Raw genomic sequence first — 54,030 nt, 5'->3', positions numbered from 1 at the left:
CACCGGATGCGACGACCGGTGATCCACCACACCCACCCACCAAACACATGATCAACAAACACCATCAAGACCATCCAACAAACACGCCGGTGGATCCAAGCTCACCGTCCCAATGCCACATTCGGCGCACACCTCAACGGCAAATATGGCGTGATCGACCCTCGCTGTCGGCTTCAAAGAAGGGGCTTTCGCAGCGTGGGCTGAACTGACTCGCAGGGAGTCGGCCGCGACCTCAACTGTCCATAAGGGACAAATGGTCTCGAAGTGTCCGCTGTGAGCGTTTTGTGAAGGGGTCGAGGGTGGCAAGTGGGGTTATCGAGGACGGTGCCAGTGACTCTGCGCGACACCGGGCCGTTGGCGCCGACTGTGTGGATTTTGGTGCGTTGGATGACCGGAAATCCACACAGTCCCGTCGTGACCGGACCGGTCACGACAGCCGGACAGGGAGGGTGTGTGGAAATAGAGACGTTGAGCGTCCCTATTTCCACACACCCGTCACCCTGAGTGACACCTCGCGCCGTCGCTCGACACCTTTGCCCTGCCCTTCTTTGCAATGAAGCAAGGCGACGAGGGTCTTCGCGCGACGGTGGAGGAATCGGGACGTTGAGTGTCCCGATTCCTCCACCGTCGATCGGGCATCCGGTCGGGCGGTCCTGAGGCTCCCGCCCCCTACTTTTGCCCCACCCGAATCCGCATAGAAGTACCGGACTGCGAAAGCACCCGGATCGTGGTTCCGGTGGCAGGGAGGACCACACCGGCGTTCGGCTGGTCGGGGAACAGGAAGGTCCCGGTGTCGTCGAACAGGGAGACGGCGTCCTGCCCGCGGATGTAGCTCGGCTTCCCGTTGACGTGGAGCGTGAACGAGTCGGCCTTGCGGAGCGAGAACGGCATGTCGTAGCCGGCGATCCTGGATCGCCAGGGGACGCCCTCGAGGTTGTAGATCGGCGCGGGATGCGCGTCGATCGGCAGGATAAGGCCGGAGCCGAGGTGCTCGCTGGTGTTGTTGTCCATTTCGGACGTGTCCCAATAGGACACCACCAGCCCGCTCTGATACGGGAAGTGCTCGACGAAGGCGGGCTTGTCCGGGAACCCGAAGTTGTAGGGACCGGTGCGCAGGTACTGGCCATAGGACTCGTACGTGCGGTTCGAGGCGAGATAGAAGTTGTCGAACACGCGGGTCTCGGTGTCGGCCGCCGTCCGGAAGCCGTCTAGTGCCCAGCCGTTCGCCCCGTTCTCCGCGCCGTCGGTCAGCACCGGCGCGCCGTCCGCGGTGATGGCGATTTCGTCGGCGAAGAAACCGCTACGGGCCAAGGCGCCGTCGGTGCGGTACTGGAAACGGAGGAGGACGTTCTTGCCCGCCACCGAGTCGAGCGGAACTGTCATGTCGACCCAGTTCCCGCCGCTGCTACTCGAAAGTCCCGGACGGCCGCCGAAATCCCGCTGGAAGGGTGCGCCACCGGCGGTGCCGTTCAGCGCTGTCCAGGTGACGCCGCCATCGGCCGAAACCTGCGTGTAGAGGAAGTCGAAGTCCGGTTGGATGTCATAGCGGGCCTTGAGTGTCAGCGACGCCGAAGTCTTGCCGGTCAGGTCGAGCGGCCTGGTCATCGTGGTGGAGAGGTTGTTGCCCTTGGTACTCCACCACTGGTTCCGGCCGGCGAACGGCTGTCCATAGTGGAACGTCTTCGGCTTGTCCGGCAGTACGACCACGACGCCTTGTGCTTTGGTCGAGTTGTACTCGTGCGGGCCGAGTTCGAGGGTGCGGGTCCGGCCCGCCACCACGACCTCGTAGTCCAGCCAGCCGAGCTGCAGCTTGGACCACGCGTCCAGGTCGTTGATGCGGGTGCCGATGACCTCGCCGGGGCCGGAGACACGCTGCTGCGCCATCGGCGACCACCAGCTGACATTGTTCGCGCCGGCGTTGGTGTCGTACAGATCGGGCAGGCCGAGATCGTGGGCGAACTCGCGGCAGAACACGCTGACGCCGCCGTTCTCCGGCTGGATGGTGTAGTTGCCGATCCAGAGACCGCTGTCGCCGATCTGGGTGCCGCCCCGGAGGTTGCCGTCCGGGCCGGAGGTGGTGTTGTCGAACGCGTAGGCGCTGTGACTGTAGATCGCGTCCTCGCCGCGGATCGGATCGGCGTCGGCCTGGTCTGCGCCGGCGTGCACGATCTGGAAGTGGTCGAGGTAACCGTCCGGCTCGTTGAAGTCGCCGTCCCCGTCGAAATCGTCACGATCCCAGGTGTCGAAGGTCGCGAGCTGCGCGCGGATCTGCGCAGGTGTCCGGCCGGCGGCGAGTTGCCCGGCGTACCAGGCGTCGGCCGCGTCGGCCACCAGGTCGAAGGAGTTGGCGCAGACGACACCGGCGCACGGGAACCCGTTCGAACGGCCATAGCGGGCCTCGTTGAACGGCACTCTGGTCCAGTCGCTGACCGTGCCCTCGACCGAGTATCGGCCGGAGGACTGTTTGCGATAGTAGTTGGTGAGCGAGTTGGCGCCGGGCGCGGTGGAGAAGTACAGATCCTGGTAGTGCCGTCGATCGTAGTCGGCTTGCCAGATGGTGGTGTTGTCGATCCGCCGGTCGGGTTCGGGGATCTGGTCGTGACGCGGACCGTCGAAGCGCACCGGGCCGGGGATGGCCGGGTCCGTGTCGACGTCGGGGTAGGACGGATGACGCCGGTCGCCGAATTCGGCGAGCACCACGAAGATCCGGTCGGTCTTCTCCCTCGCCAGCTCGACGTACTCGTCGACGAGGCCGTTCTTCGCTTTCGGAGCGGGCTTTCGGCCGGTTTTGACCACGGTGCTCGCGCCGCGCCGCTCGGCGACTTCGTTGCCCTTCAGTACATCCGCGAGCGCGGTCTGCCGCAGTCGCCTGCGCTGCACGTCGCCGGTGCCGGGCAGGTCGTCCCCGCCTCGGGCGCCTTCGGCCACCGTGACCGTTGGAGACGCGGACGCGACTGGAAGGCCGGCCGTCGAGCCGGCGACGAGGGAAGCAAGACACAGTCCCGCGCAAAGTCTTCTCAACAAAGGAAATCCCTCCCGGACAACCCGGTGGACGTGAATGGTGATTCTGGGTCCACACTGCCTACCACTCACGCCCGGCTCGGCCAACAATCCTCGCGACCGTCTACTGTCGGTGAGAGAACACCTTGCGCCACAAGCCGTTCCCCTGAACGATCGGCTCCGCCGTTCAACTGGTTCCGGAGCGGCAGTTGAACGCTTGAGGGCGCCGTTCGATTCCGAGGAGACTGACATGACCGAGAGCGGTAGCCGTTGGCGGATCATCGTCGACCAGGACTCGTGCATAGGTTCCGGGGTGTGCGTGGGAGACCTTCCGCACCGGTTCCGGATCATCGACGACAGGTCGCAGCCGGTCGACGGGGAGATCGGTGCCGACGAGGAGGTGCTCGCCGCGGCCGACTCCTGCCCACGGGAAGCGATTCGCGTCGTGGACGTGGCGACCGGCGAGGTACTGGCGCCCCTCGACTGACCCTGACTCGAACAAGACACCGTGCCCGGCCCGCCGGGTACGTGGAGGACGTTGATGCAAAGCCGTCGAACGACGAATGTCGAGAGACTCTCGGCCGACTTCGTCCAGGATTCCTACACGTTGTACGCGCGGTTACGGGAAGCGGGCCCGCCCCGGGAAGTGATGATGCCGCACGGGATCAAGGTGTGGATGGTGACCCGCTACCACGAGGCCCGTGCCCTGCTGGCGGATTCACGGATCAGCAAGGACGGGCGGCGGGTCAACGAGCTGTTCGCCCGGCACGCGGAGTCGCCGGACAAGGCTCCCGCGGCCGTTGACGACGAGCTGGCCGCGCACATGCTCAACAGCGATCCGCCGAACCACGTCCGCCTGCGCAGACTGGTCGGCAAGGCCTTCACCGAGCGGCGGGTGAAGCTGCTGCGGCCGCGGATCGAGGAGATCACCGACGAACTGCTCGACCGGATGGCGGGCAAACGGGAGGTGGAGCTGATCGAAGAGCTGGCCGCCCCGCTGACCATCACGGTCCTCGCCGAGCTGCTCGGCGTGCCGCGTGAGAACCGCGAGGTCTTCCGGGCTTGGACGAACACGCTCGTCGGGGCCAACCACACCGCGGAAGAGGTCGCCACGGCCTCGGCCGCGGTGGCGAAGTTCACCGAGGACCTGATCGACGCGAAGCTCGCCGATCCGGGTGAAGACATGTTCAGCGCCCTTGTCCTGGCGACCGAGGAGGGGGACAGGCTCAGCAAGGACGAGCTGGTGGCGATGGTCTTCCTGCTCGTGGTGGCCGGGCACGACACCACGTTGAGCATGGTCGGCAACGGGGTCTACGCCCTGCTCCGCCATCCGGAGCAGCTCGCCCGGCTGCTGGCGGACCCGTCGTTGCTGCCCGCCGCCGTCGAGGAGTTGCTGCGGTACGAGGGTTCGGTCAGCCTGGCGACTTTCCGCTTCACCACCGGCGACATCACGCTGGACGGCGTCACCATCCCCAGTGGGGAGATCGTGGTGGTGGCACTGGGTTCGGCGAATCGCGACACGGAGAAGTTCGAGCACGCCGATCAGCTCGACCTCACCCGCGGGCTCGGCAGCCATCTGGCCTTCGGGCACGGCATCCACTACTGCGCCGGCGCGCCGCTGGGCCGCCTTCAGGTGGAGATCGGCATCGGCAGGCTGCTGGAGCGGTACCCGGACCTGGCTCTGGCGGGGGATCCGGAGCAGCTCCGGTGGAAGACCAGCACCATCATGCACGGCCTCGTCTCGTTGCCGGTTTCCCTGCACGGCTAGGCCATTCGCCTGCCCCGCCACGAAAGGCTCAGCGTGGCGGGGCACGGGCGTCTTCACGAGGCGCGGCCGGCGCCCGATCGCGTGATACCGTCGCGGCATGGGCGATTTCGATTTCCTCGTAGGATCCTGGAATGTCCACAACCACCGCCTGACGAAGCGGCTCATCGGTAGCGAAGACTGGGTCGAATTCACCGCGCCCGCGAAGAGTTGGAGCCTTTTCGAAGGAAAGGCCAACGTCGACGAAATCGTTTTCCCGGACGGTGTCCGAGGGCTCACCCTGCGCTTGTTCGACCCCGCCACCGGGAAATGGTCCCTGAACTGGTCGAGCAGTGACACCGGGACGCTCTTTCCTCCTGTCATCGGCGAATTCACCGACGGGCGTGGTGTTTTCCACGGCGACGACACCGAGGGCGGCACCCCCGTGCGGGTCCGCTTCGTCTGGTCGGACATCACGGAGAACTCGGCGCGCTGGGAGCAGTCCTTCTCGACCGACGGCGGCGCGAGCTGGGAACTCAACTGGATCATGAGTTTCACCCGTGCCTGACGATCATATTTCCGCGAGCGGCCGATCGCGATGCGCAAGCGTCGCCGCGTGACCGAACCCGCCGCGGTCTGCTTCTCTGGCCCGCATGCAGCAGCGCATCGAAGCATCCCAACTGGTTCCCGGACGCGGCGCTCCGATCCCGGACGGTGTCGTGATCGTCGAGGGCGAACGGATCCGCTACGCCGGTCCGCGTGACGAGGCGCCGGCCACCCCCGGCGCCGACGTGACCCGCGGGCATACCGTGATGCCCGGAATGTGGGACTGTCACGGCCATTTCATGGGTCTGCGGAGCGCGGACCTGCACGATCTGATGCACGAGCCGATCGCGCTGCGGGCGGCCCGCTGCGTGTCGGACCTGCGTGCCTGCCTCGATTCGGGCTTCACCTCCATCCGCGAGGTCGGCGGTCTCGGGATCCACTTGGCCCGCGCGGTCGCCGAGGGCACCATCGAGGGGCCGACGATCTACAGCGCGGGCACAGCCTTGTCGACCACCGGTGGCCACGGCGACATCCACGGCTTCCCCGTCTCGTGGATCAACGACTTCGGCCATCTCGGCGGCGAGCTGCGGCTGGCCGACGGACCGGCCGAATGCGCGCGGGCCGCCCGCGAGCAGTTGCGCAACAACGCCAAGCTGATCAAGGTTTTCGCCTCCGGCGGCGTTCTGTCCGAAGTGGACCATCCGGTGCACCAGCAGTTCACCGACGCCGAACTGGCCGCGATCGTCGAGGTCGCGGGCCAGGCCGAGCGAGTGGTCGCCGCGCACTGCCACGGCAAACCGGGCATCATGGCCGCGCTGAAGGCGGGTGTGCGGACCATCGAGCACGGCACCTACCTGGACGAGGAGTCCGCCGCGGCGATGCGCGAGACCGGGGCGATCCTGGTGCCCGCCCGCGCGATCATCCACCTTCTGCTCACCAGCGACCTGGTTCCGCCCTACGCCAAGCGAAAGCTGGAGGGGGTGGCGGGACGCCACCTCGACGCGATCTCGCTGGCCCGCGAGGCGGGTGTCACCATCGCGCTGGGCACCGACCTGGCCATGACCGGACCCGGCCGCCCCACCCAGTGGGGAAAGGGCGGCATCGAACTCTCACTGATGGTCAAGGGCGGCGCCATGCCGCTGGAGGCGATCGAGATGGCCACGGCCACCGCGCCGGACACCCTTGGACCGCAGGCGCCGCGTTCCGGCCGCTTGCTGGCCGGCTACGACGCGGACGTGCTCCTGCTGGACGCGGATCCGGTGCTGGACATCGACGTTCTCGCCGATCCGGCGCACGTGACCGACGTCTGGAAGTCCGGCCGACGAGTGAAACAGTCTATTTAGGACAGTCCTGACCTGGGGGAACAGTGGCCGTAGAACCCGAGTACATCAAGAGAACAACCGCGGCGGCGATGGTCTCGATGACGAAGCCCCGGCCCATGGAGAAATGCCGATGAGTGACACGATTGTCGATTTCGACGCCATCATCACGCGCTATGCGACCTTCACCTTCGACGACTCGACGCCCTTGCTCGACGCGGGTCTGGAGTCCCTGGCGCTGTTGCGTCTCGCTGTCGACGTGGCGGGCGACGACGACGCCGAGATCGACGCCACCCGGCTGGTCGACCTCCACACGGTCGCCGATCTGAAGCACTGGCTGGCCGATCTGGCCGCCACCGGCCAGGACGGAGCCGTGTGATGACGACTCGCAGACTCTTCGACTGGTTCGGCGATTCGGTGGCGGGCTACGGTTCCTCGACGGCGATCGAGGTCGCCGGGCTCACCTTGAGCTACGACGAGCTGCGGGCCGCCGTCGAACGGATGGCGGTACGGCTGGTGTCGGCCGCGGGCAGGCGCCCGGACCGGGTCGGCCTGCTGACGTCGCGCAGCCTCACGAGCTACGTGGGATACCTGGCGATCCAGCGGGTCGGCGCCGCGGTGGTGCCGCTCAACCAGGGCGCGCCGGTCGCCAGGAACCTGGTGATCACCAAGGACGCCGGCCTGGACGTGACGATCGTCGACGACACCTCCGCCAAGCAGCTGCCGGAATACCCGCGGCAGTCGGGCATCCCGATCGTCGACCTGACCGGTGACCGGTGGCGGGCGCTGCTGGAGGGCGGCGAGCCGCTGCCCGAGATCGGCTCCGGCGACGGGGATGTCGCGTACATCATCTACACCTCCGGCTCCACGGGGAGCCCGAAGGGCGTGCCGGTGACGCACGGCTGTGTCTCCTCGTTGCTGGAGGACAACATCCGCCGGTTCGGTTTCGCCGACGACTGCCGGGTTTCGCAGACCTTCGAGCTCTTCTTCGACGGCTCGATCGTCGAGCTCTTCGCCACCTGGGGGACCGGCGCGACCCTGTGCGTCCCGCAGCACAGCGAGGTGTTCGCGCCGGTTCGCTTCGTCAACGAGAAGCGGCTCACACACTGGCTTTCGGTGCCGTCGATCATCTCCTTCGCCCGCAGGCTGCGCGCCCTCGCCCCGGGCAGCATGCCCGATCTGCGCCGGGGCATGTTCGGCGGCGAGCCGCTGAACCTCGAACAGGTCGAGGTGTGGCGGGCCGCCGCACCCAACGCGACCATCCACAACTGTTACGGGCCAACGGAACTGACCGTCATCTGCACCGGCTACGAGGTGCCCGCCGTGCGCTCCGACTGGCCGGTCACCTCCAACCGGTCCATGCCGATCGGCGAGATCTTCCCGCATCTGGAGTACGCCCTGCTCGACGACGACCTCCGGCGGTGCGAGGACGGCGAGCTGTGCGTGCGTGGCCCGCAGCGTTTCCCCGGTTACCTGGACCCCGTCGACAACGCCGGGCGGTTCCTGGCCTTCGACGGCGAACAGGGCACGGTCTACGACGGCACCGAGCCGCTGACCGCCGGGCACTGGTACCGCACCGGTGACCGGGTCCGCCGGGAGATCGGCGAGCTGGTCCACCTCGGCCGGGTCGACGACCAGATCAAGGTCCGGGGCAACCGGGTCGAACTGGGGGAGATCGAGTCGGCACTGCGACGGCATCCGTCGATCGCCGAAGTGGTCGTGGTCGCGCTCACCGCCGCCGACGGCGAGGTGGATCTGCACGCCGTCTATTCGGGCGATCCCGTGGACGAGGGCGAGTTCGCCCGGCTGCTCGAAGACCTCCCGGTCTACATGTGCCCGAGGGGTTACCACCAGCGCGACAGCATCCCGTTGGCCGCCAACGGAAAGGTCGATCGCAAGGCGTTGACCGAAGAGATTTCGCCGATCGTCCGCCGATAACCGGAAAGGAATTCCCGTTGAACGCTCCCGTCGCGACGGACACCGGCATGATCCCGGCGAGCGCCCTCATGGAAATGCTGTGGTGGATCCACCAGAGGGCCAGGAACAAGTCCGTCTACAACCAGACCTGGCCGCTGAAGGCCGACCGTCCGCTGGACTTCGACGCCCTGCGCGTCGCCTGGCAGACCGTCGTCGACCGGTACGAGGCGATGCGCGCGAGCCTGCACCACCGTGACGGCGCGATCATGGTGTCCGTCGTGGACCACGTCGAGGTCGAGCCGCAGTGGATCGAGACCGACGATCCCGGTTCCACGCCGGTGGAGCCCCTGCTCCGGTCGATCGCGGGGGAGATCCAGGAGCGTCCGCTCGCGCTGGACGTCGCCCCGGCGGCCCGGCTGGTGGCGGTGACCGTCGGCGATCAGCACGAGCTGCTGGTCACCGTCCACCACGCCCTCGTCGACGGGTGGGGGATGCAACTGCTGATGGACGACTTCGCCACGGCCTACGAGGCGGCGGTGGCGGGCGAGGCCCCGGTGTTCGACACGGAGCCGGTGTCGTTCCGGGAGCACATCCTGTCCTCGAACGCCGCCCGCACCGACGGCCGCTGGGACGCGAGCCTGAAGTACTGGCGCGAGAAGCTGGACGGCGCGGTGACCACGACCCTGGTCGCCGACAGGCACACCTACACCGGCACCGGCAACAAGGGCGGGATGGTGCGGTTCGTCTTCAGCCGGGAGGCCGTCGACGGCATCGGCTCACTCGCCAAGCGGTACTTCACCACCCCGTTCAGCGTGCTGTTCGCCGCGCTGCAGACGGTCCTCGCCCGCGGAGGCGCCGGACCGGAGGTGTGCACGGGCCTGGTCAGCGCCAACCGCATGACACCGCAGGACCAGGCACTGGTCGGCTATCTGGCCAACGTCCTGGTCACCAGGACCGTCGTCGAGGACGGGGACTCGTTCGGCACGGTGGTCGAGCGGGTCCGTGACGGCATGTGGGCCAGCCTCGCCCACCAGACTGTGCCGTTCTCGCTGGTGTACGGCGCACTCACCGAATCGGCGCAGGCCCGGTTGCGGGACGCGATCCCGATCCTGGTGACCTGGTACGGATCGATCGGTGTCGGGCTGCGGCTCGGCGACGCCGCGCTGAAGCTGCAGCGCGCGCCGAACCGGGCTGCCCGCACCGACCTCGGCTTCGGGGTCTTCGACTTCGACGGCGAGTACATCGTCGAGTCCGAGTACAACGTCGGCCGGTTCGACCATTCGACGGCGCAGCGCCTGTTCCAGGACATCGACCGGATCCTCGCGGAGGGCGGCATCGACCCGGAACTGCCGGTGGGCACCATCGAGGTCCGGTCGAGGACAGCGCCCGCCTATCTGGAGCACACCGTCACCACGGCGGAGCTGGACACCACGGAGATGCCGGAGTCCGCGGCGCTCGACCAGGTCCGCCGGGTATGGACGGAGGTGCTCGGCACTCCGCCGACGGGGGCGGACGAGGACTTCTTCGCCACCGGCGGCCGGTCGCTCAAGGTCGTCCAGCTCGCGTCGGCCATCGAGGCGGAAAGCGGGGTGACGCTGGACATCACGAGGTGGCTCACCGAGCCGACCCCGCGGCGGGCGGCCGAGCAGCTCGCCGGCGACGTCGAGGCCGACGACGGCAGCACGCTGGTCACCCTCCGGGACGGCGACGGCCCGCACCTGCACCTGCTGCCCGGCGCGGGCGGCACCGTGCGGGACTACGACGAGCTGGTGGCCGGACTGCCGCCCGGCTGGCGCGTCACGGCGTCACAGGAACGCGCCCCGCTGGACTCGATACCGGCGATGGCGGCCCGGTTCCGCGCCGATCTCGATGCCGAGGGCCTGCGTCCCGACCTCCTCGGCGGCTGGTCGATGGGCGGGCAGATCGCGTTCGAGATGGCGGCCACCGGCCAGGGCGCCCCGCCGCCGGTGATGCTGCTCGACTCGACGCCCCCGGTCCGGCACGACATACCCCGCGAGGTGCGGGACGCCGTGGTGTACCAGGTCTTCGCCGAGAACATGGCCGCGACGTTCGGCGTGACCCTCGACGGCACGCCCGCCCGGACCACGCCCGGCGATCCCGAGTTGAGCATGCGGGTGCTGGCGGCACGGCTGGCCACGGCGAGCGGACAGCCGGTTTCGGTGGCGATGCTCCTCGAGCGGTGGGCGACGTTCAACCGGCACACCGACGCTGTCGGCTCGTACGTCAACGAACGGCCGCTCGCGGCTTCCGCGCTGCTCGTGCGGGCGGAGCTGACCGAGCAGCAGGTCGACCAGTGGACGGCGCAGTTCACCGAACCGCCGCGCCTGGTCCGGGTCGAGGCCGATCACTACGGCGTCCTCCGGGCCCCGGTGGTCACGGAAATCGCCCGCGCCGTCGACAGGCTCCGCGTCACCGCGACGCGCTCGACGTGACCTTGGAGGTGCTGTGTCCGAACGACCCTCGCCCGTGCCCGCCGTCGCGACCGCCGGGACCCCGCCGTCGCCGCGGCGCAACGAATGGCTGCTGATCTCGTTCACCGGAACGACCAACACCGCGGACGCGGTGATGCGGGTGGCGCTTCCGTTGCTGGCCACCACGGTCACCGGCTCACCGGCGTTGATCGCGGCGGTGGCGATCATGCTGACGCTTCCGTGGCTGATCACCGCACTGCACATCGGCGTGCTGGTGGACCGCAAGAACCGGCGGTCGCTGATGGTGGGGGCCGAGTTCGCGCGCATGGCCGCGATGGCGGTGATGCTGCTCGCGGTCGCGGCGGACGTCGTGAACCTGCCGCTGATCTTCGGGGTGGCCTTGGTACTCGGCGTCGCGGAGGTGGTCGCGCAGCTGTCCGCGATGTCGATCATCCCGACGGTGACGCCGAAGAGCCGCTGGCAGTCGCTGAACGCGCGGCTGACCGCGACCGAGTACGTCACATTTAGTTTCCTCGGCGCGCCGGTCGGCGGGTTCCTCGTCGCCGCCGGATTCGCCGTGGCGCTGGGCACGAGTGGCGCGGTGTACCTGTTCGGCGCGTTGCTGCTGACCCTGCTGGCCGGCGACTTCAGAGTGAAGCCGGGCAAGGAGCGACGGCCGGCGAGGGTGGAGATCCGCGAAGGCCTGACTTTCCTGTGGCGGCACCGGTTGCTGCGGACGATGTCCGCGCTGATCACGGTCATGGCCGGGTGCTGGGCGGCCTGGTACGCGCTCATCCCGGCGTACGCGGTCGGCGGGCCGCTCGGCCTCACCCCCGCGCAGTACGGTTTCCTGCTGACCAGTCTGGGTGCCGGCGGTGTGCTCGGCACGGCGCTGGTCGGCCCGGTCAACCGGCTGATCGGCAGGCGGTGGGCGATGTTCGTCGACATCGTCGGCACGGTGCTGATGGTCGGGGTGCCCGCGGTGGTACCCGGTACGCCGTCCAGTGTCTGGCCGGTCGGCGTCGCCGCGTTCTTCGCGGGCGTCGGCGGCACGATGTGGACGGTGAACTCCCGGGTGATCAGCCAGTCGCTGGTGCCCAACGAGCTGCTGGGCCGGTTCAGCGCGGCGAGCAGGCTGCTCTCCTGGGGCATGCTCCCGGTGGCCGCGGCGCTCGCCGGCGGTCTCGCCCAGCTGTTCGGCTTCCAGGTCGCGTTCGGCTGCTTCGCGATCGTCTGCCTGCTGATGATCTACCCGTTCCTGCGGGTGATCACCGCGGCGGCGGTCGCGGAGGCCGACGCCCCGGCCGGGGAAAGCAGCGGGAAGTGATCGATCCACAAGGGACGATGTACGGCTGGTTCCTCGACACCGTGCGGAGAAGCCCCGGCGCGACGGCGATCGACGTGCGTGACGACGTGCTGAGCTACGGTGAGCTCCGCCTGCTCACCGACCGGCTGGCCGCCGGGTTGGTGCGGGCCGCGGGCAGGCGTCCGCACGCGGTCGGCCTGCTGGCCTCGCGCAGCCTCGCCACCTACGCCGGTTACCTCGCGGCACTGCGGCTCGGTGCGGTCGTCGTCCCGCTCAACCCGAAGTTCCCGGCGGGCCGCAACCGGGCCATGTGCGTGGCGGCCGGTGTCGACGTGGTGGTGGCCGACGACGCCGGCGCGGCCGCCGCGGCGGAGGTCGTGGACGGCACCGGCGCCGTCGCGCTGCCGCTGCTCGGTGTCTGGCGAGAACGCCTGCCCGAGCCGTGGAACCCGCCCTACGACGGCGATCCCGACTCCGTTGCCTACCTGCTGTTCACCTCCGGCTCGACCGGGACGCCCAAGGGGGTGCCGATCCGGCACCGCAATGTGGCCGGATATCTGGCGCACTGTGTCGAGCGCTACGCCGTCACGCCCGGATGCCGGCTCTCCCAGACCTTCGACCTGACCTTCGACCCGTCGGTGTTCGACCTGTTCGTCTCGTGGAGCACCGGCGCGACCCTGGTGGTGCCCTCCGACGCGGAGGTGCTCACCCCGGCGGCGTTCGTCACCGGCAAGCGGATCACCCACTGGTATTCGGTCCCGTCCGTGGTGTCGCTGGCCGGACGGCTACGCGGGCTGCGCCCCGGCGTGATGCCGGAGCTGCGCTGGAGCGTCTTCGCCGGCGAACAGCTGACCGCGGACCAGGCTCGGGCCTGGGCCGCCGCCGCACCGAACAGTGTGGTGGAGAACGCCTACGGCCCCACCGAGCTCACCGTCACGGTCACCGCGTACCGGCTGCCCGCGGATCCCGGGTCGTGGCCGGACACCTCCAACGGCACCGTGCCGATCGGACGGCCACACGACGCGCTCGACGCGGTGCTGGTCACCGAGGACGGCCGCGCGGGCGAGGACGGCGAGCTGTGCGTGCGCGGCGGCCAGCGCTTCGACGGTTATCTCGACCCGGCCGACGACCGCGGCCGGTTCTTGCGTGGAGAAACGTCTTTCGTCGTGGCCGAGGGCCCGCCGCGGGGGGACGACTGGTACCGCACCGGCGACCGGGTCCGCCGGGAGAACGGCGAGTTCGTCCACATCGGACGGTTGGACGACCAGGTCAAGATCCGTGGCTATCGCATCGAACTCAGCGAGATCGAGGCGGTGCTGCGCGCGCATCCGGGAGTGCGGGACGCCGTGGTGATCGCGGCGCCGGCGCCGGGCGGGCGGACCGTGCTGCACGCCCTCTACACCGGCGAGCCTGTCGGAACTGCCGAACTGACCGCCGTTGTCGCCCGCCGGCTCCCGGAGTACATGGTGCCGAACACCTTGCACCACGTCGACGCCTTCCCGGTCAACGCGAGCGGCAAGATCGACCGCCGCCGCCTCGCCGCGGAAATAGGCGAGGAGACGCGTTGATGACGCATTTAGTCCTCTGGATGCGGTCCTTGCACGCGCAACTACCGCATCCAGAGGACTAAACGCGCGAGGCGAAGATCGCGCAGAGCGAGTCGATGTCCTGCAGCGCCTGCGGAGCCAGGTCGCCGTCCTGGAGGACCACCGCCAGCCGGGCCTCGGCCCGCTCGATGATCTCCACCAGCCCGAAGGAGTTGTAACCGGGGAGTTCGCGCAGGGTGGTGGCGGCGCGAACGGTGGGCTCGTCGACCCGCAGCACCTCCTGGATCGCGGAGAGTACGGCGTGGCGGGCCGCGAGCCGCGCGGCGATGGCGACGTCCTCGTGGAGCAGACGGCCCAGGTCGTCCAGTACGGCCGCGGTGGGGGCGCCGGTATGGGAACGTCGCCAGGCCACGAAGCTCTTCGAGGCCAGCGTGAGCCAGGCTCGGGCCTGCTCGTCGATCTCGGGGCTCGGCCGGTCGTGCCGGGCGAGCCAGGCGCCGTGCAGCAGACGGGACCGGCCGAGCAGCCAGATGTCGAGCACCAGACCCTCACCGTGGTCCGCCGAAAGGTAGGCGTCGATGGCCGGGACGGCGTCGGCCATGGCTCGCGCGTTCGCGGCGAGGATGTCCGGCGGAGGAGCGACAGGCTCGGTGGCGAACCGCAGCGCGGTGGCCGTGGGCGGCAGGGCGTCCAATTCGGCGGGGGAGATCCGCCAGACGCCCGGACGGCACGGGCCCCACGGGGTCTCGTCGTGATAGGCGTCGACCACGGTGTCCGATGTGGACAGAAGGAACGTGTGCTCGGTGTGACGGCGGCCGGCGTACGGCGTCCAGGTCAGGTCGTGCGCGTCGGCGATCACGTACAGTGGACCGGCTTCGGCGGCCAGCGCCCGCAACCGGGCGCCGTCGACGCCGTCCCAGCGCCGCGTCACCCGCAGCCCCAGCAACTCCTGCGCGGCGGCCAGCCGGTACGGCAGCGACGCGGCCACCCGCGGCCCCGGTTCGAGATCGAACCGCAGCGGCGCGCCGAGCGACAGATGTGCGCCCGCCCCGCCGTGCCTGTCGGCCAGCACGGCGAGGTTGGCCTGGACGCAGTCCAGCGCGTCCGCGCGCACTGTCTCCAGCAGCGGCGACCAGAGCCGGTCGTAGGTCTCGGCAGGCGAAGTCACCGCGAGCCCTGCTCCCGGCCGAGGAACGCGCCGATCTCGCCGGTGAGCCGGTCCAGATGCGCCGGGTCGAACACCTCATAGTGCCCGGCGTCCAGCGTGGCCGTCTTCAGGTCCGGCGCCAGTTCGCTCCACCGCCGCAGCGCGACGTCGCGGCCGGAGATGCCGTCGTCGGCGTCCGCGCACATCAGCAGCAGCGCCCGGCCGGGATACTCGCGATCGGCGGCGTATCCGGCGAGCGCGCGCACCTGCGCGCGGAAGGTCCGCTCCACCCGGGCGACGGTGTGCTCGTCCGGCCGGGGCCCGAGGCCCGCCACGATGAGCTTCCTGATCCGCTCGTCCGCGTCGGCCGTGGCGTGCCGGGGCAACGGCGAACTGTCCACGATCACCAGATCCGGACGTCTGCCCCGGTCGGCCAGCCGCACGCAGACCTCCCAGCCGATCGTGCCGCCCAGCGACCAGCCGAACACCAGGTCGGGGGTGCGGTCGCCGAGCGCGGACAGCGCGGAGTCGGCCATCGCCGCGATGCTGTCCTCCACCGTGTCCCCGGGCACCAGCCCGGCCGCGCGCACGGCGTAGACGCTGTAGGACCGGCCGAGGTAGGAGGCCAGCCGCAAGTACGGGTTCAGCCCGCCGCCCGCGCCGGGCAGCATCACGCACACCGGCCGGTCCTTGCGGCGTAACAGGGTGATCAGCCGGCTCGGCGGCTCCTCGCGTACCGGCTCGCTCATTGCCGGACCAGCGCTGCCAGCGTCGCCACGGTCGGCGAGCGGAAGAATTCGACCAGCTGCACGGCCACCCCGTACCGCTCCTGGACCTGGCCCACGACGGTGAAGATGTTCAGCGAATGCGCGCCGTACTCCAGCACCGGGCGGTCCCGCTCGACCTGGGGTACGCCGAGCACCTCGGCCCAGATCCCGGCCAGCTCCCGTTCCAGGTCGTCGGCGTACTCGGCGGCAGGGGCGGGGGTGGCGGCACGCTGGGCGCTCAGCCGTTCGGCCAGTGTCACCAGCGCCGCGCGGTCGGTCTTGCCGCTGCGGGACGTCGGCACCGACTCGATGTCGATGATCTCCGCGGGCGCCATGTACGACGGCAGCCGCTCGGTGAGGGCGGCCCGGACCCGCTCGTGGTCGGGTGCGCCGCCGGGCTCCGGCAGCAGGAAGAGCAGCGGCCGCCGGTCGATCCCGTCACCCCGCACCGCGGCCACCGCCTGCCGGACGTCCGGCAGTCCGGTCGCCACGGCCTCCAGTTCGCCGAGCTCCACCCGGTAGCCACGGATCTTCACCTGGGTGTCGTTCCTGCCGAGGAAGAGCAGGGCGCCGTGCTCGTCCCGCACCACGTGATCGCCGGTGTGGTAGAGCTTTTCGCCCGGGGTGAACCGGTCGGGCAGGAACCGTTCCCCGGTGCGGTCCGGGTCGTTGACGTAGCCCGCCGCGGGGGCGCGGCCCCCGAGCAGCAGCTCACCGGGAACGCCCGCCGGCGCGAGATGACCGGTGTCGTCGACCACGTACGCGGTCACGTTCGGCAGCGGCAAACCGATCGGGACATGCCGCGACCACGGTGGGTCGCCCGCCGTCAGCCGCCAGGTGGTCGCCGCGTTGGTCTCGGTCGGCCCGTAGTGGTTGACCAGTGTGCACTGTGGATGGTCGGCGAAGAACGCGCGGATCTCTTCGTCCACCAGCAACTGCTCACCCGAAACGCACAGGTGCCGCAACGACGGCAGATGGGTTCGCCGGGCCCGCGCCGAGAGGACGAACGGGCGCAGCGCCGCCACCGGCAGGTACAGATGCGTCACCGCGGTGTCGGCGACCCGGCGTACCAGCTCGGGGAAGTCGCGCCGGTCGGCCGGTTCCCGGGACACCACGGTCGCACCCGCCAGCAGCGTGGGCAGGATCTCCTGGAACGACACGTCGAAACCGGCGGGCGCGTACTGCAGGAAACGGCTGTCCCCGGTCATGTCCAGTGCGGAGATCTGCCAGGCGGCGAGGTTGAGCAACGGCCGGTGGCCCATGAGCACGCCCTTGGGCAGGCCGGTCGAGCCGGAAGTGAACATCACGTACACCGGGCACTCCGCCGTCGCCGCCGCCGGAGTGTCCACATCGGACTCGAAGGCGGCGGCCGGTGCCACCTCGACACCGTGCAGCGTGACATCGGAGCCGATCACCACCCGGCAGCGGGACTGCCGCACCATGTACGACAGCCGGTCCGCGGGCAGGCTCGACTCCAGCGGCAGGTAGGTCGCGCCGCGCCGCAGGATCGCCAGTATCGACACGACGGTCTCGGTGAGGGAGTCCAACCGCAGCCCGACGACGTCGCCAGGGCCGACCCCTCGGGCGGCGAGCCCGGAAGCGATGCGCTCGGCGGTACGGGAAAGTCCGGCGTAGGTGAGCGTCCGGCCGGGCTCGGTGACGGCGACCGCGTCCGGCGTCCGGCGCGCTGTCTCGGCGAACCACTCGTAGAGAGTCGGCGCCGGAACCTGCGCCGGATAGCCGTCGTGACGACGGCTCGCCACGGCCGAGGCGTCGTCGAACAACTCGGCGAGGGTCAGCGAGCCGTCGGCCACCGCCCGGCGCAGGGCCGTCCGCATCGAGTTCACCAGCCCGTCGGCGACCGCGGGCGGGATCAGCGCGCTGTCGTACTCCAGTTCGAGCAGCCACCGGCCGTCGACCGGGGTGGCTCCCAGCCAGAGGTCGAACTTCGCGGTGCCGTTGCCCGGCTCGTACGCGCCGACCACGGCGCCGGTCCCGGTCGCCGGGTCGAACGTGTCCTGCATGGCCAGCATGCAGGAGAACAGCGGGTTGCGGTCGCTCGGCCGGTCCGGCTGCACCTGCGCCACCAGCCGGTTGAACGGGACGTCCACCGCGGACCGGCAGTGGTCCACCGCGGTGCGGACGGTCTTGTCGAGGTGCTCGTCGACGGTGCGCGTCCAGTCCACGTCGACCGTGACCGGCAACGTGTTCACGAAGAACCCGCACAGGTCGTACGAGCCGATGGTGCGCCGCGCGGTGAACGGGCTGCCGATCAGCACTCGGGAAACCCCGCCGTGCCGGGCGAGCACCGTGCCGTACACCGCGGACAGCACCACGAACGGGCTGACGCCGAGCCGTTTGCAGGTGGCCTGGAACCGCTCGGTCTCGATCTCGTCGAGCGTCCAGGAGAGCCGCTGCCCGGCGAACTCCGTCTGGTGTGGACGGTCGGGCCGCGGGTACAGCACGAGCGGCGGGACTTCGCGCAGGCGCTCGGCCCAGGCGGTGACCTGCTCGGCCGTGCGCGGTGAGCCCGAGGCCCGGTTCTGGGCGTTGAGTTCCTTGCCCAGTGCGGCTTCCCGGCTCGCCCGCAGCGTCTCCACGTCCACCGGTCCGGCGAGGGCCCGGTCCAGGTCGCGCACGATAGGCCCCATGGACACGCCGTCGCCGACCAGATGGTGCCCGCAGATCATGATCGCCGCGGCACTGTCGTCGGTGGCGCGCACGAAGCCGAACCGGTACACCGGTCCCGTCGTCAGGTCGAACGGCGCACGGCCGATCTCCCGGCCCAGCTCGGCGACCGTGGCGGCGTACTCGGCGGGCGGCACGGAGAGCGACTCGATCGGGAGTTCTTCCGCGGTGGGCGGAGGCCGCAACACGGCGTGCATTTCCGGTTGCAGCCGGAAGACCTGGCGCAGCGCGGGCTGGACGGTGAGGAGGGTGATCAGCGCCCGGGTCACCGTGTCGGCCAGCGGGGCCGCGCATTTGGCCGGATCGAGGTCGAACTGGATGACCTGATTGTAGATCTGCTTCGTCGGCACCAGGCTGTCCACCACCAGCAGGCCCTTTTGGGACTCGGTGAGGGGAAGCGTCGCCGTGTCGGCCGGCTGGAGTTCGGCTGTCATGCCGAGAGCGTCGCCGGGCCCGATGTACCGCCGATGTTCCCGGGATGCAAGCGCGCTGTGGCGCGGGCGCAACACCGGCGGCGTATCGCGCGCACATCGGCGGTACATCGCGGGCGGTGAGCATCTGCGGCATGTCGACCAACAGCTCGCCCGTCACCGCGACGCCCGCCGACGACCTGGCGTCACAGGGTGGCCGGGTGGTGCTCAAGATAGGCACGTCCTCGCTGATCACCGGCGGCAGGCTGGACGCGGTCAAGCTCGACAGGCTGTGCGAGACCGTCCACAGAGGACTGATCGCGGGCCTGCGCCCGGTCCTGCTCGCTTCCGGGGCCATCGCGATCGGCCGTGACCTGCATCCCGCGCTGGCCGTGGACGATCCGGTGGCGCTGCAGGTGGCCGCCGCGCTCGGCCAGTCGCGGTTGTACTCGGCCATCCAGGCCGCGTTCGCCGAGCGCGGCGTGCAGACCGGCCAGCTCCTGCTCACCCCGCCCGACCTGGTCGAGGAGAGCCGGGGCGGTGGCGTCCGGCACACCCTGCACACCATGCTGGCACTGGGCATGGTCCCGGTGGTCAACGAGAACGACGCGCTCGGCGTGCGCAACAACGACGTCCTCGCCGCGTTGCTCGGCGGCTGTCTCCAGGCCGAACTGCTGCTGTTGCTGACCAACGTGCCCGGTCTCTACGACAGCAACCCGAAACTGGCCCCCGGCGCCCGGCACATCGAAGAGGTGCCGGTGCTGACGGCCGAGACCGAGCGCCAGGCGAGTGGCTCGATCGGCGACGGCGGCACCGGCGGCATGCTGACGAAGCTCGGCGCGTGCTGGATCGCCACGTTCAGCGGGGTACGCACGGTCATCGCGGAGAGCGCGGACCCCGACGTGCTGGTCGCCGCGCACTGCGGCCGTCCGGCGGGCACGGTGTTCCCGCCGCGCGCGGTCACCGGTGCGACGCCCGGAATCGGAACGCTCTGGCGCGCCTTCCGGACCCCGCCGGTCGGGGAACTGCACTGCACCCCGGACGGCGGGGAGGCCGTCGCGCGGGGCGAAACCGTGTGCCACCGGCATGTCGCCTCGGTCCACGGCGTCGTCGTGCCCGGTGATGTGATCGACCTCTGTGACCAGCACGGGCGGCCGCTCGCCCGCGGCCCGTTGAGCCGTGCCGTCGAGCCCGGCTGCCCGCCGACCACACCCGTGGTCGCCGGTGGCGACTACGTACAGATCAGGGAGGACCTGCCATGACGGTGACCGACGTCTGCCGTACCGCGGCCGAGGCCTGGAGCGCGGTCAAAGGGCTGACCACCGCGCGGAAGAACGCGCTGCTGCTGGACATGGCGGCGGCGATCGAGGACAACCGGGCGGAGATCATCCTGGCCAATGACGCGGACGTCGCCGCCGCCAGGGCGAACGGCGTCTCGGCCACGCTGGTCGATCGGCTGACCCTGACCGAGCGGCGGATGACCGGTCTGGTCTCGGCGATCCGGACCATCGCCGACCTGCCCGACCCGGTCGGGCAGGTGGTCGAGGGCTGGACCCGGCCCAACGGCCTGCTGATCGAGCGGGTCCGCGAGCCGATCGGGGTGGTCGCGGTGATCTACGAGGCCCGGCCCAACGTCACCGCCGAAGTCGCCGCGCTCTGCCTGAAATCGGGCAACTGCGCGGTCCTGCGCGGCTCGTCGATGGCCATGGCGACGAACAAGGCGGTCATGGCGGCGCTGGACAGCGCGATCGCCCGGCATGACGCGGTGCCCGCGGGCGTCGTCCGGCTGATCACCGATCCGTCGCGCGAAGCCGCCAAGGAGCTGATGCGTGCCAAGGAGTTCGTCGATCTGCTGGTGCCGCGCGGCGGCCCGGAGCTGATCGAATCCGTCGAACGCCACGCCACCGTGCCGACGGTGATCGACGGCGCCGGCAACTGCCACGTCTACATCGACCACTCGGCCGATCCGGACATGGCCACGGCGGTCACGGTCAACGCCAAGACCTCCCGGCCCAGCGTGTGCAACGCCATGGAAACCCTGCTGGTGCACGAGGAACTGGCCAGGGACTGGCTGCCCGGCGTACTCGACGAGCTGGCGTCCGCGGGCGTGGAGATCCGCGGTGACGCGACCGTCCGCGAAGTCTGGCCCAAGGCTGTCGCCGCGCGAGAAGAGGACTGGGGTACCGAGTACCTCGACCTGGTGCTGGCCGTGCGGGTGGTGCCGGACGTGGGCGCGGCGATCGCGCACATCGACCGGTGGGGCACCTCCAACGCCGAGGCGATCGTCGCGCGGGACATCGACGTGGCCCGCCGGTTCGCCCGCGAGGTGGACTCCGGCAGCGTGTTCGTCAACACCTCGACCCGCTACTCCGACGGCGGCGAGTTCGGCTACGGCGTCGAGATCGGCGTGTCCACACAGAAACTGCACATCCGCGGCCCGATCGGGCTGACCGCGCTGACCACCGTGAAGAACGTCGTCTGGGGAACCGGACAGACGAGAGTCGTGTAGAGGAGCCGGGGAGTCCCATGACCACCGTCCGAACCCCATCGCCGCTCCGGCCGTCGTCCCTTGTGGACGGTGCGGCGCAGGCGTTGTCCATCAAGTACAACAACCTGGTCTACGAGCTGAGCGCGGCCGGGCAGGACATCATCACGCTCTCGCTCGGCGAGGCGTTCTTCGACCTGCCGCTGCCGCGGTTCGACGACCTGGCCGGGCACGGACTGCATCACTACTCGCATTCCCGCGGGCTGCCGGAACTGCGGCAGCGGCTGGCCAGGTACTGGGCCGACTTCGACGTCCCGGTCGACCCCGACACCGAGATCGTCGTCACCGCCGGCTCCAAGGTGGCGATCTACATGGCGCTGCTGGCGGTGATCGAGCCGGGCGACGAAGTGATCATCCCGGAGCCGTTCTGGCTGAGCTACCCCGAGCAGGTGCGGCTCTGCCGCGGCGTCCCGGTGCTGGTGCCGCACGACGTGAGCGTGTTCGACCTCGGCCGCTACGTCACGCCGCGCACCAGGGCCGTCGTGATCAACAATCCGAACAACCCGTCCGGCCGGGTGCACACCGACGCCGAACTGGAGTTCGTGCACGATCTGGCGGACGCGCGGGGCCTGGTGGTGATCGCCGACGAGGCGTACCACGAGTTCGTGCCGCCGGAGACCCCGTTCCGGGCCTGCGGTTCGTTCGACCCGGAGCTGCGGCACACCGTCACGGTCAACTCGATGTCCAAGAACTACGGGGTTTCCGGCTGGCGGGTCGGCTACCTCATCGCGCACCGCGACCTGATCGATCAGGTGCTGAAGATCAATCAACACCTGATCACCTGCGCGCCGACGATCCTGTCCTGGTACCTAGCCGAACACTTCGACGACATCCTGGCGATCACCCGTCCGCAGATCCGCCGGGTCGTGGACCTGCGCCGAGAGGTCGCGGGCCAGCTCGCCGACATCGGCATCGAGACCCTGCCGGGCTCGGCGACGTTCTACCTGTTCGCCTCGCTCGGCGGGTCCACTTTGGACTCGGAGGAGTTCGCCACCCGGCTGCTGCGGGAAAGCGCGGTCAGCGTGGTGGCCGGGATCGCCTACGGTGAGTCGTGCGACCGGCACATCCGGATCTCCGTCGGCACTGAGTCGCCGTACCGGGTGGCGAGGGGCATCGCCGCGATCCGGAATCTGATCGACGCCACGACCTGAGCGGGAACCACCGGATCGGGTGATCATCGAAGTGCGCCGCACCGGGCGCCTGTCTTACGTTGTGTGCCTGACGTGAGGGAGACTCGATGACCACGACCGCCGAGGTCAGCAGGCCGGACGTCGCCCCGCCGGTGCTGAGCCGCAAGCGCCGGAACGCGGTGTTCGCGGCGGTCATGCTCGGGATGTTGCTCGCCGCGCTGGACCAGACGATCGTGGGCACCGCGCTGCCGACGATCGTCGGGGATCTCGGTGGGGCGGGGCACCTGTCGTGGGTGATCACGTCCTACCTGCTCGCCGAGACGATCATGACCGTCGTCGTCGGCAAGCTCGGCGACCTGTTCGGCCGCAAGCTCATGTTCCAGCTGTCGGTGATCGTGTTCACGGTGGGCTCGTTCTTCTGCGGGTTCGCCGACGACATGATCTGGCTGATCGTGGCCCGCGCGGTCCAGGGACTGGGCGCGGGCGGGCTGATGGTCACCGCGACCGCGCTCGTGGCCGACGTCGTGCCCCTGCGTGAGCGGGGCAAGTACCAGGGCATCCTCGGTTCGGTCTTCGGTGTCGTCACGGTGCTCGGCCCGATGCTGGGCGGGCTGTTCGTGGACCATCTGTCGTGGCGGTGGGCCTTCTACGTCAACGTCCCGATCGCGGTCGTCGTGCTGATCGTGGCGGCGAGCGCGATGCCGAGTGTGAAGGCCGCCGCGAAGCCGGTGATCGACTACCTGGGCATCCTGCTGATCGGGCTCGCCGCGACCGGGCTGACGCTGGTCACCAGCTGGGGAGGCACGCAGTACGCGTGGGATTCGCCGACCATCATCGGGATGGCGATCGGCTCGGTGATCCTGCTGGTGCTGTTCGTCATCGCGGAGAAACGTGCGAAGGAACCGACGCTGCCGATGCGGCTGTTCCGGAATCCGGTCTTCACGGTCTCGGCGATTCTGAGTTTCGTCGTCGGCTTCGCGATGCTCGGCGCTTTGTCGTACCTGCCGACGTACCTGCAGTACGTCCACGGCATCTCGGCGACCAGCTCGGGTGTGCGGATGCTGCCGATGGTGATCGCGCTGCTGGTGGCCGGCATCTTCGCGGGCAATGTCGTCGGCAAGACGGGGCGGTACAAGATATTCCCGATCGCCGGCGGGGTCGGGCTGACGCTTGGCCTGTACCTGCTCTCGCGCCTGACCCCGACGAGCGGGTTCTGGGAGATGTCCCTCTACTTCGCCGTCCTCGGCCTGGGAATCGGCTTGAGCATGCAGGTCCTGGTCATCGTCGTGCAGAACACCGCCGACTATCGCGACCTGGGCGTGGCGACCTCCGGCGTGACCTTCCTCCGGTCCCTGGGTTCCTCTTTCGGCGCGGCCATCTTCGGCACGATCTACGCCAACCAGCTGGCGCCGAACATGGCCGCGGCGAGCGCGGAACACCCGCTCCCGCCCGGAATCGACCCGAGGGCCGTCCAGGTCCCGAACGCGCTCCACGCCTTGCCGGATTCCGTGTCGGCGCCCTATGTCCAGGCTTACAGCGATTCCCTGCATACGGTGTTCCTCTATGCCGCACCGGTCGGGCTCGTCGCGCTGGTGCTGGCCTTCTTCCTCAAGGAGGTTCCGCTGCGGGACACCTCGCGAGCGGCCGCCCCGGACCTCGGCGAGGGTTTCGCGATGCCGGAGTCGGGCAACGGAGACCAGGACCTCGAGCGCGCTGTCGGCCGGTTGCTGGCGCGCGACGGAAAGGCGGCGTCCGCGGGAGTCCTCGCGAAGTCCGGATGCGAGCTCGACACCGGTGGGCTGTGGTGCCTGGGGCAGGTTCGGCTGCGGGAACGGCGGAACAAACCCACCTCCCTGTCGGCGATCGGGGATCGCTATGGCATCCCGCCCGGGGTGTTCGAAGCCGCCTTCGCGCGCCTCGAGTTCACCGGGCACCTGGCCTTCCAATCCGGCGAATGGGCGACCACGGAGGCGGGGCGCGCCGAACTCGAAAAGCTCATCCGGGCGTGGAAGGCCTGGCTGGCCGAGCGGCTGCGGGACTGGGGCCTGGAAGGTCACGACGAACTCGACGCGGCACTCGGCCGGGTCGCGAACCGCATTCTGGACCAGGCCGCCGAGGACCAGCCGAGCGGGAAGCACGCGGCCGTCGTCTGAGCCGAGCTGTGGCCTTACCCCTCGACGGTTTCCCGTATCTTTCGCAGGCTGAGCCGGCAACCTTTCGTGATCGGGTGCCGCCTGCCGAGGATCTGATCGCAGAGCTCCAGGGTGGCGCGTTGTTCTCGTTCGGCTGCTTCCCGCTGACCGAGGTGGTAGAGCATCACGCCGTGATTCACGCGGCGCCCGAGGGTGGCCGGATCGTGCTCGCCGGGAGCGACCACCGACGCCTCGACCAACCCCCGTTGCCTGCGCACCGCCTCGCGCACGTTGCCGGATTCGAGCAGGAGATAGGCCAGCAGGCTCTGGCCGAACAAGGTCTCCGCGTCGGTCGAGCCGAGAGCGCGGGCGCAGTCGTCCGTGGCGGCGCGGAGTTCGCGTTCCGCCTCCGGCAGCCTGCCGGCGCGTTGCAGGGCGAAACCGAGCAGGTTCCGGGCTTTCAATGTCTCCCGATGATCGGCGCCGAGGCGGCTCGTGGCGAGAGCTATGGCCGCTCGGCGGGCTGGAATCGAATCGGCTTCCGACATACTGCCTCCCCTGGCGTCGAAACGTCCTCCCGAACGAAGGTACCCGCATCTCAGGCCGGGGTGCCGTAGTCGCGCAGGAACAGCGCTTCGGTCAGCGCCATGGCCGAGATCTCCTGTGGTGCCACGCTTTCGTTGGGCGCGTGGATGAGCGCCTGCGGTTCCTCGACGCCGATCAGCAGGATTTCGGCGTCGGGGTAGGTCTCGGCGAAGACGGTGCACAGCGGAATCGACCCGCCTTGGCCGAGCCTGCTCATCGGGTGGCCGTACGCGGTCTGCATGGCGTCGGCCATCGCCCGGTAGGCGGGGCCGTCGGTGCCGGGGCGGAAGGGGCGTCCGCTCGCCTCGACCTCCGTCGAAAGCTGCACGCCCTTGGGCGTCGCGGCGTGGAGGTGCTCTGTCAGCGCGTGTGCCGCCTCGTGCGGCTCGACGCCGGGCGGGATCCGCAGGTTCAGCCGGGCCCGGACACGTGGCGTGATGGCCGCGGCGGAGCCGAGGACCGGCGGGCAGTCGATACCGAGCACCGTGAGCGTCGAGCGCGCCCACAGCATGTCCGCGACCCCGGCGCCGCCGAGCAGCGGCGTGCCGGGGGAGAGTCCGGCGTCGGCGCGGAACTGGTCCGCCGGATACGGGGCTCCGGGCCAGAGACCGTCGTTGGGCAGGCCGTGAACGGTGGTGTCGCCGTCGTCGTCACGCAGGGTGGCCAGCACGGACACGAGCGCGGCCAGCGCGTCCGGGGCCGGGCCGCCGAACATGCCGGAGTGCAGTGCCGACGGCAGTGCCTCGACGGTGACGACCACGTTGACCATGCCGCGCAGGCTGACCGTGACGGCGGGCCGCCCGACCGCGACGTTCCCGGTGTCGCACACCAGGATCGTGTCGGCCCGCAGGAGATCGGCGTTCTCGGGGACGAAGGCCTCCAGCCCGCCGGTTCCCTGTTCTTCGGAGCCTTCGACAACCAGTTTGAGGTTGACGGGCAGGTCGTCGCCGAGCGCGCGAAGGGCGGTGAGGTGCATCAGGATGTTGCCCTTGCAGTCGGCGGCGCCGCGCCCGTACCAGCGTCCGTCCACTTCGGTCAGATGGAACGGCGGCGTTCGCCACTCGTCGTCCTTCAACGGCGGCTGGACGTCGTAGTGCGCGTAGAGCAGCACTGTCGGCGCGTCGTCACTGCCGCACGGCCGGGAACCGACCACGGCCTGGCTGCCGTCCGGGGTGTCGGCGAGCCGGGTGTCGGTGAATCCCGCCTCGGTGAAGGCATCTGCCACCCAGGTGGCGGCACGATGGCACTCCTCGGCCGGGAACTGCCGGGGGTCCGCGACGGAACGCATCGCGACGAGCTCTGTGAGTTCTTCGTGCGCCTGTGGCATGAGTTCGCTTACCCGATCACGGAGATCCATCTCCCTCATCCTCCCGTCACGTACTGCTTCACGTATTCCTGGAATCCCGCCAGTTTCCCGGGGCAGTAGACCTCGATGACGAGCATCTGCCCCCGGACCAAGGTGCCCACGGGGAGCACCGGGCGAGTACCGGGCCCACCGCCGGAAAGCCCGCTTTCGCTTGTCGCGCGAGCGAAAGCCGCGTTCGGGTCGGCGCAGATCGAGCCGCCGTCCTTGCCGAGGAGCCTGACGAGCTGGTCCCTCGACGGTGTGCGGGCGCCTGCCTGGACGAGCCGCGCGATGAGTACGTCGGCCTTCGCTTCGGCCTCGGCGTCCGAACGAGCGGAGTGGTACAGCAGGTATCCGGCGAGCAGCAGTATGCCCAGCGCGATACCCACCACGACGTACACGGTCTTCCGCTGCCCGCGGGTCGATCGTTCGTCCACAGTGGTCACGATGCTTCCGCCTCCGATCCCTCTGTCAGGCGCCACGACGGTTTGCGCAGGCGATAGAACAGGAACGGCACGAGCAGGCCGAGGCCGAGCGCGCCGCCGGCGACGATCCCGAAGTACAGCCACGGATTCCCGGAACCGAACTGGGACGGCGGGACGAACCCCACCAGCAGCGCGGCCAGCGAAGCGCAGAACCCCACCCCGCACAGGCCGAGCAGCATCGGCGCGCGGTATCCGCGCGGGTGGTCGGGGTACTTGCGCCGCAACCGCACGGCCGCGACGAACATCAGCAGGTACATGATCAGGTACACCTGGGTGGTGATCACCGAGAAGATCCAGTACGCGCTCGACACGTCCGGGATGAACGCGTAGAGCAGGGCGATGAGCGTCGTGATCCCGCCCTGGACGACCAGGATGTTCCGCTGCACGCCCTGTTTGTTGAGCCGCTGCAGGAAAGGCGGCAGATAGCCCTCTTGCCGGGAGATCAGCAGCAGCCCCTTCGACGGACCCGCGAGCCAGGTCAGCATCCCGCCGAGGGACGCGAGGACGAGCATGATGCCGATCAGCGGGGTCAGCCACTGGATCCCGAAATTGGCGAAGACGGCGTCGAACGCCTGCATCACCCCGGCGGTGAGCGACAGCTGATCGGCCGGGATGACCCAGCTGATCGCCAGCGCGGGCAGGATGAAGATGAGCAGTACGAGTCCCATCGCCACGAACATCGCCCGCGGGAATTCCTTGCCAGGCTTGCGCAGCGAAGAAACGTGCACCGCGTTCATCTCCATGCCCGAATAGGACAGGAAGTTGTTCACGATCAGCACCAGGCTGGCCAGTCCCGCCCACGCGGGGAGCAGCTCACCAGCCGACATCGGTGCGGCGGAAGGGTGTCCCTGCCCGAGGAACACGAGGCCGAGGACCACCAGCAGAATCCCGGGGATGAGCGTTCCGATGACGAGCCCGCCGCCGGCGAGCCCGGCCACCCCCTTCGTACCGCGCGAGGAGATCCAGACCCCCGACCAGTACGTCACGATGATGACCGCCGCCGTCCACAAACCGCTGTCGGCGAGGCTCGGATCGAACACGTACGCGAGCGTGCTCGCGACGTACCCGAGCAGGCTGGGGTAGTAGAAGATCGTCATCGCGAACTGGCACCAGACAGCCAGGAAGCCCATCGGTTTGGAGATCCCGAGCGCCACCCAGTTGTAGACCCCGCCGGACCAGCCCGAGGCCAGTTCGGCCGAGACGAGCGAGGTCGGCAGCAGGAACACGATCGCCGGTACGACATAAAGGAAAACGGCCGCGAGCCCGTATACGGCCATCGTCGGGGACGGGCGCAGGCTCGCGACCGAACTGGTCGTCATGAGCGCGAGCGCGATCCAGGAGATCCACGCGGCGGGCGGCACGGTGCGGGCGCTCACGATGCGCTCCCGCCCGGTTCGGGCAGCGGTCTGTTCGTGGTCGTCATGGTTCGTCGGCCTCCTCGAACTCACCTCGGTGTGCGCTCGATCGTGGTCCGCGCCGGGCCCGGCCGGGTCACCCGTTGCGGGCGAGACCGGCCCGGGTCCGCGGCACCGTGACGACGTGCTTCGGCTGCTCGCCTCACCCGGATCGGGGGAGTGCGGCCGCGGTCCACTGTGTTTCCGTGACGGCAAGGCGTTTGCGTGACGGCAAGACGTTCCGGCCGGCGGGAGAGCGTGGAGGGGATCATGACGGGAGAAGCACGGCACCGTTTCGTGGTGGGCAGGCTCTGGGCGGGCGGCGGCGCGACGGCGCTGGTCGCGGCCTTGGCGGCGATCGTGGTCATCCTCGTCGCGAGTGGATTGTTCGGTGTGCCCGTGCTGGTCCCGACGGGGGAAGGCGCGTGGAGCGGCATCAGCGCCGCGGCCTACGCGGTGAGCGCCGCGGCCGCCGCGCTGGCCGCGACCGGGTTGCTGCATCTCCTCTTGCTCGGGACGCCGCGCGCCAAGTCGTTCTTCGTGACGATCATGCTGCTGCTCACGGCGATCACCGTGATCATCCCGCTGAGCATCGACGCCGATCGGGGCGCCCGGATCGCGACGGCCGCCGGGAATCTGTTCCTCGGCGTGCTGATCGCCGGCACGTTGTCAGGCGTTCTCCACTCCGCGATCCGGGCGGCTCGGCTGGTTCGCTGAGCCTCATTACGTCGCGGTGGTGGTGACGGTGACCGCCACGACAGCGGTGGACACCGCGATCGCCGCGGCCGTGCGGACCACGGCGGCGTTGACGGCCTCGGCACCCCAATTGCCGTTTTCGATTTCCTTCGCGCGCTTGTAGACCTTCGCCGACCACGCGAGGGGCGGCCGGAGCGCGGGCAGAGCACCGCTCGCGGACAGCAGGGCGGTCACGGCGGCGGTGCGCGGGTCGGGAGTCTTGTCCTCCACCAGCACGGCACGGATCTCGTCCCGGAGCGCCGCCTCGTGCCGCGTGTCGGCCGCGGGCAGGCGGGTCACGGGGAACAGGCCGAGCACTCGCTTCTTCTCGCGCCGGATGAGGCCGCGTTCGATGAGCCTGTCGGTCAGTGTCTTCCAGAGGTCGCCGCCGATCGCGAGCAGCAGTGGCTGCACGCGCCGGCTCTTCTCGGCGATCTTGTCGTACGCGGCCTGCAGCACCGGGTCGGGCAGGGGGCCGTCGCCCACCGCGATGATTTCGGGACCGTTCAACGCGGAGGATTCTCCCGTCTCGACCCTGCCGAGCAGCGCGAGTTCGGCGAGCACGGCGCCGCCGAGGGTGTACGGCAGCGTGCCGGCCGCCGCGGGGGTCCCGGTCTCGTCGTCGAGCAGCAGCAAGAGCAGGTCCTCGACGATCAGCAGGTCGTTCTGCACTGTTCTCCCCGTTCTCAACCTGTCCACGGAGGTGCGGACGCCCTCCGATGTTCTTACGGGAGGGGCGACGGAGCCAGTGACACCGCGTCATACGCCGGCGATTCGCTCGAATGGCTGGTCCTCGAAGGAAGGTGCCGGGCCGGTCCTGGCGCGGACCGGCCCGGCACCGGAGGAGGTCAGGCCGGTTCCGCCACGCAGGTGCGATCGTCCTCGGGACGCTCGCCCGTGGTCAGGAACGCGGTGACCGTGTCGTTCGCGCACTTGTTCGCGCCGATCAGGTAGGCACCGTGGCCGCCCTGGTCGGCGGTGACCATCCGGGCCCGGTCACCGAGGGCGCGCCGCATCTGCTCGGCACCGGCCGGCGGCGCGGCCGGGTCGCGGGTGTTCTGCGCCAGCAGCACGTTCGACGGGCCCCGGTCGCCGACCCGCACGGGCGGTTCGGCGGGCTCGTTCTGCCAGAAGGCACAAGGGCGGATGTTGGCCCCGGACGCGCCGAACATCGGGTAACGCTTCCGGTCGACGGAGACGTCGTGCAGGTAGCTGCTCACCGACCTCGGCCAGCGGGAGTCGTTGCAGATCACGTAGAGGTGGCTGGCCACCTGGTTCTCCAGGCTCTGCGGGGCGTCCGCCGCAGCCGCCGGTGGTGGCGGCTGGTTCGTGTCGAGTGCCTTCCAGAGTGCCGCCATTTCGGGCATCCGGCTGTCCCGGTACAGGCCTCCGAAGGTCACCAGCCGGAACAGGGCGCCGTCGAAGCCTTGCACCGGTGTCTGGTCCAGGCGGCCGGCGAGGTCGAAGTACTTCGCGGTCACCTGCTCCTGAGTGGTGCCCAGGCCGTATTCGGGACGCGCGGCGGCGAACTTGGCGAAGTCCGGGAACCGTTTTTCCATACCAGGGCCGAACAGCCGGCTGCCCGTCCGATCCAGACCGCCCGGGACCAGGTTGCTGTCGAGCACGATCCGGTCGCTGCGGTCGGGGAACAGCGTGGTGTAGACCGCGCCGAGGTGGGTGCCGTACGAGTAGCCGAGGAAGGAGAGCTTGTCCTCGCCCAGTGCCTCGCGGATCTTGTCCATGTCGCGTGCGGTGGCCGCTGTCGACATGTAGGGGAGCAGGTTCCCTGTTTTGGACTTGGCGCACTGTTCGGCGACGGTCTTCGCGTTCTTGGCCTGTTCAGCACGTCGGCCGCGTCGCGCGCGTACGGCGGGATGTTGCCCCTGTTCTGCTGTACCGTCGTCAGGTCGCAGGTGACCGGAGCGCTGCGGCCCACCCCGCGCGGGTCGAACCCGATGATGTCGTAGGTGTCCAGCACGCTTTGCGGCAGTTTGAGGTCGACGAGCCCACCCGGGAAGCCGAGGCCGCTGCCGCCCGGTCCGCCGGGGTTGGTCAGCAGCACGCCCCGGCGCTTGTCGGGATTCTTGCTCGCCAGACGGGAAAGCGAGAGCCGGATCCGCTGCCCGTCCGGGTCCCGGTGGTCGAGCGGGACGTCGATGGTGCCGCACCGCAGGCCGGGTTTGGCGACGTCGGCGGGGCACTCGCCCCACTTCGGCGCCTGGGCGGTCTCGCCGGTCTGAGCGAGTCCTGGTGGTGCGAACAGGTCCGCCGCCGGCGCCATCCGGTGATCCTTCTTGACTGTGCCCCAGGGGCATGGTGTCCACTTCGGGGGATGGCTTGGAGCACACGTGAGCTGGCGGACCTGGCCGGCACGACCCTGAAGACCGTCCGCTACTACCACCGGATCGGTCTGCTCGACGAGCCCGAACGAGGGGCGAACGGGTACAAGCGGTACCGCGTCGCGCATCTGATCCGGCTGCTGCGGATCCGGCGGCTCGTCGACCTGGGCGTGCCGCTGTCCGACATCGAGGCGATGGAGGAGTCCGACGGGAACGCGGAGCGGACGCTGCGCGCGCTGGACGCCGAACTGAAGGCGAGTATCGAACGGCAGGAGCGGATGCGGAAGGAGCTGGCGCTGATCCTGGACCGCCGCAGCCTCGTCGACCTGCCGCCGGGCTTCGACGGGAACGTCACCGACCTGTCCGAGGTGGAGCGTTCGATGCTGATGGTCTTCTCGCGAGTGCTGGACGCGAAGACGATGGACGTGATGCGGGAGTTGCACGCGGCGCCTCGTCCTCCGGCGCAAGGGGAGTTCGACACGCTGTCGGCCGACGCCGACGAAGCCACGAGGCAACGGCTGGCCGAGGAACTCGCGCCGGTCGCGCGCGACCAGATCGAGGCACAGCCGTCCTTGACGGACGCGAGGACGAAGGTGGCACTGACCGAACCGATGGTCCTCCGCGGCTTGGTCGAGCTGTACAACCCAGCCCAGCTGGACGTCCTGAGGCGACTGAACGCCCTCCTCGGACTCACGCCCTGAAGGAAGAGAAAGGACCATGAAGAATCTCAAACGACGGTGGCAGCTGGGCAAAGTCAGGCCCGGCGACGGGAGCGCGCTCCCCGAATACCGACTCTGGCAGCTGTTCTCCCGTTCGGTGCTCTTCCTCGATCTCGTGACGCCGTCCGGGGAAACCCACGTGTACGCGGTCGATGTCCGGTACATGGCCGACGCGAAAAGCAAGAAGGAGCACGAGAACGCGGTCGGGAAGAGCCCCGCCGCGTTGTACCGGGACGGTGTGCAGATCCATCGGTCGAATCTGCCGACGTCGTTTCCCGTACCCGGCGGTGTCATCGAGGTCGCCACCAGCGCGTTCGGGCTGAAACGCATCCACTTCGTCGCCGAAGACGGCACCGAACGCGCGCTGCGCCCGCACGATCGTTCGCAGGAAGGACTGCGGGCGCGATTCGGGCTGCGCTATCCGCGGACGAGCGCCGTCGTCGGTGCGGTGACCCTCACCATCCTGCTGGCAGCGCTCGTCATCAGCCTCATGCACGGCGTGGAAGCCGTCACCCGGGTACCGGCCATCGCCGAGCATGTCGGCAGGTTCGTGTCGCCGGTCGATCTGCCCACGTGGGGGAACGTCGTCTTGGCCGTCGCCGGGGCGCTTTCCGGGGTGGAACGTGCCACGAGACTCCGCTTCAACCGGCTGATCGACACCGTCTCTTCCTGACGCGGGTCCGGGTCCGTGAAGGCCTCCTTCCCTACCTTGAGAGTAGGGAAAGTCAAGTTTCAACTTAGGCACCTAAGTTTGACATGACATTTTGCCTGGTCAGGGGCCGTAGTCTACGGATCCCCAATCGTCCGCTTCAGGGCATTCCGGCGTCTCGGAGCGGACGTGACCAGGTCATCTGGTGCTCTCACGGGTTTTGTTAGAGCTAGTACATCAGGCGATACGGGCCTCACCCAGGAGTCACGAATCGTGACCGCTTGCTTGCAGTTCGCTGTACGCTTGCACGCATGGTAGAGGGGGCTATTGGAGGCGACGAAGCTGTCGTGGCCGTCTGCGCGCAGGCGGTCCGGTCTGGAAAACGAAGCATTGACGAGTTCGATCGGGTCTTTGCCCGAGCCACGGTGTGTGGTCGTCGGCCTGCTCGGCCGGGTGTCGAGGTGGTCGAGGTCGAAGGACGCGGGACATGGGCGTTCGTGTTCTCCACACCGCAGCGGCTCGCCGCGCACTACGGAGATTGCGACGTGTACGCGACCACAGGTGCCGATCTCCTCGAACAGCTACCGGTCGGCATCGGCGTGATGCTGGACCCGGACGACGACCACCGGATACCCATCCTGAATCGGATGGTGCCCCCAAAGATTCTCGCAGCGGTCCGCCGCCGAAATGAGCACCACTCCAGCGGCTTGGACGCCGTCTCGCACACTGAACAGCAGGAGCGCGTGCGGTGAGCTTGGACGGACCAGGGTTCCACGTTGACATCGAGGTGCTTGAAGGCGCCGCAAAGGGAATCGCCCAAAGCGTTCATGACCAGCAATCCTTCGCGCTGCGAGGGCTGTGTGGCGACGCCGCGCTCTATGGTCACTCCGGTCTGCACAGCGCACTTGCGGACTACTGTGCGCGGTGGAGTCAGGGGCTCGACACGCTGACCGAGGATGCCGACGTCATCGGCGATTGCCTGAAGCACGTCGCCGAGGCGTACCGCGGCACCGATGCGGCCGCGACAGAGAAGCTGCGCGTGGACCCTGGCGAGGCGGCGGTTGAGGACTGATGGCCGAGCTTGGTGAGACGTCGGATCCGCGTGCCTTGGTGCCGGGCGATCCGGGAGCGATCGAGGAGAACGCCCGCGTACTGCACGGGCGGCGCGCGGCAACCGGGCAGGTTGGTGACGGCCTCCGCCGGATCGATACTGGCTCGTGGACCGGTCCAGCCGCGACGAAGTTCCATGACAAGTTCAGCTATGAGCCGCCTAAGTGGCTGGCTGCGTCCGATTCGTTCGACGCGGTGGCCGAAGGGCTGTCTGCCTATGCTCAGACCTTGCGGTGGGCACAGGGGCAGGCCAGCAATGCTGTCCGCATTTGGGACCAGGGACAGGCAGCGACTGCCGACGCGAAGGCCCAACATGACCGCAACGTCGCCAACGCGGACGCCCAGAACCAGCAACATGCGGCGAACGGCGATCCGACACGCGTCGCGGTCGCACCGTTCTCCGACCCTGGCGAAGCAATCCGGCAAGCGGCGCGCGACACCCTCAACCGCGCGCGCCAGCAACTCACCGAAGCCGGTGACCGCGCGGCCGCGACCATCTCCGACGAGGCCGGCGGTGCGCCCACGGCCTCGGACTGGCTCGACGACGTAGGCGGTTTCATCGCCGACTTCGGCGAAGGCGCCTGGAATGCCTTCTCGGGTTCTGCCGAGGGGATATGGAATCTCGTCTACGCCATCGGGGACCCCGGTAATCCCGATCACGACGGAATCACAGATATCGCCTCAGCGGCGTGGCACAACGTCACGCACCCGGTGGACTTCGGCAAGCAACTCATCGGCTGGAACGACTGGGCCGACCACCCCGGCAGGGCCAGCGGCCAGATTATCGGCGGCCTGCTCCTTGGTGGGGCAGCAGCCAAATTCCTCAAGAACGCCCGCGCCGGGGAGAAACCCGACGCGGGCGGGGCACCTCCGGTCAAGGCGAAGCTATCCGAATACTTCGACCCGAACGGTGCACCACCGAAGGCGTCCGATCTGGCACGGTATGCCGATGCGCAGGGGTGGCAGAAGCAGCAAACCCCGACCGGACCGGCGAAGTACGTCGACGACAACGGCATCGTCCGAATGACCATCAAGGAGGGCAGCGGCCGCACTCCGGGCAGCGAGAACCCCCACGTCGAACTGCGCAACGAGGACGGGGTCCGCACCGACCCACACGGCAATCCCGTGAGCAGGAAGAGCCCCGGCAACCACACACCGATCACCTGGGACCAATGAGCGCATGAGGAACTACACCGACTTCGCCGATCTCGCGCACGTCTTCCTCGAAGACAGCTACGTCCTCGCGATCGACGAACCCCCCGCCTCCCTGGCATTCAAGCTGGACCTTGTTCTTACTCCCTCGCATCCGCGCTACCACGAGCCGCGAGCCGACGAACAGCACTGCTACGCGGATGCCGTGCTCACCATCTCCGGCGCGACGAAAACCGACTGGGTCACGCGGTCAACCCAGACATACCGCGACGCCACCGGCGAGGAAGACCTCGGCAATATCGACAGCTTCCAATACCACGACGGCTACTACGAAATCACTGGCGACTGGGGTCACGTTCGGATCTTCTCCACGGCCGAACCACGACTCAGCTTCAAAGACTGACCGATCGCACTGCGCGACTACAGGTTGCGGAAAGCCCTCGGTGTCGGTAGCAGGCCCGGGGATTGGCGAAGACCTCACCGGCTGCTCAGGGCTATGGACGACGAGTGAACACGGCTCGCCGTCGTTCTTTCTGGAACAGCTGGCAAGGATCGTGCTAGCTGGACCGCAGGCCGAGTGCGCTGCGTCACGTCGTATCGGTACGGGCTACACATGTCCAGTAGCCCTGTGCCCGCACCAGATCTGCGCAAGACGTCGACAGATTCCGTACTTGATCGAGTCGAGCGATCGCTGGGTGTTGAACTGGATCGGTCTGTGATCGTGCGCAAGCGTCGGACCGTGGGGATGCCGACGGCCAGCGACACGTGGGTTCGAATTGAGTTGCGTCCACTCAATCGCATCAATGGCCAGAGCTGGAACGGCATCGAAGCTGCCGAAACTATGTCAAGCCCCGGGTTTGACACTCTCTTTGTCTCAGCTGACCTCGGCCAGCACTTCGTCGTCGAACGAGTCGTCCACGCCCGGTATGGCGGCCGGGGCGCCCAGCCAGGTCAGCATGATGTCGTCCGGGTTGAACGGTGCGCGCCCGCCCTTGGTGGGTAGCAGGCGGGGAGTGACGACCGCCCGCAGAACCTCCCGCTGCTGCGTTAGCGACAGCCCCGCCCATACCGTCCTGGCGTCCGCGCCGAGCAGGTCCGCGACCACCGGCGACACTCCGATCTGGCGCACGCGTTCCTCGGCCGCCTCGATCTGCGGCACCAGCTTCGCCTCGATCCGCGACAACCGTTCCGGACCGATCCCGCCGCTGGCGGCAGAGTCGGTGAACCCGTCCAGCCGGGCGCGCAGCTCCCGCGCGGTCGCCACTGCCTTCGTCAGCTCGTCGGCCTGATCCTCGTACCGGAACAACTCCCGCGCGTCCTCGGACTCCAGCCGGGACAGCACCGCCTCCACCACGTAGGCGTCCGTGCGTTCCATGTCCCGCATGAGATGCCCATGGGGGCAGCGGTAGCCGGGTCGCGCCCGGTGCAGCGGGGTGGAGCGGGTCGGGGTCTCGCAGATCCCGCACAACAGGATCCCGGTCTGCAAGTACTTGACCCGCGTTCCGTCGCGCACCGAGCTGCGGCTCGGATCGCCCAGGCGCGCCACGATCAGCGCGCGTTTCCGATCGCTGATGATCGGCTGCCAGACGCCCTTGCCGATGATCTGTTTGCGGAACACCCTCAACCCGGCGATCACGGGACTGAGCGCGATGTTGCGGACCTTGGAGACATTCCACTCCCCGGGCAGCGGGTGATCCCACTGCTCCCGGTTCAGCTGCTGCGCGACCTGCGACGGCGTGTCCTTCGACAGGTGCTGGAGCTTCTTCACGTGGTCTGCCCGCCACGCGTGACCGCGAGCGCACGGCACACCCGCCTCGATCAGCTCCCGCACCAGCACCGACGCGTTCGGCTCCTCGATCAACCGGTCCACGATCGCCTCCGCGAAGGGCGCCGTCTCCGGATCCACCTCGCGGTGCGCCTCGCCCGTGCGCTGGTCATAGACGATCCGGTACCCATATCCCAGCGGCCCGGCCCACAGCCCTTCCATTGCGCGGGCCTCAACACCCCGGCGGGTCCGCTTGCGGATCTTCTCCGACTCCCGCTCCGCGTCCACCGCATCCTCGGCGGTGTCGATCCGGTCGTCCGGATCGTTCATGTCATAGATCCGGTCGTCGTAAGCCCAGTAGCCCCCGACCTTCTCCAGAATGTCGCGCAGCTTGGCGAACACCGACAGGTTCCGCTGAGCCCGGGAGTTCTCCCACGTCCACAGCGTGTTCGCCTGCCCGGTCGACAACAGCCGCAACGCCTCGTTGTAGTCCTGGCGTTCCTCGGTCGCATACCGCGACCCCGACAGGTTGTTATCCACCAGGACCGCGACCACGTCGATGCCGTGCTGGGAGCAGAACTTGTGGCCCGTCGCGATCTGCGAGGCCACCGAGACCTTCCGCCCCTTGACCGCGTTCGACGCCCTCGCGTAAATGACCGCGCGCAGCCGCGGATACTCCCCAGAGGCGATTACCTCTGCCAGACGGCGAGCCAAAGCTTTCGTCATGAACAAACTCCCAGCAAGCTCGCTGGGCGGCGGTCGCCATCGGACCCCATGTTGTGCACGCCGAGTCTAGCCGACACAGCACGCAACACCAGGGCAGGGACATGATCAGTGGTGGAGTGCTGGACCCACGTTCCCGCAGGTCCAGCACCCTTTTTTGCTTGGGTTCCGTTCATGAGTTTGGGAACCTAAGTTGAAAAGCCGCCAAGGAGGCCTTCACGGACTTCAAGAGGAGCGTCGCCGCCGAGCGCCGTTCCCGACCCGCGTCACAGGTAGTAGCGCGTCACCGATTCCGCCGCACAAGCCGGTTTCGGTGACCCTTCGAGCTCGAAAGTGAAGGCGCGCACCATCTCCACGCCGTCCCGCGGCACGGCCGTCACCTCCAGCACGGACGCGTGCAGGCGCACCCGGCCGCCGACCGGGACCGGCGCGGGGAACCGGACCTTGTTCAGCCCGTAGTTCAACGCCATGCCGACGCCGGTGACGCGCAGCAGTTCGGCGAACATCGGGATGCCCCAGCTCAGCGTCATGAAGCCGTGGGCGATCGTGCCGCCGAACGGTCCCGCCGCGGCGCGCACCGGATCGGTGTGGATCCATTGGCCGTCACCGGAAACCTCGGCGAAGGTGTCGACGAGGTCCTGCGTCACCGTTCGCCAGGCCGAAGTGCCGAGATCGCGTCCCGCCAGTGCCCGGATCTCCTCGATGCCGTTCGCGGTGATCATCGGGTCACCGCCGCGGCGGCGGGCGCCGGCTCGTCGGCGCGCTCGTCGTGGCTGGGCCGCTTCAGCAGCGCCAGCATGCAGCCCAGGGTCAGCAGGACCTGGAACACCGCGAACACGATCACGGCGGTGATCGAACCGGTGAGGTTGAGCAGGAACTGGCCCACGATCGGTGTGGTGCCGCCGAGCAGCGTGCCGCACAGCTGGTAGCACAGCGAGATCCCGGTGTAGCGCACGTGCGCGGGGAACCGGCTGGCCAGCATGCCCGCGAGCGCGGCGTAATAGAGGCAGTGCGGGATCGTGGCGACCACGACGCCGACCATCGCCGAGGCGTAGTCCCCGGTGCTGATCAGCAGGAACATCAGCGGCATCAGCACCAGTTCGGGCAGCAGCATGATGGTGACCGCGCGGCGCCAGCTGGTCATCTTCGTGACGATCACCGCGCCCCACGGCTGCACCAGGATCTGGGTGATGTTGGCGACCAGGATGATGGTGAGGAAGGAACTGCGGCTGAAGCCGATGTCCGACGTTGCCCACGAAAGCGCGAAGGTGGACTTGAAGTAGGTCGCCGACAGGCCGATGGTGCAGGCGCCGATGCCGAGCACGATCAGCATCGGGTGGTTGCGGAGCACCTCGGTGAGCGGCAGCTTGGCGACCTTCTTGGCCTCGATCAGTCCCGCCATGGCCGGGGACTCGGTGACCTTCAGCCGGATGAACAGCCCGACCACGACGAGCAGCGCCGACGCGAGGAACGGGACCCGCCAGCCCCAGCTGACGAACGCCGCGTCCGGCAGCTGGCTGATGGCGAGGAAGCTGATCGTGCTCAGCGTGTTGCCCACCGGCGAACCCTGCTGGGCGAAGGCGCCGTAGAGGATCGACTTACCCTTGGGCGCGTGTTCGGAGGCGATGAGCACCGAACCGCCCCATTCACCGCCGAGCCCGATGCCCTGGATCATCCGGATCACCACGAGCAGGATCGGCGCGGCTATGCCGATGGTCGCGTAGCCGGGCAGCACGCCGATCAGGGTGGTCGAGACGCCCATCAGCAGCAGCGTGATGACCAGCGTCTTCTTGCGGCCGACCCGGTCGCCGATATGCCCGAAGATGACGCCGCCGAGCGGCCTGGCGAGGAACCCGACCCAGAAGGTCGCGAACGCCACCAGGGTGCCGAGCGCTCCGTCGAGTTCGGGGAAGAAGACCTTGTCGAACACCAGCGCGGAAGCGGTGCCGTAGATGTAGAAATCGAACCACTCGATGGTCGAGCCGATGAACGCCCCGATGCCCGCGCGTTTCGCGGTCGCATTCGCCGCACCCATACCGTCTCCTTGGATCGCCGTTGTTCCCGGGCACGGCGACCCCCCGGCGCCAACGTCCCTGTTCTGGCGGGAACCATGCCAGCCGTCACCGAGACACGTCCAATACCGAATCGGCCACTCAGTAAGTGCTCCTCCGTATCAATCGCCGCTGGGTACGGGCGTGGGCAGCGCCTCCTCGGCGACCGCGAGCACCGTCCGCAGCGCGGCGGACGGGTTGTCGGCGCGCCAGGCCAGCGCCGCCTGCAGGCGCGTCGACCTCCCGGCGAGGCGCCGGTAGACCAGCCCGGTCTGCTGGATGTGCTGGCAGGACGTCAGGGTCAGCGTCACGCCGACACCCGCCGCGACCAGCGCCAGGATCGTGTACGAATCCGGCGCCTCCTGGACCACCTTCGGGGTGAACCCGCTCTCGGTGCAGGCCTTGACGGTGGCCTCGCGGACCGTGGAGCCCGCGTTCGCGGGGAAGCTGACGAACACCTCGGAGGCCAGCTCCTCGAGGGGGACGCGCTCGAGTCCGGCCAGCCGGTGGTCCGACGGCAGCGCGCAGATCAGCTCCTCCTCGTCGATCACCCTGGCCCGCACACCCGGCTGGGTGACCGGCAGGCGTACGAAGCCGAGGTCCAGCGAACCGTCCGCGATGCGGTCGAGCGCCACGTTGGCGTAGGTCTGCCCGCGCATCACCAGCTCGAGCCCGGGGTGCGCGGCCCGGACAGCCCTGGTCAGCAGCGGCAGCGACTCGTGGCTCGACGCCCCGGCGAAGCCGACGGTGACCCTGCCGAACTCGCCGCGGCCTGCCGCCTTCGCGGCGCGGGTGGCCAGGTCGAGGTCGTCGAGCACGGTGCGGGCCGGGGTGAGGAGGGATTCGCCCGCGCTGGTGAGCCGCACCGACCGGGTGTTCCGCTCGAACAACGCGACCCCGAGTTCGCGTTCGAGCTGGCGGATCTGCTGGCTGAGCGGCGGCTGGGCCATCTGCAGCCGTTTCGCGGCGCGGCCGAAGTGCAGTTCCTCGGCCACCGCCAGGAAGGCGTTCAGATGACGGAACTCCATGTCACACCTCGATTATTCTCAGCTCAGTATCAATCTGACCTTAATTCGGTATTGGACTCTGCACAATGCCGCCTGGCACGGTGAACCCGTGACCGACAAGACCACCACGATGGCCGACGCCATCGCCGCCTTCGTCCACGACGGCGACACCGTCGCGCTCGAAGGGTTCACGCACCTGATCCCGACAGCGGCAGGGCACGAGATCATCCGGCAGGGCCGCCGCGACCTCACCGTGGTCCGGATGACCGCGGACATCGTCGTGGACCAGATGCTCGCGGGCGGCTGCGTGCGCAAGCTGGTGTCCTCGTTCGTCGGCAACTCCTCGGCGGGCTCGCTCGGGGAACTGCGGCGGCGGATCGAGCGCGCCGACCCCGAACCGCTGGAGTTCGAGGAGTACAGCCACTACGGCATGATCGGCCGCTACCTGGCCGGCGCGCAGCGGCTGCCGTTCTACCCGGTGCGCTCTTACGCGGGCAGCGATCTGCCGTCGGTCAACCCCGGCCTCCGCAAGGTGCGCTCGCCCTACGACGACGGCGAGCAGGTCTACGTGGTGCCGCCGGTCAACCCGGACGTGACGATCGTCCACGCCCAGCGGGCGGACCGTTCGGGCAACACCCAGGTCTGGGGCCTGACCGGGATCCAGGCCGAAGCCGTGTACGCGGCGAAGAAGGCCGTGGTGGTGGTCGAGGAGATCGTCGACGACGACGTCATCCGCCGCGATCCCAACCGCACGATCGTTCCCTCGCATGCGGTCGACGCCGTGGTGCCCTGCCCGCGTGGCGCGCACCCCTCGTTCGCACAGGGCTATTACGACCGCGACAACGCGTTCTACCGCGGCTGGTCGGCGATCAGCGCGGATCCGGCAGGCCTGCGCGAGTGGCTGGCGGAATGGGTGCTCGGCACCCGGGATCACGCCGAATACGTGGCGAAGCTGGGGGAGAGCTACTGGGCGGGCCTCGCCGTCGACGACGCGCTGAGCCTGCCGGTGAACTACGGGAAGCGACGGGAGAACGCGCGATGACGTCCACAAAGGACACCACCTCGTCCGAGCTGCTCTCGGTGGTGGCTTCCCGCGAACTGGCCGGGAAACGCACCGTGTTCGCCGGGATCGGCCTTCCGACACTGGCCGCGTCGCTGGCCCACCTCACGGTCGCGCCGGACCTGGAGATCGTCTACGAGTCCGGGGTCTGCGGCGCGCATCCCTCGCAGCTGCCGGAAACCATCGCCGACGCCGTGCTGATCACCGGTGCCGAAGCGGTGCTGTCGATGCCCGCGCTCTTCGGGAACGTGTTGCAGGGCGGGCACATCGACGTCGGTTTCCTCGGCGCCGCGCAGATCGACCGGTGGGGGAACCTGAACTCGTCGGTGATCGGCGACTGGGCCGATCCGACGGTCCGGCTGCCCGGCCCCGGCGGCGCGATGGAGGTGATGGCGAACTCCGGCGAGGTCTTCGTCGTGATGCGACGCCACGACCCCAGGTCCTTTGTGGACAAATTGGACTTCTGTACCTCGCCCGGCCCTGACCGCGCGCTGGCCGACGGCATCCGGCCGCTGGGCGCGGGGGTCACCAGGGTGATCACCGACCTCGGGATCCTCGCGCGGCCGGGGGTGGGCGAGCCCCTGCGGCTGATCGCCGTCCATCCCGGCGTGACAGCCGATCAGGTGCGCTCCGCCACCGGCTGGCCGTTGGAGGTCGACGGCGATCCGGCCACGATCGAACCACCCGCGGCCGCCGAACTCCGGCGGCTGCGCGAAGAAGTCGACCCCGGCCGCGTCTACCTGCGCTGAGGAGTGAACATGCGGATCAGGGTCATCGGAACCGGCGTGATGGGCCGGGGCATCGCCCAGTGGGCGGCGACCGCCGGGCACACCGTCGAGCTCGCCGACGCGAGGCGCGAGGCCGTCGGTGAGGCGGTCGACTTCATCGGGCGGCTGCTCGACCGCGCCGTCGTCAAGGGGCGCATGACGGAACCGGAGGCGGGTGCGGTCCGCGCCAGACTCGTGCCGCTGGACGCCGTTTCGGCGCCGGGCGACGACGTGGACCTGGTGATCGAAGCCGTCCGCGAAGACCTGGACACCAAGGCGGAGCTGTTCACCGCGCTGGAAGCCGTCCTGCCGCCCACGACGATCTTCGCGACCAACACGTCCTCGCTGCCGGTCACCCGGATCGCCGCGACGCTGGGCGATCCGTCGCGGCTGGCCGGGTTGCACTTCTTCAACCCGGTGCCGTTGATGAAGATCGTCGAGGTCGTTCCCGGCGCGGCCACCCGCCCCGACATCCCCGGCACCCTGTCGGAGCTGGTCCGCGCGTCCGGCCACCGCACGGTGACGGTCGCCGACACCCCCGGGTTCCTGGTCAACCACGCCGGGCGTGGACTGGTCACCGAGGCTTTCGCGCTCCTGGAGGACTCGGTCGCCGAGCCGGTGGTGATCGACCGGATCGCCCGCGATGTCCTCGGCCTGCGGATGGGCCCGTTCGAGCTGATCGACCTGACCGGTCTCGACGTGACGGCCGCCGTCATCGACTCGATCTGGGCAGGGTTTCGCCATTCCGACAGGCTGCGGCCCTCGTTCCTCAGCCCGAACCGGGTGGCCGCCGGCCTGTTCGGCCGCAAGAGCGGACGCGGGTTCTACGACCACCGGCCCGGTGCCGAGACCACACCGGAAGAGCCGGTCGTCGCCGCGGAGTGTCCACTGTGGATCGCCGGTTCGGGACCGGACGCCGACGCCTTGCGCGCGGCGCTACCAGAGGCTTCGGACGAGCTGACTTCCGACGCCGTTGTGCTGGTGCCGACTTGGGGCACCACGGTTTCGGCGGCGATCGCCGCCGACGGGCTGCCCGCGTCACGCACCTTCGGCGTGGACCCGCTGTCGCTGACCAGCCGCCGCCGGGTGCTGGCCGCGACGCCCGCGTCGGACCCGGACGCGGTCCGTGCGGCCGTCGGTGCCTTGGGCGCCGAGTCGGTCTCGGTGGTGCGGGACACCGCCGGTTCGGTCGCCCAGCGCCTGCTCGCGTCGATCGTCTCGGTCGCCGCGTCGATCGCGGAACGCTCGCTGGCCACACCGGAGGACATCGACCTGGCCGTCACGGCCGCACTCGGCTACCCGGCCGGACCGCTCGCCTGGGGCGATCGCGTCGGAGCCGTCCGCCTGCTCGAACTCCAAAGCCGGCTGCACGAGAGCACCGGCGACCCGCGATACCGGCCGACGCGCTGGCTGCGGGAACGAGCCGAGCTCGGCCTGCCCCTGACCGCCCCCGCCTACCCGCTGGAGAAGGAAACACCGTGATTTCACCGGATTTCGGCCTGACCGAGACGCAGCGCGACATCCGCGCGATGGCCGCGCGGTTCGTCGACGACGAGATCGTCCCGCACGCGGGGGAGTGGGATCGCGCCGAACAGGTCGATCGCGGCATCGTGAAACGCTTGGGGGGGCTGGGTTTCCTCGGCCTGATGGTCCCCGAGACCTACGGTGGCGTGGACGCGGACATGCTGTCCTACGTCCTGGTGACCGAGGAGCTGGGGCGCGGCGACTCCGCGGTGCGCGGCATCGTGTCGGTGTCGCTCGGCCTGGTCACCAAGACCATCGTGACGCACGGGACGGACGAGCAGCGGGAGCAATGGCTGCCGCGCCTCGTCAGCGGTGACGCCCTCGGCTGCTTCGCCCTCACCGAGCCGGGCACCGGCTCCGACGCGGCGTCGGTCAGCACCCGCGCCACCCGCGACGGCGGCGACTGGATCCTCGACGGCGGCAAGATGTTCATCACCAACGGGACCTGGGCGCAGGTGGCGCTGACCTTCGCCCGCACCAGCGAACGCGGCCTCACCGCGTTCTTGGTGCCGACGGACTCGCCGGGCCTGACCGCGCGGGAGATCCACGGCAAGCTCGGCCTGCGCGGCCAGGCGACCGCGGAGCTGAGCTTCGACGGCGTGCGCGTGCCCGATTCGGCGCGGCTGGGCGAGGTGGACCGCGGTCTGGGCATCGCGCTGGGCGCGCTGTCCCGCGGCCGGATCTCGGTCGCGGCAGGTGCCGTCGGGCTGGGACAGGCCGCCGTGGACGCCGCCGTGCGGTACTCCACCGAACGCACCCAGTTCGGCCGCCCGATCGCGTCGTTCCAGCTGGTGCAGGAGCTGCTCGCCGATTCCGCGGTGGACGTCCGGGCCGCCCGCCTGCTCACCCATCACGTGGCGCGGATCGCCGATTCCGGTGTCTCGCCGAAAGATTACGCGACTGACGCGTCCATCGCGAAGTACCACGCGAGCGAGGCCGCGGTGCGCGTCAGCAACAACTGTCTCCAGGTCTTCGGCGGCTACGGGTTCATCGACGAGTTCCCGGTCGGCAAGTACCTGCGCGACGCCCGCGTGCTGACCCTGTACGAAGGCACCAGCCAGGTGCAGAAGCTGCTGATCGGGCGCGATCTCACCGGTGTGAACGCGATGGTCTGAGCACAGGTGGTCGTGAGTGGTAAGTGACGTTAGAACGTCACCTACCACTCACGACCAACGCGCCTCACCACGGCGCGGCACCCCTGGTCGCGTGCCTCCTCCCGCACTTTTAGTCCTCTGAATGCGTTTTGCCTGTTCACGCGCAGGCCGCTTTGTCTGCTGGTGTGTCCGGGCCGCACCAGAACCCCTGCGCCTTCCGGCTAGTCCTTTTGGCCGACCAAAGGCGGTGGCGGAACCATTCCCGCGCTCGATGTGCGTTCACCGCCAGGTGAACAGGATGGAGATTCGCCAACAGACCGAAACAGGGGTGTCGGATGAGAAAGACGTGGTCCATCGCGCTCGCGATCGCCATCCTGGCGGCGGCTGCCGCGGCGGCGGTACCGGCGGGAGCGTCACCAGAGGCGTCACCGGAGAAGGTGAAGTGGGGGCCGTGCCCGGCGGACGCCACGGCGCCGGGCCTGGAGTGTTCGACGATCAAGGTCCCGCTAAACCACCAGGATCCCGGCGGCGAGCAGATCGACATCGCGATCTCCCGGCTGGCCAGTAAGAACCCGGGGCAGCGCCGCGGCGTGCTGCTGACCAACCCGGGCGGTCCCTCGGCCGGGCTGAAGTTCCCCGCCGAACTGGCGGCGGCGAAGATGCCGCAGAGCGTGCTCGACAGCTACGACCTGATCGGGTTCGACCCGCGGGGGATGGGGCACAGCACCCCGGTGACCTGTGACCTGACGCCGGAGCAGAGCGCGGTCGGCAACGTGCCGCCGTATGCCCGCGACGCCGCCGACGTGACGAAGCGGGCCGAGCAGTCGAAGGCCATCGCCCGGCAGTGCGCCACTTCGAAGACGGCGGGGATGCTGCCGCACGTCAGCACGGCGAACACCGCGCGCGACATGGACCGGATCCGGGCCGCGCTGGGCGAAAAGAAGATCTCCTTCGCCGGCTACTCGTGGGGCACCCACCTCGGCGCCGTGTACACCACGCTGTACCCGCAGCGCAGTGACCGGATCATGCTCGACAGCAACGTGGGCCCGGACGGCTGGGACTACGCGAACGACCGGATCTACGCCCAGGGCTTCGACGACCGGTTCCCGGACTTCGCCAAGTTCGCGGCGGCCGCCTCGGCCACCTACGGTCTGGGCAGTACGCCCGAGCAGGTCACTGCGAAGTACTTCGACCTCGCCGCGCGGATGGACAAGGCCCCGATCCGCGACATCGACGGGCCGACCTTCCGGATGCTCACCTGGGGCTTCCTCTTCAGCGACGCGGGGATGCCGCTCGTGGGCAAGATCTGGCAGGCGCTCGACAACGACCAGCCGCTCCCGCCGATGGGCCCCGGCGAAGTGCCCGGGGTGGAGAACCTGGTCTCCGGCCGCTACTACATGATCTGCAACGACTCCCGCTGGCCCGGATCGGTGGGCACCTACCAGCGCACCGTCGCGATCGACAGGCTCCGTCATCCGATGTTCGGCGCCGCCGGGGCCAACGTCCAGCCGTGCGCCTTCTGGCCCGAGGCCAAGGAGCCGCCGGTGCGCGTCGGTGACCGGGGGCCGTCCAACGTGCTCATGCTGCAGAACCAGCGTGACCCGGCGACACCGCTGGCGGGTGCCAAGAAGCTGCGGAACGCGTTCGGTGACAGGGCCCGCATGGTCACCGTCGACGCGGGCGGGCACGGCGTCTATCCCTACGTCGGCAACAAGTGCGCCGACACGGCGGCGACCACCTTCCTGCTCACGGGCCAGCGTCCGGACCACGACCTGGCGTGCGCGGCCGAACCACGTTGAACGACCGGGTGCGCCGGCTGGTCCGGCGCACCCGGCGTCCCCACGCCCGCTGAGGCATGATGATCACCGGACCAGCGAACAAGGAAGGACGGCCGCGTGCTTCCGACCGCCACCCCGCCGCCCGTCCGCGGTCTGGTGATCGCCGAGTTCATGGTGCTGGCCGGGCTGAACGTCGAACAGCTGGTACGGCGCCTGATCATGCAAGGTCCGGCCCCGGCGGGGGAGATCTTCTACTTCGCGACGGGCCTGACGCTGGGCGCGCTCGCGTTGTTGCGGCGCCGTTTTCCGGCGCGGACGGCGGCGTTGACGACGTCGGGGATCGCGCTCTCGCTGGCTTGCAGCGTGGTGGGTTTCCTGTTCGAACCGGTCGCGGCGCCCAGCGGTGACGCCGAGGCGCTGGCGCTGGCGGTTCTGGTCGGGGCGGCGTGCCATCGGCTGCCGCGCGGTCACGCCGCCGTGCTCGCGGTGCTCGGCGGGCTGACCATGGCCGCGGCCCCGGTCCTGCGGTTCGGCGATACGTTCACGACACTGTCCATCGCGGTGGTGTGGGCCTTGCTGTGGGGTTGCAGCGTCATCGTCGGGCTGATCCTGCGCGACGGTGAAGCCCGTCGTGACGCGGCGCTGGCCGCGGCCCGCGATCGGGAACGGCTCGCGCTGGCGCGGGAACTGCACGATCTGGTGGCGCACCACATCACCGGGGTCGTGGTCCGCACGCAAGCCGCCGGTGTCATCCTGGCGGACGGGCCGGAACAGGACCTGATCAAGGAGATCGAGCACGCCGGGGCGGAAGCGCTCGGCGCGGTGCGGCGGCTGGTCATGATGTTGCGCAGCCCCGAACTCGCCTCGCAGGTCACCGTCGGCGGCTTGGTGGAGACCATCGAAGCGGCGGTCGGCGACGACGAAGGCGTCACGGTGCGGCTGGCGGACGGGCTCGCCGACCTCGCTGTCGCGCCGGAAACGGTGTCCACCGTCCACCGCGTGGTCCTCGAATCGCGGAACAACGTGCGCAGGCACGCGCCCGACGCCCGCCGCGTCACTGTCGTGGTCGAGCCCGTCGACAGCCGTCGGTACCTCCGCGTCGAGGTCGGCAACGACGGGCTCCGGCCCGGCCGGGTGCGTCGCGCGCCGGGTGGCTACGGCCTGATCGGGATGGCCGAGCGGATCTCGGCGCTGGACGGCAGGCTGACCGCCGGGGAACACGGAGAGCGCGGCTGGCGAGTCCTCGCCGAACTGCCCCTGCCGGGCGGGGTGTCGGCCGCCGACGCACCGGAAAGGGGATCGGCGCGGTGACCCTGCGAGTCCTGCTGGCCGACGACCAAGCCTTGGTACGCACGGGTTTCCGGCTGATCCTGGAGCGGGTACCCGGGCTGGAAGTGGTCGGCGAGGCGGAGAACGGCGAGCAGGCTGTCCGGCTGGCCCAGCGGCTGCGCCCGGACGTCACGCTGATGGACATCCGCATGCCGCTGGTCGACGGTCTCGCCGCCACCCGGCGGCTGGCGGGCCCCGACGTCGAGGACCCGTTGCGCGTCCTGGTCGTCACGACCTTCGACCTCGACGAGCTGGTGCACGAGGCCCTGTGCGCCGGGGCCTGCGGGTTCCTTCTGAAGGACGCGGGCCCCGGCCTGCTGGTGGAGGCGGTGCACGCGGCCGCGAACGGCGAAGCGCTGGTCTCGCCGTCGATCACCACCCGGCTGCTGGCCCATTTCACCGCCACCTCGGCCCGGCGCCGCGCCCGACAGGCCGATCCCGCGCTGACCCACCGCGAACTCGACGTCGCCAAGGCCATCGCGCGCGGCCGGACGAACGCCGAGATCACCGACGAGCTGACGATCTCCCTCTCGACGGTGAAGACCCATCTCGCGTCGATCCAGCGCAAGATCTCGGCCCGCAACCGCACCGAGATCGCTGTCTGGGCTTGGGAATCCGGTCTGGTGCGCTGAGTCGCGGCCGGACGTGTGGTCCGAACCGTGTGGTCCGAACGAGCCCTGACAGGGCCGACCGGGCCGGAATAGCCTTTTTTGTCATCGCACCTTTATTTCAGGTGAATCTTCGACAGATGAGGTGGACTCCGATGGCCGAACCGAAATCGAGTCAGCCCCGGACGAAGTCGAGGCTTCGGCGCGGCGCTGTCGCACTGGCTGTCGCCGCGGGCGCTCTCCCCTTCCTGGCGGGTACCGCTCTGGCCGCCGCTTCCGTGCCCATTCCTTCGAATTACGTTTACGACCCGAATCGCGGTGCCTGGCACGATTACTGCACCTTGTCGCCGGACAAGCCCGTCGTCCCGCCCTGGGGTCAGGTGGACTTCCGCGGCCCGTGCGCGAACCACGACATGTGTGAGGAAGGCGGCGGAAAGAACACGCTGCGCTGCGACGATCTCTTCTTCCGGCTCATGCACCAGCAATGCGACCACACCTTCGGCACGGGCCCGGCCCGTGGTCCGTGCGATTTCATCGCCGACACCTACTACAACGCGGTCCGCTCGACGGGCTGACACCTGTCGCGGCGAAAAGCACCTGGGCGAGTGATTCGACTTGAGTAGGCCCCAGGGGCACGTTGTTCACTGGGACGGCGCCCGCGATCGTCCGTTGTGGACGGTTCGGCGGCGCCGTCCCGGAGGTGCATCGAATGCGGAAATCCGTCGTCGCGGTTCTCACTCTCGCCATGGTGGCGTCCCTCGGTCCTCCGGGTGTCGCGGCCGACGCGGGCCCGAGCACCGTGAACTGGGGGAAATGCCCGAGCGGTACGCCGCTGGGCCCACTCGAGTGCGGAACACTGAAGGTTCCGCTCGATCACCGCGAGCCCGACGGCAAGACGATCGACATCTCGATCTCCCGGCTGGGCAGCGCGGCCCCGGAGAAGCGCCGCGGCGTGCTGCTGCTCAGCTCCGGCGGGCCGGGTGCCCCGGCGATGAACTATCCGCTGATCTTGAACTATCTCGGCCTGCCGCAGAGCGTCAAGGACACCTACGACGTGGTCGGCATGGATCCGCGCGGTGTCGGCTACAGCACGCCGGTGACCTGCGACCTGCCGCCGGGGACGTCGCAGACCGCCAACATCCCGGACTACGCGCTCGACCCGGCCGATGTCGCGGCTCGCGCGAAGCGGATGGCGGAGACCGCCGCGAAGTGCGGATCCAGCGCGACGGCATCGCTTCTGCCGTACATGACCACGGCGAACACCGCTCGCGACATGGACCGGGTCCGCGCGGCGCTGGGGGAGCGGAAGCTCTCCTTCCTCGGCGTCTCGTACGGCACCTATCTCGGCGCTGTTTACGCCTCGCTGTTCCCGCACCGCGGCGACAGGATCGTGCTCGACAGCTCGATGAGCGACGAAGGCAGCGCTCCTTCGGCCTCGCGCGGCTTCGGCCGGGGTGTCGAGGACCGGTTCCCGGATCTGGCGAAGTTCATCGTCGCGCATCCCGAGTACGCCTTGGGTGCCACCGAAGAACAGGTGAAGCGGAAGTACTTCGAACTGGCCGCCCGGTTGGACGCGAAACCGAGGCCGGACGGCTTCGACGGCAGGCAGTTCCGCAAGCGCACGTTCGAGGGGATGTACACCGACGCCGGTTTGCCCCAAGCGGCCGAGCTGTGGCGTGCCGTCGAGACCGGCGAGCCGCTGCCCGAGGTGCCGAGCAGCCCGCCGCCGCCGGATCAGCCCGCCGACAACGCGGCCGCCGCGCAACTGGCCGTGCTCTGCGGCGACCGGAACTGGCCGGAGGCCGTCGAGTTCTACCAGCGGAACGTCGAAATCGATCGGGTCCGCCATCCGATCTGGGGCGCGGGCGCGGCCAACATCTGGCCGTGCGCGTTCTGGCCCGCCGAGCCGAGCGAGCCGCCGGTGAAGATCACCGGGCACGGGCCTTCGAACGTGCTCATCGTGCAGAACCTCCGCGACCCGTCCACCCCGCTGGCCGGCGCCCGGAAGATGCGCGCGGCCCTCGGTGAGCGCGCCCGGATGATCACCGCCGACCAGGGCGGTCACGGTGCCTACCTCTACCTGAAGAACAAGTGCCTCAACGACGCCACGACGGAGTACCTCGTCACCGGGCAGCGTCCGCGGCAGGATCTCGCTTGCGCGGCGACGGGGTGAAAACCGCTACGGTCGCCGTATGAGCGAAGACGCGAAGATCGGCCCGGCCAGGATCGGGAACGTGCTGCACCCGGTGGCGGATGTCGACGCCGCCGTGCGGTTCTACTCCGCGGCCCTCGGCCTGGAAACGAAATTCGTGGACGGCGACCGCTACGCAGCCCTTGACGCGGGCGGCACCACGCTCGCTCTCGCCGGTCCCGCCGAGGACGTCACCGGCGGCGTGCCCGCGGCGTCGTTCAAGGTGCCCGACGTGGCCGCGGCGGTGGCCGCCATCGTGGAGCGAGGGGGATCCGTGGTCCGGCAGCCGGAGCGCGGACCGCACGAGGTCCGGGCCGTCGCGCGCGACCCGTGGGGCAACACCGTCGTGATCTATGGACCGCTGTAGCTCAAGCCTCACGTCGTGCGGTCCGCCCGGCTTCGCTGACCGGTGACGGGCAGCCGCAGCAGCAGGCGGAAGCCGCCGTCGGGGGTGGCGCCGGTGACCACGGTGCCGCCCAGCAACGCCGCGCGTTCACGCAGGCCGAGCAGTCCGTGGCGGGCACTGGGCAGGGCCAGCGTCGGCCGGGTCGCCGGGGTGTTGCCGACGGTCACCGTGAGATCGGTGCCGTCGCAGGCGATGTCGACGGTCGCCGTGCTCCCGGGCGCGTGTTTGCGCACGTTGGTCAGGGCTTCCTGGATGGTCCGGTAGATCGTGCGCTGGACGGCCGTGTCGATGCCCTCCGGAGCGGTTCCGGTCCGCCGAGTCTCGATGCCGCTCCCGGCGATCAGGCGGTCAAGGTCGGACAACGTCGGCTGGGGCATCAACTCGGTGGTGGAACTGCCTGAAGCACGCAGCAGATTCACCATGTGACGCAGCTCGTCGAGGGTGTCGACCGACAGCGTGCGCACGTTTTCGGCGGCGGTCTTCGCGGCGGGGTCCGTTGTCGAGACACTGAGCGCACCCGCCTGGACCGCGATCAGGCTGACTTTGTGCGAAACGACGTCGTGCATCTCGCGGGCCAGCTGGGTGCGTTCCTTGGCGAGGACGGCCTGGGCGTCCAGGACCCGTTCGTGTTCGCGGGCCTGGCGGATGTCGTCCAGCCGCAGCGTGAGTTCGCGCTGGGTGTGCACCAGCCTGCCGAGGAAGATCGGCGCGGCCGGGGTGATGATCGCGTAGACGACGGTGAGCACGTCGGTCTCCTCGAACTCCAGATCGAGGCCGGGGAACAGGTATCCGGCGGTGGCCGCGACGCCGCATCCGACGAGCAGGCGCCGGTCCGGGCGCAGCAGGGCCACGGAATAGAGGGCGATGAGCGTCGCGATGACCGAGCCCGAGATCGCGAGGGCGGGAAGGGTGACGACGAAGACGAAGACCGGCCACCGCCGCCGGAGCGGCAGAATGCCGAGGGCCACCAGCGCGGCGCCGAACGCCAGCGGCTCGGCCCGGCCGAGTCCCGCGTCGATCGCGGCGACGGCGATCAACCCGGCATCGACGAGCAGCGGCCGCACCCGGTTCACGGGCGGCCTTCACCGTTGCTCAGCAAGCCCGCCTGCTGCGCCACCAGTGCGGCCTGGACGCGGGTGGTGACCTGCAGTTTCGTGAGGATGGCGGAGACGTGGTCCTTGACCGTGCCGACACTCAGGTGGATCCGGGTGGCGATGTCCGCATTGGACAGTCCGTCCGTGATGAGCACGAGCACCGCGCGTTCGCGTTCGGACAGCTGGCCGACCTGCGCGGCCGCCGCCGAGCCCGCGCCTGATTCGAGATAGCCGTCGACGACGGTGCGCGTCACCTTGGGGGAGAGCACGACCCCGCCGGCGGCCAGCGTCCGGACGAAATGCGCGAGCAGGTCCGGGGCGGTGTCCTTGAGCAGGAACCCGGCCGCGCCCGAACGCAAGGCTGTCGCGATGTACTCGTCGGAGTCGAAGGTCGTCAGCATCGCCACGGCCGGTGTCTTCCGCAGGCCACGCAGCTGCCGGAGGACGGTGAGGCCGTCGACGTCGGGCATCCGGATGTCGAGCAGCACGACGTCGGGACCGTGCAGGCTGATCTCCTTGACCGCCTCGGCACCGGTCACGGTCGCCACGACCTCGATGTCGCCCGCCGCCTGCAGGATGAGGCGAAACCCCGAGCGCACCAGCTCCTCGTCGTCGACGACGACCACTCGAATCATGCGGCTCAGTCTCGTCGCATCCGCCGGGCGGGCACCACCCGAGGCCGGAAGGCCCCTGCCCGCCGATCGGGTGGACAACGGCAGCCGGTCGGCGGGTTGTTCGGGCCGGATCGCCGGTGCCGGCAGGCCGCCGCGTGCGCCGAGCATGGAGGACGACGAACGCGATCGGCTCGTGGCCCCCGTTCGTGACCGGAAGACACAGGAGTGAAGCAGTGCCTGGAACAGATCCGAAGGCCCCTCGTCCGCCGAGCGCGCTGAGCCGACGTCGAGTGCTCCTCGGCGCGCTTCCGGTCGCCGCGCTGCTGGCTGTCGGCTGTGGCAGGCAGGCGCTCGGCGACGAAAGCGGTACCAGACGGCTCGCGCTGGTGTACAACGGCCCGCAGGGTTGCGCGGACTGCGCGCCGGCGGTGGCCGCGTTGCTGCGCAAGGCGCCGCGGCCGTTCGAGGTCAAGTACGTGGGCCCCGGCACCGGGTCTCCCCTCACCGCCGAGACGTTGGCCGAGGCGCAGCTGTACGTCCAGCCGGGCGGCGGTGCCGATCTGGACCGGACCTGGCGGGACCTGCGTGGCTCCGCCCAGCTGATGCGCGACTGGGTCCGGGCGGGTGGCAGCTACCTGGGCCTGTGCTTCGGCGGCTACCTGGCCGGACGTGACCCGGGTTTCGGCCTGTTGCCCGGCGATACCTACGGCTACGCCGGTTCGCCCGGCTCGACCGTCCCCGACGACCGCGACACCGTGCTGGAGGTGTCGTGGCGGGGCGAGTCCCGGCACATGTACTTCCAGGACGGTCCGGCTTTCCGCCTGGACGCCGGAGCGGACGCGACCGTTTTGGCGACCTACGGCAACGGAGCCGCCG

47 protein-coding genes and 1 pseudogene (1 of these 48 cut by a window edge) are annotated in these 54,030 nt (G+C 69.3%); 32 read left to right on the top strand and 16 right to left on the bottom strand.

Features of this window, described 5'->3' with window-relative positions:
- Positions 1-669 precede the first annotated feature (669 nt).
- Positions 670-2,928: an immune inhibitor A domain-containing protein gene (locus tag ACFOSH_RS36070; protein ID WP_378244797.1), complete on the bottom strand. Its 2,259-nt coding sequence runs from the start codon at positions 2,926-2,928 to the stop codon at positions 670-672.
- A gap of 322 nt (positions 2,929-3,250) precedes the next feature.
- On the opposite strand from ACFOSH_RS36070, the gene ACFOSH_RS36065 reads away from it, so the two are divergent.
- The 9 genes from ACFOSH_RS36065 to ACFOSH_RS36025 all read left to right on the top strand — a co-directional run bounded on the left by ACFOSH_RS36065 (position 3,251) and on the right by ACFOSH_RS36025 (position 13,832).
- A complete protein-coding gene (locus ACFOSH_RS36065; protein ID WP_378244795.1) occupies positions 3,251-3,487 on the top strand; it encodes a ferredoxin in 237 nt (78 codons plus the stop codon).
- 54 nt (positions 3,488-3,541) lie between these two features.
- Positions 3,542-4,768 (top strand): cytochrome P450 family protein, encoded by a 1,227-nt coding sequence (locus ACFOSH_RS36060; RefSeq protein WP_378244793.1) that lies wholly within the window; start codon positions 3,542-3,544, stop codon positions 4,766-4,768.
- A 97-nt stretch (positions 4,769-4,865) separates the two neighbouring features.
- Positions 4,866-5,312, top strand: coding sequence for a hypothetical protein (locus ACFOSH_RS36055; protein WP_378244791.1), 447 nt, complete (start codon positions 4,866-4,868; stop codon positions 5,310-5,312).
- Positions 5,313-5,397: 85 nt separating this feature from the next.
- The gene (locus ACFOSH_RS36050; RefSeq protein WP_378244789.1) at positions 5,398-6,633 is read left to right on the top strand and encodes a metal-dependent hydrolase family protein; all 1,236 of its coding nucleotides are present in this window, start codon (positions 5,398-5,400) and stop codon (positions 6,631-6,633) included.
- Positions 6,634-6,742: 109 nt separating this feature from the next.
- A complete protein-coding gene (locus ACFOSH_RS36045; protein ID WP_378244787.1) occupies positions 6,743-6,988 on the top strand; it encodes a phosphopantetheine-binding protein in 246 nt (81 codons plus the stop codon).
- Positions 6,988-8,547: an AMP-binding protein gene (locus tag ACFOSH_RS36040; RefSeq protein ID WP_378244785.1), complete on the top strand. Its 1,560-nt coding sequence runs from the start codon at positions 6,988-6,990 to the stop codon at positions 8,545-8,547. Before ACFOSH_RS36045 ends, ACFOSH_RS36040 begins: the two co-directional genes overlap by 1 nt.
- Before the next feature lie 17 nt (positions 8,548-8,564).
- Complete coding sequence (locus tag ACFOSH_RS36035; protein ID WP_378244783.1) at positions 8,565-10,979, top strand: condensation domain-containing protein; 2,415 nt, start codon at positions 8,565-8,567, stop codon at positions 10,977-10,979.
- A 13-nt stretch (positions 10,980-10,992) separates the two neighbouring features.
- Positions 10,993-12,285 (top strand): MFS transporter, encoded by a 1,293-nt coding sequence (locus ACFOSH_RS36030; protein ID WP_378244781.1) that lies wholly within the window; start codon positions 10,993-10,995, stop codon positions 12,283-12,285.
- The gene (locus tag ACFOSH_RS36025) at positions 12,282-13,832 is read left to right on the top strand and encodes an amino acid adenylation domain-containing protein (protein ID WP_378244779.1); all 1,551 of its coding nucleotides are present in this window, start codon (positions 12,282-12,284) and stop codon (positions 13,830-13,832) included. The genes ACFOSH_RS36030 and ACFOSH_RS36025 overlap by 4 nt, the downstream gene beginning before the upstream one ends.
- Positions 13,833-13,890: 58 nt before the next feature.
- Here the strand turns inward: ACFOSH_RS36025 and ACFOSH_RS36020 are convergent, their stop codons facing one another.
- Genes ACFOSH_RS36020 through ACFOSH_RS36010 form a run of 3 tightly spaced genes read right to left on the bottom strand, consistent with a single transcriptional unit; the run spans position 13,891 to position 18,847 of the window.
- Positions 13,891-14,979, bottom strand: coding sequence for an acyl carrier protein (locus ACFOSH_RS36020; RefSeq protein ID WP_378244777.1), 1,089 nt, complete (start codon positions 14,977-14,979; stop codon positions 13,891-13,893).
- Positions 14,976-15,707: an alpha/beta fold hydrolase gene (locus tag ACFOSH_RS36015; RefSeq protein ID WP_378244775.1), complete on the bottom strand. Its 732-nt coding sequence runs from the start codon at positions 15,705-15,707 to the stop codon at positions 14,976-14,978. Before ACFOSH_RS36015 ends, ACFOSH_RS36020 begins: the two co-directional genes overlap by 4 nt.
- Positions 15,704-18,847 carry a non-ribosomal peptide synthetase gene (locus tag ACFOSH_RS36010; RefSeq protein ID WP_378244773.1) on the bottom strand — a complete coding sequence of 1,048 codons (3,144 nt, stop codon included), beginning with the start codon at positions 18,845-18,847 and terminating at the stop codon, positions 15,704-15,706. The genes ACFOSH_RS36015 and ACFOSH_RS36010 overlap by 4 nt, the downstream gene beginning before the upstream one ends.
- 131 nt (positions 18,848-18,978) lie before the next feature.
- On the opposite strand from ACFOSH_RS36010, the gene proB reads away from it, so the two are divergent.
- The 4 genes from proB (at position 18,979) to ACFOSH_RS35990 (ending at position 24,651) form a co-directional block, all read left to right on the top strand.
- The gene (gene proB, locus ACFOSH_RS36005; protein ID WP_378244771.1) at positions 18,979-20,085 is read left to right on the top strand and encodes a glutamate 5-kinase; all 1,107 of its coding nucleotides are present in this window, start codon (positions 18,979-18,981) and stop codon (positions 20,083-20,085) included.
- Positions 20,082-21,332: a glutamate-5-semialdehyde dehydrogenase gene (locus ACFOSH_RS36000; protein WP_378244769.1), complete on the top strand. Its 1,251-nt coding sequence runs from the start codon at positions 20,082-20,084 to the stop codon at positions 21,330-21,332. The genes proB and ACFOSH_RS36000 overlap by 4 nt, the downstream gene beginning before the upstream one ends.
- A 17-nt stretch (positions 21,333-21,349) precedes the next feature.
- Complete coding sequence (locus ACFOSH_RS35995; protein WP_378244767.1) at positions 21,350-22,519, top strand: pyridoxal phosphate-dependent aminotransferase; 1,170 nt, start codon at positions 21,350-21,352, stop codon at positions 22,517-22,519.
- Between the two features lie 86 nt (positions 22,520-22,605).
- On the top strand, positions 22,606-24,651 hold the full coding sequence (locus ACFOSH_RS35990) for an MDR family MFS transporter (RefSeq protein WP_378244765.1): 2,046 nt from the start codon (positions 22,606-22,608) through the stop codon (positions 24,649-24,651).
- A gap of 14 nt (positions 24,652-24,665) precedes the next feature.
- Here the strand turns inward: ACFOSH_RS35990 and ACFOSH_RS35985 are convergent, their stop codons facing one another.
- Genes ACFOSH_RS35985 through ACFOSH_RS35970 form a run of 4 tightly spaced genes read right to left on the bottom strand, consistent with a single transcriptional unit; the run spans position 24,666 to position 28,421 of the window.
- On the bottom strand, positions 24,666-25,178 hold the full coding sequence (locus tag ACFOSH_RS35985; protein WP_378244763.1) for a tetratricopeptide repeat protein: 513 nt from the start codon (positions 25,176-25,178) through the stop codon (positions 24,666-24,668).
- Positions 25,179-25,228: 50 nt separating this feature from the next.
- The gene (locus ACFOSH_RS35980; protein WP_378244761.1) at positions 25,229-26,581 is read right to left on the bottom strand and encodes a dipeptidase; all 1,353 of its coding nucleotides are present in this window, start codon (positions 26,579-26,581) and stop codon (positions 25,229-25,231) included.
- Positions 26,578-27,006, bottom strand: coding sequence for a hypothetical protein (locus tag ACFOSH_RS35975; protein WP_378244759.1), 429 nt, complete (start codon positions 27,004-27,006; stop codon positions 26,578-26,580). Before ACFOSH_RS35975 ends, ACFOSH_RS35980 begins: the two co-directional genes overlap by 4 nt.
- Positions 27,003-28,421: an APC family permease gene (locus ACFOSH_RS35970; protein ID WP_378244757.1), complete on the bottom strand. Its 1,419-nt coding sequence runs from the start codon at positions 28,419-28,421 to the stop codon at positions 27,003-27,005. The genes ACFOSH_RS35975 and ACFOSH_RS35970 overlap by 4 nt, the downstream gene beginning before the upstream one ends.
- Before the next feature lie 288 nt (positions 28,422-28,709).
- Here ACFOSH_RS35970 and ACFOSH_RS35965 point away from each other — a divergent pair, with 288 nt between their 5' ends.
- Positions 28,710-29,156 (top strand): DUF6069 family protein, encoded by a 447-nt coding sequence (locus ACFOSH_RS35965; RefSeq protein WP_378244755.1) that lies wholly within the window; start codon positions 28,710-28,712, stop codon positions 29,154-29,156.
- Positions 29,157-29,162: 6 nt separating this feature from the next.
- Here the strand turns inward: ACFOSH_RS35965 and ACFOSH_RS35960 are convergent, their stop codons facing one another.
- Both ACFOSH_RS35960 and ACFOSH_RS35955 read right to left on the bottom strand, forming a co-directional pair.
- Positions 29,163-29,846, bottom strand: a complete 684-nt coding sequence (locus ACFOSH_RS35960; RefSeq protein ID WP_378244753.1) for a GOLPH3/VPS74 family protein — start codon at positions 29,844-29,846, stop codon at positions 29,163-29,165.
- Between the two features lie 176 nt (positions 29,847-30,022).
- A pseudogene (locus ACFOSH_RS35955) lies at positions 30,023-31,455 on the bottom strand (alpha/beta hydrolase).
- Positions 31,456-31,506: 51 nt separating this feature from the next.
- Here ACFOSH_RS35955 and ACFOSH_RS35950 point away from each other — a divergent pair.
- From ACFOSH_RS35950 to ACFOSH_RS35925, 6 genes are all read left to right on the top strand, one after another.
- Positions 31,507-32,214, top strand: a complete 708-nt coding sequence (locus ACFOSH_RS35950) for a MerR family transcriptional regulator (RefSeq protein ID WP_378244751.1) — start codon at positions 31,507-31,509, stop codon at positions 32,212-32,214.
- 16 nt (positions 32,215-32,230) lie between these two features.
- A complete protein-coding gene (locus ACFOSH_RS35945) occupies positions 32,231-32,905 on the top strand; it encodes a hypothetical protein (RefSeq protein ID WP_378244749.1) in 675 nt (224 codons plus the stop codon).
- Positions 32,906-33,342: 437 nt separating this feature from the next.
- Positions 33,343-33,633, top strand: coding sequence for a hypothetical protein (locus ACFOSH_RS35940; RefSeq protein ID WP_378244747.1), 291 nt, complete (start codon positions 33,343-33,345; stop codon positions 33,631-33,633).
- Positions 33,630-33,953 (top strand): hypothetical protein, encoded by a 324-nt coding sequence (locus tag ACFOSH_RS35935; protein ID WP_378244745.1) that lies wholly within the window; start codon positions 33,630-33,632, stop codon positions 33,951-33,953. Before ACFOSH_RS35940 ends, ACFOSH_RS35935 begins: the two co-directional genes overlap by 4 nt.
- The gene (locus tag ACFOSH_RS35930) at positions 33,953-35,167 is read left to right on the top strand and encodes a WXG100 family type VII secretion target (protein ID WP_378244743.1); all 1,215 of its coding nucleotides are present in this window, start codon (positions 33,953-33,955) and stop codon (positions 35,165-35,167) included. Before ACFOSH_RS35935 ends, ACFOSH_RS35930 begins: the two co-directional genes overlap by 1 nt.
- Positions 35,168-35,171: 4 nt before the next feature.
- The gene (locus tag ACFOSH_RS35925) at positions 35,172-35,546 is read left to right on the top strand and encodes a hypothetical protein (protein WP_378244741.1); all 375 of its coding nucleotides are present in this window, start codon (positions 35,172-35,174) and stop codon (positions 35,544-35,546) included.
- Between the two features lie 471 nt (positions 35,547-36,017).
- Here the strand turns inward: ACFOSH_RS35925 and ACFOSH_RS35920 are convergent, their stop codons facing one another.
- The 4 genes from ACFOSH_RS35920 to ACFOSH_RS35905 all read right to left on the bottom strand — a co-directional run bounded on the left by ACFOSH_RS35920 (position 36,018) and on the right by ACFOSH_RS35905 (position 40,710).
- Complete coding sequence (locus ACFOSH_RS35920; RefSeq protein WP_378244739.1) at positions 36,018-37,634, bottom strand: recombinase family protein; 1,617 nt, start codon at positions 37,632-37,634, stop codon at positions 36,018-36,020.
- A 263-nt stretch (positions 37,635-37,897) separates the two neighbouring features.
- Entirely contained in the window at positions 37,898-38,353 is a 456-nt protein-coding gene (locus ACFOSH_RS35915; RefSeq protein ID WP_378244737.1) for a MaoC family dehydratase, read from the bottom strand.
- On the bottom strand, positions 38,350-39,666 hold the full coding sequence (locus ACFOSH_RS35910; RefSeq protein WP_378244735.1) for an MFS transporter: 1,317 nt from the start codon (positions 39,664-39,666) through the stop codon (positions 38,350-38,352). The genes ACFOSH_RS35915 and ACFOSH_RS35910 overlap by 4 nt, the downstream gene beginning before the upstream one ends.
- 138 nt (positions 39,667-39,804) lie before the next feature.
- Positions 39,805-40,710 carry a LysR family transcriptional regulator gene (locus ACFOSH_RS35905; protein WP_378244733.1) on the bottom strand — a complete coding sequence of 302 codons (906 nt, stop codon included), beginning with the start codon at positions 40,708-40,710 and terminating at the stop codon, positions 39,805-39,807.
- Positions 40,711-40,819: 109 nt separating this feature from the next.
- Between ACFOSH_RS35905 and ACFOSH_RS35900 the strand changes: the two genes are divergently transcribed.
- From ACFOSH_RS35900 to ACFOSH_RS35855, 10 genes are all read left to right on the top strand, one after another.
- A complete protein-coding gene (locus tag ACFOSH_RS35900; protein ID WP_378244801.1) occupies positions 40,820-41,731 on the top strand; it encodes a CoA transferase subunit A in 912 nt (303 codons plus the stop codon).
- Complete coding sequence (locus ACFOSH_RS35895; RefSeq protein WP_378244731.1) at positions 41,728-42,498, top strand: CoA-transferase subunit beta; 771 nt, start codon at positions 41,728-41,730, stop codon at positions 42,496-42,498. The genes ACFOSH_RS35900 and ACFOSH_RS35895 overlap by 4 nt, the downstream gene beginning before the upstream one ends.
- A gap of 9 nt (positions 42,499-42,507) precedes the next feature.
- A complete protein-coding gene (locus ACFOSH_RS35890) occupies positions 42,508-43,998 on the top strand; it encodes a 3-hydroxyacyl-CoA dehydrogenase (protein WP_378244729.1) in 1,491 nt (496 codons plus the stop codon).
- On the top strand, positions 43,995-45,155 hold the full coding sequence (locus tag ACFOSH_RS35885) for an acyl-CoA dehydrogenase family protein (RefSeq protein ID WP_378244727.1): 1,161 nt from the start codon (positions 43,995-43,997) through the stop codon (positions 45,153-45,155). Before ACFOSH_RS35890 ends, ACFOSH_RS35885 begins: the two co-directional genes overlap by 4 nt.
- A 314-nt stretch (positions 45,156-45,469) precedes the next feature.
- The gene (locus ACFOSH_RS35880) at positions 45,470-46,933 is read left to right on the top strand and encodes an alpha/beta hydrolase (protein ID WP_378244725.1); all 1,464 of its coding nucleotides are present in this window, start codon (positions 45,470-45,472) and stop codon (positions 46,931-46,933) included.
- A 96-nt stretch (positions 46,934-47,029) separates the two neighbouring features.
- Positions 47,030-48,223 carry a sensor histidine kinase gene (locus ACFOSH_RS35875; RefSeq protein ID WP_378244723.1) on the top strand — a complete coding sequence of 398 codons (1,194 nt, stop codon included), beginning with the start codon at positions 47,030-47,032 and terminating at the stop codon, positions 48,221-48,223.
- Positions 48,220-48,873 (top strand): response regulator, encoded by a 654-nt coding sequence (locus ACFOSH_RS35870; protein WP_378244721.1) that lies wholly within the window; start codon positions 48,220-48,222, stop codon positions 48,871-48,873. The genes ACFOSH_RS35875 and ACFOSH_RS35870 overlap by 4 nt, the downstream gene beginning before the upstream one ends.
- Before the next feature lie 131 nt (positions 48,874-49,004).
- Positions 49,005-49,424: a hypothetical protein gene (locus ACFOSH_RS35865; protein ID WP_378244719.1), complete on the top strand. Its 420-nt coding sequence runs from the start codon at positions 49,005-49,007 to the stop codon at positions 49,422-49,424.
- A gap of 134 nt (positions 49,425-49,558) precedes the next feature.
- Positions 49,559-51,022: an alpha/beta hydrolase gene (locus ACFOSH_RS35860; RefSeq protein ID WP_378244718.1), complete on the top strand. Its 1,464-nt coding sequence runs from the start codon at positions 49,559-49,561 to the stop codon at positions 51,020-51,022.
- 19 nt (positions 51,023-51,041) lie between these two features.
- A complete protein-coding gene (locus ACFOSH_RS35855) occupies positions 51,042-51,407 on the top strand; it encodes a VOC family protein (RefSeq protein ID WP_378244716.1) in 366 nt (121 codons plus the stop codon).
- An 8-nt stretch (positions 51,408-51,415) separates the two neighbouring features.
- Here the strand turns inward: ACFOSH_RS35855 and ACFOSH_RS35850 are convergent, their stop codons facing one another.
- A complete protein-coding gene (locus tag ACFOSH_RS35850; protein ID WP_378244714.1) occupies positions 51,416-52,519 on the bottom strand; it encodes a sensor histidine kinase in 1,104 nt (367 codons plus the stop codon).
- Positions 52,516-53,175 (bottom strand): response regulator, encoded by a 660-nt coding sequence (locus ACFOSH_RS35845; RefSeq protein WP_378244712.1) that lies wholly within the window; start codon positions 53,173-53,175, stop codon positions 52,516-52,518. The genes ACFOSH_RS35850 and ACFOSH_RS35845 overlap by 4 nt, the downstream gene beginning before the upstream one ends.
- Here ACFOSH_RS35845 and ACFOSH_RS35840 point away from each other — a divergent pair.
- Both ACFOSH_RS35840 and ACFOSH_RS35835 read left to right on the top strand, forming a co-directional pair.
- The gene (locus ACFOSH_RS35840) at positions 53,174-53,383 is read left to right on the top strand and encodes a hypothetical protein (protein ID WP_378244710.1); all 210 of its coding nucleotides are present in this window, start codon (positions 53,174-53,176) and stop codon (positions 53,381-53,383) included. The two genes, ACFOSH_RS35845 and ACFOSH_RS35840, sit on opposite strands and share 2 nt — an antisense overlap.
- A gap of 4 nt (positions 53,384-53,387) precedes the next feature.
- Positions 53,388-54,030: the 5' portion of a BPL-N domain-containing protein gene (locus ACFOSH_RS35835; RefSeq protein ID WP_378244708.1), read on the top strand. It continues 161 nt past the right edge of the window; the window shows 643 of its 804 coding nt (coding positions 1-643); it begins with the start codon at positions 53,388-53,390; the stop codon falls past the right edge of the window.

The sequence above is a fragment of the Amycolatopsis speibonae genome, assembly GCF_042647925.1.
GTDB classification, from domain to species: Bacteria; Actinomycetota; Actinomycetes; order Mycobacteriales; family Pseudonocardiaceae; genus Amycolatopsis; species Amycolatopsis speibonae.
This window is presented reverse-complemented; position numbering and strand designations above follow the sequence as displayed.

Bases quoted from the DNA above. Each gene is read 5' to 3' on its own strand.
- ACFOSH_RS36065 (WP_378244795.1), top strand. From the start codon at position 3,251: ATGACCGAGAGCGGTAGCCGTTGGCGGATCATCGTCGACCAGGACTCG.
- ACFOSH_RS36060 (WP_378244793.1), top strand. From the start codon at position 3,542: ATGCAAAGCCGTCGAACGACGAATGTCGAGAGACTCTCGGCCGACTTC.
- ACFOSH_RS36055 (WP_378244791.1), top strand. From the start codon at position 4,866: ATGGGCGATTTCGATTTCCTCGTAGGATCCTGGAATGTCCACAACCAC.
- ACFOSH_RS36050 (WP_378244789.1), top strand. From the start codon at position 5,398: ATGCAGCAGCGCATCGAAGCATCCCAACTGGTTCCCGGACGCGGCGCT.
- ACFOSH_RS36045 (WP_378244787.1), top strand. From the start codon at position 6,743: ATGAGTGACACGATTGTCGATTTCGACGCCATCATCACGCGCTATGCG.
- ACFOSH_RS36040 (WP_378244785.1), top strand. From the start codon at position 6,988: ATGACGACTCGCAGACTCTTCGACTGGTTCGGCGATTCGGTGGCGGGC.
- ACFOSH_RS36015 (WP_378244775.1), bottom strand. From the start codon at position 15,707: ATGAGCGAGCCGGTACGCGAGGAGCCGCCGAGCCGGCTGATCACCCTG.
- ACFOSH_RS36010 (WP_378244773.1), bottom strand. From the start codon at position 18,847: ATGACAGCCGAACTCCAGCCGGCCGACACGGCGACGCTTCCCCTCACC.
- proB (WP_378244771.1), top strand. From the start codon at position 18,979: ATGTCGACCAACAGCTCGCCCGTCACCGCGACGCCCGCCGACGACCTG.
- ACFOSH_RS36000 (WP_378244769.1), top strand. From the start codon at position 20,082: ATGACGGTGACCGACGTCTGCCGTACCGCGGCCGAGGCCTGGAGCGCG.
- ACFOSH_RS35995 (WP_378244767.1), top strand. From the start codon at position 21,350: ATGACCACCGTCCGAACCCCATCGCCGCTCCGGCCGTCGTCCCTTGTG.
- ACFOSH_RS35990 (WP_378244765.1), top strand. From the start codon at position 22,606: ATGACCACGACCGCCGAGGTCAGCAGGCCGGACGTCGCCCCGCCGGTG.
- ACFOSH_RS35985 (WP_378244763.1), bottom strand. From the start codon at position 25,178: ATGTCGGAAGCCGATTCGATTCCAGCCCGCCGAGCGGCCATAGCTCTC.
- ACFOSH_RS35980 (WP_378244761.1), bottom strand. From the start codon at position 26,581: ATGAGGGAGATGGATCTCCGTGATCGGGTAAGCGAACTCATGCCACAG.
- ACFOSH_RS35965 (WP_378244755.1), top strand. From the start codon at position 28,710: ATGACGGGAGAAGCACGGCACCGTTTCGTGGTGGGCAGGCTCTGGGCG.
- ACFOSH_RS35950 (WP_378244751.1), top strand. From the start codon at position 31,507: ATGGCTTGGAGCACACGTGAGCTGGCGGACCTGGCCGGCACGACCCTG.
- ACFOSH_RS35945 (WP_378244749.1), top strand. From the start codon at position 32,231: ATGAAGAATCTCAAACGACGGTGGCAGCTGGGCAAAGTCAGGCCCGGC.
- ACFOSH_RS35930 (WP_378244743.1), top strand. From the start codon at position 33,953: ATGGCCGAGCTTGGTGAGACGTCGGATCCGCGTGCCTTGGTGCCGGGC.
- ACFOSH_RS35925 (WP_378244741.1), top strand. From the start codon at position 35,172: ATGAGGAACTACACCGACTTCGCCGATCTCGCGCACGTCTTCCTCGAA.
- ACFOSH_RS35920 (WP_378244739.1), bottom strand. From the start codon at position 37,634: ATGACGAAAGCTTTGGCTCGCCGTCTGGCAGAGGTAATCGCCTCTGGG.
- ACFOSH_RS35915 (WP_378244737.1), bottom strand. From the start codon at position 38,353: ATGATCACCGCGAACGGCATCGAGGAGATCCGGGCACTGGCGGGACGC.
- ACFOSH_RS35910 (WP_378244735.1), bottom strand. From the start codon at position 39,666: ATGGGTGCGGCGAATGCGACCGCGAAACGCGCGGGCATCGGGGCGTTC.
- ACFOSH_RS35905 (WP_378244733.1), bottom strand. From the start codon at position 40,710: ATGGAGTTCCGTCATCTGAACGCCTTCCTGGCGGTGGCCGAGGAACTG.
- ACFOSH_RS35900 (WP_378244801.1), top strand. From the start codon at position 40,820: ATGGCCGACGCCATCGCCGCCTTCGTCCACGACGGCGACACCGTCGCG.
- ACFOSH_RS35895 (WP_378244731.1), top strand. From the start codon at position 41,728: ATGACGTCCACAAAGGACACCACCTCGTCCGAGCTGCTCTCGGTGGTG.
- ACFOSH_RS35890 (WP_378244729.1), top strand. From the start codon at position 42,508: ATGCGGATCAGGGTCATCGGAACCGGCGTGATGGGCCGGGGCATCGCC.
- ACFOSH_RS35880 (WP_378244725.1), top strand. From the start codon at position 45,470: ATGAGAAAGACGTGGTCCATCGCGCTCGCGATCGCCATCCTGGCGGCG.
- ACFOSH_RS35865 (WP_378244719.1), top strand. From the start codon at position 49,005: ATGGCCGAACCGAAATCGAGTCAGCCCCGGACGAAGTCGAGGCTTCGG.
- ACFOSH_RS35860 (WP_378244718.1), top strand. From the start codon at position 49,559: ATGCGGAAATCCGTCGTCGCGGTTCTCACTCTCGCCATGGTGGCGTCC.
- ACFOSH_RS35855 (WP_378244716.1), top strand. From the start codon at position 51,042: ATGAGCGAAGACGCGAAGATCGGCCCGGCCAGGATCGGGAACGTGCTG.
- ACFOSH_RS35840 (WP_378244710.1), top strand. From the start codon at position 53,174: ATGCGGCTCAGTCTCGTCGCATCCGCCGGGCGGGCACCACCCGAGGCC.
- ACFOSH_RS35845 (WP_378244712.1), bottom strand. From the start codon at position 53,175: ATGATTCGAGTGGTCGTCGTCGACGACGAGGAGCTGGTGCGCTCGGGG.